This window comes from Streptomyces megasporus, from assembly GCF_000718985.1.
GTDB lineage: Bacteria > Actinomycetota > Actinomycetes > Streptomycetales > Streptomycetaceae > Streptomyces > Streptomyces megasporus.
Genome location: NZ_JODL01000007.1, coordinates 1 through 56,313, shown reverse-complemented (window position 1 = coordinate 56,313; position 56,313 = coordinate 1). Strand labels below are relative to the sequence as shown.

General features: G+C 72.5%; 53 protein-coding genes, 2 tRNA genes and 2 pseudogenes (1 of these 57 only partly in view). 38 read left to right on the top strand and 19 right to left on the bottom strand.

Translation table 11 applies throughout. From position 1 onward, the window contains the following. The 7 genes from rbsD to IF47_RS0108880 form a co-directional block, all read left to right on the top strand. Window positions 1-236, top strand: the 3' portion of a protein-coding gene (gene rbsD, locus IF47_RS0108910) for a D-ribose pyranase (protein WP_031507878.1). The gene continues 220 nt to the left of window position 1, outside the view; only the last 236 of its 456 coding nucleotides appear in the window; its start codon lies off the left edge, out of view; it ends in the stop codon at window positions 234-236. A gap of 65 nt (window positions 237-301) precedes the next feature. Beyond that, on the top strand, window positions 302-1,015 hold the full coding sequence (gene deoC / locus IF47_RS0108905) for a deoxyribose-phosphate aldolase (protein ID WP_031507877.1): 714 nt from the start codon (window positions 302-304) through the stop codon (window positions 1,013-1,015). Between the two features lie 86 nt (window positions 1,016-1,101). After that, the gene (locus IF47_RS0108900; RefSeq protein ID WP_031507875.1) at window positions 1,102-1,860 is read left to right on the top strand and encodes a UTRA domain-containing protein; all 759 of its coding nucleotides are present in this window, start codon (window positions 1,102-1,104) and stop codon (window positions 1,858-1,860) included. A gap of 136 nt (window positions 1,861-1,996) precedes the next feature. Beyond that, on the top strand, window positions 1,997-3,151 hold the full coding sequence (locus IF47_RS0108895) for a CaiB/BaiF CoA transferase family protein (protein WP_031507874.1): 1,155 nt from the start codon (window positions 1,997-1,999) through the stop codon (window positions 3,149-3,151). Further along, on the top strand, window positions 3,148-4,290 hold the full coding sequence (locus IF47_RS0108890; protein ID WP_031507872.1) for an acyl-CoA dehydrogenase family protein: 1,143 nt from the start codon (window positions 3,148-3,150) through the stop codon (window positions 4,288-4,290). Before IF47_RS0108895 ends, IF47_RS0108890 begins: the two co-directional genes overlap by 4 nt. A 62-nt stretch (window positions 4,291-4,352) precedes the next feature. Beyond that, on the top strand, window positions 4,353-5,567 hold the full coding sequence (locus IF47_RS0108885) for an acetyl-CoA C-acetyltransferase (protein ID WP_031507871.1): 1,215 nt from the start codon (window positions 4,353-4,355) through the stop codon (window positions 5,565-5,567). 77 nt (window positions 5,568-5,644) lie between these two features. After that, complete coding sequence (locus IF47_RS0108880) at window positions 5,645-7,831, top strand: 3-hydroxyacyl-CoA dehydrogenase NAD-binding domain-containing protein (protein ID WP_031507870.1); 2,187 nt, start codon at window positions 5,645-5,647, stop codon at window positions 7,829-7,831. Between the two features lie 56 nt (window positions 7,832-7,887). On the opposite strand, the gene IF47_RS0108875 is transcribed toward IF47_RS0108880, so the two are convergent. Next, on the bottom strand, window positions 7,888-8,613 hold the full coding sequence (locus IF47_RS0108875) for a MerR family transcriptional regulator (protein WP_031507868.1): 726 nt from the start codon (window positions 8,611-8,613) through the stop codon (window positions 7,888-7,890). A 70-nt stretch (window positions 8,614-8,683) separates the two neighbouring features. Continuing rightward, window positions 8,684-9,268: a class I SAM-dependent methyltransferase gene (locus IF47_RS0108870; protein WP_031507866.1), complete on the bottom strand. Its 585-nt coding sequence runs from the start codon at window positions 9,266-9,268 to the stop codon at window positions 8,684-8,686. Window positions 9,269-9,382: 114 nt separating this feature from the next. Here IF47_RS0108870 and IF47_RS28630 point away from each other — a divergent pair, with 114 nt between their 5' ends. Next, window positions 9,383-10,036: a TetR/AcrR family transcriptional regulator gene (locus IF47_RS28630; protein WP_051717277.1), complete on the top strand. Its 654-nt coding sequence runs from the start codon at window positions 9,383-9,385 to the stop codon at window positions 10,034-10,036. Between the two features lie 91 nt (window positions 10,037-10,127). Next, window positions 10,128-10,967, top strand: a complete 840-nt coding sequence (locus IF47_RS0108860; RefSeq protein WP_031507863.1) for an SAM-dependent methyltransferase — start codon at window positions 10,128-10,130, stop codon at window positions 10,965-10,967. A 102-nt stretch (window positions 10,968-11,069) separates the two neighbouring features. On the opposite strand, the gene IF47_RS0108855 is transcribed toward IF47_RS0108860, so the two are convergent. Beyond that, the gene (locus IF47_RS0108855; RefSeq protein WP_031507861.1) at window positions 11,070-12,686 is read right to left on the bottom strand and encodes an ABC-F family ATP-binding cassette domain-containing protein; all 1,617 of its coding nucleotides are present in this window, start codon (window positions 12,684-12,686) and stop codon (window positions 11,070-11,072) included. 352 nt (window positions 12,687-13,038) lie between these two features. On the opposite strand from IF47_RS0108855, the gene IF47_RS0108850 reads away from it, so the two are divergent. The 6 genes from IF47_RS0108850 to IF47_RS0108825 all read left to right on the top strand — a co-directional run bounded on the left by IF47_RS0108850 (window position 13,039) and on the right by IF47_RS0108825 (window position 17,302). Then, window positions 13,039-13,689 (top strand): nucleoside/nucleotide kinase family protein, encoded by a 651-nt coding sequence (locus tag IF47_RS0108850; protein WP_031507859.1) that lies wholly within the window; start codon window positions 13,039-13,041, stop codon window positions 13,687-13,689. A 75-nt stretch (window positions 13,690-13,764) separates the two neighbouring features. Next, complete coding sequence (locus tag IF47_RS0108845) at window positions 13,765-14,409, top strand: hypothetical protein (RefSeq protein ID WP_031507858.1); 645 nt, start codon at window positions 13,765-13,767, stop codon at window positions 14,407-14,409. A gap of 128 nt (window positions 14,410-14,537) precedes the next feature. Next, a tRNA-Ala gene (locus tag IF47_RS0108840) sits at window positions 14,538-14,610 on the top strand. Window positions 14,611-14,622: 12 nt separating this feature from the next. After that, window positions 14,623-14,695: transfer RNA gene (locus IF47_RS0108835), tRNA-Gly, on the top strand. Window positions 14,696-14,720: 25 nt separating this feature from the next. Next, the gene (locus tag IF47_RS0108830; RefSeq protein ID WP_031507856.1) at window positions 14,721-16,112 is read left to right on the top strand and encodes an SDR family NAD(P)-dependent oxidoreductase; all 1,392 of its coding nucleotides are present in this window, start codon (window positions 14,721-14,723) and stop codon (window positions 16,110-16,112) included. Then, a complete protein-coding gene (locus IF47_RS0108825; protein WP_037732268.1) occupies window positions 16,106-17,302 on the top strand; it encodes a leucine-rich repeat domain-containing protein in 1,197 nt (398 codons plus the stop codon). Before IF47_RS0108830 ends, IF47_RS0108825 begins: the two co-directional genes overlap by 7 nt. 20 nt (window positions 17,303-17,322) lie before the next feature. Here the strand turns inward: IF47_RS0108825 and IF47_RS0108820 are convergent, their stop codons facing one another. The 4 genes from IF47_RS0108820 to IF47_RS0108805 form a co-directional block, all read right to left on the bottom strand. After that, window positions 17,323-17,943: a hypothetical protein gene (locus tag IF47_RS0108820; RefSeq protein ID WP_245641054.1), complete on the bottom strand. Its 621-nt coding sequence runs from the start codon at window positions 17,941-17,943 to the stop codon at window positions 17,323-17,325. Beyond that, on the bottom strand, window positions 17,940-19,745 hold the full coding sequence (locus IF47_RS0108815) for an alpha/beta hydrolase (RefSeq protein WP_031507853.1): 1,806 nt from the start codon (window positions 19,743-19,745) through the stop codon (window positions 17,940-17,942). The genes IF47_RS0108820 and IF47_RS0108815 overlap by 4 nt, the downstream gene beginning before the upstream one ends. Before the next feature lie 2 nt (window positions 19,746-19,747). Next, window positions 19,748-20,185, bottom strand: a complete 438-nt coding sequence (locus IF47_RS27605; protein WP_245641053.1) for a hypothetical protein — start codon at window positions 20,183-20,185, stop codon at window positions 19,748-19,750. Between the two features lie 297 nt (window positions 20,186-20,482). After that, entirely contained in the window at window positions 20,483-21,244 is a 762-nt protein-coding gene (locus IF47_RS0108805; protein ID WP_245641052.1) for a DUF1206 domain-containing protein, read from the bottom strand. A gap of 270 nt (window positions 21,245-21,514) precedes the next feature. Here IF47_RS0108805 and IF47_RS0108800 point away from each other — a divergent pair, with 270 nt between their 5' ends. Both IF47_RS0108800 and IF47_RS0108795 read left to right on the top strand, forming a co-directional pair. Beyond that, window positions 21,515-22,210, top strand: coding sequence for an ester cyclase (locus IF47_RS0108800; RefSeq protein WP_031507849.1), 696 nt, complete (start codon window positions 21,515-21,517; stop codon window positions 22,208-22,210). A 184-nt stretch (window positions 22,211-22,394) separates the two neighbouring features. Continuing rightward, window positions 22,395-22,922: a peptidase inhibitor family I36 protein gene (locus tag IF47_RS0108795; protein ID WP_031507848.1), complete on the top strand. Its 528-nt coding sequence runs from the start codon at window positions 22,395-22,397 to the stop codon at window positions 22,920-22,922. 148 nt (window positions 22,923-23,070) lie between these two features. Here IF47_RS0108795 and IF47_RS0108790 read toward each other — a convergent pair whose 3' ends face one another. Then, window positions 23,071-23,655, bottom strand: coding sequence for a TetR/AcrR family transcriptional regulator (locus tag IF47_RS0108790; protein ID WP_031507846.1), 585 nt, complete (start codon window positions 23,653-23,655; stop codon window positions 23,071-23,073). 148 nt (window positions 23,656-23,803) lie between these two features. Here IF47_RS0108790 and IF47_RS0108785 point away from each other — a divergent pair, with 148 nt between their 5' ends. Next, window positions 23,804-25,366, top strand: coding sequence for an MDR family MFS transporter (locus IF47_RS0108785; protein WP_211257179.1), 1,563 nt, complete (start codon window positions 23,804-23,806; stop codon window positions 25,364-25,366). A gap of 111 nt (window positions 25,367-25,477) precedes the next feature. On the opposite strand, the gene IF47_RS0108780 is transcribed toward IF47_RS0108785, so the two are convergent. From IF47_RS0108780 to IF47_RS0108760, 6 genes are all read right to left on the bottom strand, one after another. Further along, complete coding sequence (locus IF47_RS0108780; protein WP_031507844.1) at window positions 25,478-26,320, bottom strand: glycoside hydrolase family 16 protein; 843 nt, start codon at window positions 26,318-26,320, stop codon at window positions 25,478-25,480. A gap of 302 nt (window positions 26,321-26,622) precedes the next feature. Beyond that, window positions 26,623-27,603, bottom strand: a complete 981-nt coding sequence (locus tag IF47_RS0108775; protein ID WP_031507842.1) for an acyl-ACP desaturase — start codon at window positions 27,601-27,603, stop codon at window positions 26,623-26,625. Window positions 27,604-27,945: 342 nt separating this feature from the next. Next, a complete protein-coding gene (locus IF47_RS0108770; protein ID WP_051717273.1) occupies window positions 27,946-30,360 on the bottom strand; it encodes a Tex family protein in 2,415 nt (804 codons plus the stop codon). A 98-nt stretch (window positions 30,361-30,458) separates the two neighbouring features. Then, on the bottom strand, window positions 30,459-30,584 hold the full coding sequence (locus IF47_RS31885) for an LPFR motif small protein (protein ID WP_281179458.1): 126 nt from the start codon (window positions 30,582-30,584) through the stop codon (window positions 30,459-30,461). An 85-nt stretch (window positions 30,585-30,669) separates the two neighbouring features. Continuing rightward, a complete protein-coding gene (locus tag IF47_RS0108765) occupies window positions 30,670-31,533 on the bottom strand; it encodes an SCO6745 family protein (RefSeq protein WP_031507839.1) in 864 nt (287 codons plus the stop codon). A gap of 10 nt (window positions 31,534-31,543) precedes the next feature. Continuing rightward, window positions 31,544-32,323 carry an enoyl-CoA hydratase/isomerase family protein gene (locus IF47_RS0108760; RefSeq protein ID WP_031507838.1) on the bottom strand — a complete coding sequence of 260 codons (780 nt, stop codon included), beginning with the start codon at window positions 32,321-32,323 and terminating at the stop codon, window positions 31,544-31,546. A gap of 284 nt (window positions 32,324-32,607) precedes the next feature. Between IF47_RS0108760 and IF47_RS0108755 the strand changes: the two genes are divergently transcribed. Then, window positions 32,608-33,126: an ATP-binding protein gene (locus IF47_RS0108755; protein ID WP_037732264.1), complete on the top strand. Its 519-nt coding sequence runs from the start codon at window positions 32,608-32,610 to the stop codon at window positions 33,124-33,126. Here IF47_RS0108755 and idi read toward each other — a convergent pair. The 3 genes from idi to galE form a co-directional block, all read right to left on the bottom strand. After that, window positions 33,112-33,672, bottom strand: coding sequence for an isopentenyl-diphosphate Delta-isomerase (gene idi, locus IF47_RS0108750; RefSeq protein WP_031507835.1), 561 nt, complete (start codon window positions 33,670-33,672; stop codon window positions 33,112-33,114). The genes IF47_RS0108755 and idi overlap by 15 nt on opposite strands. A gap of 128 nt (window positions 33,673-33,800) precedes the next feature. After that, window positions 33,801-34,736: a cation diffusion facilitator family transporter gene (locus IF47_RS0108745; RefSeq protein ID WP_031507833.1), complete on the bottom strand. Its 936-nt coding sequence runs from the start codon at window positions 34,734-34,736 to the stop codon at window positions 33,801-33,803. Between the two features lie 127 nt (window positions 34,737-34,863). Continuing rightward, the gene (galE, locus tag IF47_RS0108740) at window positions 34,864-35,844 is read right to left on the bottom strand and encodes a UDP-glucose 4-epimerase GalE (RefSeq protein WP_031507831.1); all 981 of its coding nucleotides are present in this window, start codon (window positions 35,842-35,844) and stop codon (window positions 34,864-34,866) included. Between the two features lie 269 nt (window positions 35,845-36,113). Between galE and IF47_RS0108735 the strand changes: the two genes are divergently transcribed. The 11 genes from IF47_RS0108735 to IF47_RS0108685 all read left to right on the top strand — a co-directional run bounded on the left by IF47_RS0108735 (window position 36,114) and on the right by IF47_RS0108685 (window position 48,355). Beyond that, the gene (locus IF47_RS0108735) at window positions 36,114-38,006 is read left to right on the top strand and encodes a DUF5941 domain-containing protein (RefSeq protein WP_031507830.1); all 1,893 of its coding nucleotides are present in this window, start codon (window positions 36,114-36,116) and stop codon (window positions 38,004-38,006) included. Continuing rightward, a complete protein-coding gene (locus tag IF47_RS0108730; RefSeq protein ID WP_031507829.1) occupies window positions 38,003-38,752 on the top strand; it encodes a phosphocholine cytidylyltransferase family protein in 750 nt (249 codons plus the stop codon). Before IF47_RS0108735 ends, IF47_RS0108730 begins: the two co-directional genes overlap by 4 nt. Beyond that, complete coding sequence (locus tag IF47_RS0108725) at window positions 38,740-39,810, top strand: iron-containing alcohol dehydrogenase family protein (RefSeq protein WP_031507827.1); 1,071 nt, start codon at window positions 38,740-38,742, stop codon at window positions 39,808-39,810. The genes IF47_RS0108730 and IF47_RS0108725 overlap by 13 nt, the downstream gene beginning before the upstream one ends. Next, complete coding sequence (locus IF47_RS0108720) at window positions 39,779-40,573, top strand: CDP-alcohol phosphatidyltransferase family protein (RefSeq protein WP_078591663.1); 795 nt, start codon at window positions 39,779-39,781, stop codon at window positions 40,571-40,573. The genes IF47_RS0108725 and IF47_RS0108720 overlap by 32 nt, the downstream gene beginning before the upstream one ends. Before the next feature lie 66 nt (window positions 40,574-40,639). Then, window positions 40,640-41,563: a glycosyltransferase family 2 protein gene (locus tag IF47_RS0108715; protein WP_211257176.1), complete on the top strand. Its 924-nt coding sequence runs from the start codon at window positions 40,640-40,642 to the stop codon at window positions 41,561-41,563. Window positions 41,564-41,671: 108 nt separating this feature from the next. Next, window positions 41,672-42,619, top strand: a complete 948-nt coding sequence (locus IF47_RS0108710) for an ABC transporter permease (RefSeq protein ID WP_031507822.1) — start codon at window positions 41,672-41,674, stop codon at window positions 42,617-42,619. After that, window positions 42,606-43,424: an ABC transporter ATP-binding protein gene (locus IF47_RS0108705; RefSeq protein ID WP_031507821.1), complete on the top strand. Its 819-nt coding sequence runs from the start codon at window positions 42,606-42,608 to the stop codon at window positions 43,422-43,424. Before IF47_RS0108710 ends, IF47_RS0108705 begins: the two co-directional genes overlap by 14 nt. A 414-nt stretch (window positions 43,425-43,838) precedes the next feature. Then, window positions 43,839-44,762, top strand: a complete 924-nt coding sequence (gene hpnC, locus IF47_RS0108700) for a squalene synthase HpnC (protein ID WP_031507820.1) — start codon at window positions 43,839-43,841, stop codon at window positions 44,760-44,762. Then, complete coding sequence (gene hpnD / locus IF47_RS0108695) at window positions 44,759-45,721, top strand: presqualene diphosphate synthase HpnD (protein WP_031507818.1); 963 nt, start codon at window positions 44,759-44,761, stop codon at window positions 45,719-45,721. Before hpnC ends, hpnD begins: the two co-directional genes overlap by 4 nt. Further along, window positions 45,718-47,244, top strand: coding sequence for a hydroxysqualene dehydroxylase HpnE (gene hpnE / locus IF47_RS0108690; RefSeq protein ID WP_078591661.1), 1,527 nt, complete (start codon window positions 45,718-45,720; stop codon window positions 47,242-47,244). Before hpnD ends, hpnE begins: the two co-directional genes overlap by 4 nt. 52 nt (window positions 47,245-47,296) lie before the next feature. Further along, on the top strand, window positions 47,297-48,355 hold the full coding sequence (locus tag IF47_RS0108685) for a polyprenyl synthetase family protein (RefSeq protein WP_106982527.1): 1,059 nt from the start codon (window positions 47,297-47,299) through the stop codon (window positions 48,353-48,355). A gap of 145 nt (window positions 48,356-48,500) precedes the next feature. Here the strand turns inward: IF47_RS0108685 and IF47_RS0108680 are convergent, their stop codons facing one another. Next, a complete protein-coding gene (locus tag IF47_RS0108680; RefSeq protein ID WP_037732259.1) occupies window positions 48,501-49,301 on the bottom strand; it encodes a tyrosine-protein phosphatase in 801 nt (266 codons plus the stop codon). A 305-nt stretch (window positions 49,302-49,606) separates the two neighbouring features. On the opposite strand from IF47_RS0108680, the gene IF47_RS0108675 reads away from it, so the two are divergent. The 6 genes and pseudogenes from IF47_RS0108675 (at window position 49,607) to IF47_RS0108650 (ending at window position 55,531) form a co-directional block, all read left to right on the top strand. After that, a complete protein-coding gene (locus IF47_RS0108675; protein WP_051717322.1) occupies window positions 49,607-50,197 on the top strand; it encodes an alpha-ketoglutarate-dependent dioxygenase AlkB family protein in 591 nt (196 codons plus the stop codon). 259 nt (window positions 50,198-50,456) lie between these two features. Further along, a complete protein-coding gene (locus IF47_RS0108670) occupies window positions 50,457-52,205 on the top strand; it encodes a sensor histidine kinase (protein WP_245641051.1) in 1,749 nt (582 codons plus the stop codon). A gap of 111 nt (window positions 52,206-52,316) precedes the next feature. Then, window positions 52,317-52,535 (top strand): annotated as a pseudogene (locus tag IF47_RS27600) (roadblock/LC7 domain-containing protein); the annotation flags it as partial. Then, window positions 52,532-53,395: a radical SAM/SPASM domain-containing protein gene (locus IF47_RS0108660; RefSeq protein ID WP_051717269.1), complete on the top strand. Its 864-nt coding sequence runs from the start codon at window positions 52,532-52,534 to the stop codon at window positions 53,393-53,395. The pseudogene IF47_RS27600 and the gene IF47_RS0108660, both read left to right, overlap by 4 nt. Window positions 53,396-53,409: 14 nt before the next feature. Then, window positions 53,410-54,552 (top strand): methyltransferase domain-containing protein, encoded by a 1,143-nt coding sequence (locus tag IF47_RS0108655; RefSeq protein ID WP_031507806.1) that lies wholly within the window; start codon window positions 53,410-53,412, stop codon window positions 54,550-54,552. A 109-nt stretch (window positions 54,553-54,661) separates the two neighbouring features. Beyond that, window positions 54,662-55,531 (top strand): helix-turn-helix domain-containing protein, encoded by an 870-nt coding sequence (locus IF47_RS0108650; protein ID WP_051717267.1) that lies wholly within the window; start codon window positions 54,662-54,664, stop codon window positions 55,529-55,531. On the opposite strand, the gene IF47_RS29230 is transcribed toward IF47_RS0108650, so the two are convergent. After that, complete coding sequence (locus IF47_RS29230; protein ID WP_031507802.1) at window positions 55,515-55,760, bottom strand: helix-turn-helix transcriptional regulator; 246 nt, start codon at window positions 55,758-55,760, stop codon at window positions 55,515-55,517. The two genes, IF47_RS0108650 and IF47_RS29230, sit on opposite strands and share 17 nt — an antisense overlap. Before the next feature lie 210 nt (window positions 55,761-55,970). On the opposite strand from IF47_RS29230, the gene IF47_RS0108640 reads away from it, so the two are divergent. Beyond that, a complete protein-coding gene (locus IF47_RS0108640) occupies window positions 55,971-56,153 on the top strand; it encodes a hypothetical protein (protein WP_031507800.1) in 183 nt (60 codons plus the stop codon). 58 nt (window positions 56,154-56,211) lie between these two features. Next, window positions 56,212-56,313: pseudogene (locus IF47_RS29225) on the top strand (DUF202 domain-containing protein); the annotation flags it as partial.

The following is a 56,313-nucleotide window of genomic DNA, read 5'->3' as shown; positions in this document are numbered from 1 at the left end:
CCTCCAACAACCCGCGGCTCGACGAGTGGCTGCGCGACCGCTTCGCCGACGCCGAGTTCACCACGCGCCCGCACGCCGACGTGCTGGGCGAACTGGCCCGACAGGCCAAGGTCATCGTGCGCACCGGCGCCTTCGAGCCCTGGGGCAACGTCGGCCTGTACTGCGGCGTCGACGTCCCCCGGTGGTTCGGGGGAGAGGGCGTCGTCGCCCCGGACTACTACGCGTCCAAGCTCTGACCCTCGTGCGGCGGGCCGACCGCCGCGCCATCCGTCCAACGCCTCCACCACAGGGAGACCCTCACATGTCCGACACCACCGCCACCACCGCCGAGCCGACACTCGGTCCGGCCGAACTGGCACCCTACATCCAGCACACCAAGATCGAGTCGGACGCGACCCGCGACGACATGATCGCCCACGCCCGGGAGGCCGTCACCCACGGCTTCAACGCCGCGATGGTCCCCGCCTCCTGGGTGTCCGTGGTGGCCGCCGAGCTGAGCGGCACCGGGATCGAGGTGGCCTCGGCCCTGGACTTCCCGACCGTCGGCGTCATGACCAGCGCGGGCAAGGCGGCCGAGGCCGCCGAGATAGCCCGGCGGGGTGCGACCCAGCTCGACATGGGCGTGCAGATCGGCTGGCTCAAGAGCGGGATGTACGACGAGTTCCGGGAGGACATCGCCGGCGTCGTGCGGGCCTCGGGCCTGCCCGTCAAGGTCATGCTGGAGCTGCCGCTGCTCACCGACAGCGAGAAGGAGGCCGCCGTCGAACTGGCCATGGAGGCCGGCGCGGCCTTCCTGAAGAACGCCAGCAGCGGGCAGATCGAGACCGCGAATCCGACGAGTGTTCGCTACCTTGTCGACCGGGCACGGGACGGCGTTCGGGTGAAGGCCTCCGGGTCCATCAAGAACTACCGTCAGGCCCTGGAACTCCTGCGCGCCGGAGCCTCGTTGCTCGGCACCAGCGCGGGGGTGGCGATCGTCACCGACACCGCCGACGATTCGACCACCAGCTACTGACGACCGCGGCTCCGCCCGCTCCGCCCCGCGTGGGCGGGGCGGGCGGAGCGCCCACACCCAGGGAACCGGAGAGGAGACGCGTGACCGTGACAGCCGACGAGGGAGGGCTTCCGGACATCAAACGCAACGTCCCCACCGCGATCCACGCCCAGATCTCGGAACACATCCGGTTGCGCATCGCGAGCGGCGAGTGGCCCGCGCACTACCGCCTCAAGAGCGAGCCCGAACTGGCCCAGGAGTTCGGCGTCAGCCGCGGCACCGTACGGCGGGCCCTGGCGACCCTCATCGAGGAGGGACTGCTGCGGCAGGTGCGGGGGCGCGGCACGTTCGTCACCTCCACGGTGATCGAGCCGGCCATCGCCCAGAAGCTCAGCACCCTCTCCGAGGACTTCGCCAGCCAGGGCATCGTCACCTCCACGCAAGTGCGCGAGAGCTCCCTGATCACCCCGCCCCGGCCCGTCGCCGCCCTGCTGGACGTGGACCCCGGCACGCAGGTGCTGCGTCTGGTGCGCGTGCGCAGCACCGAGGAAGGGCCGGTTGCCCTGCTGTTCAACTTCGTGCGGACCGACCTCGCGCCCGGCATCGAGCGGATGGACTTCACCGCCTCCAGCCTCTTCGGCGTCCTGGAGGGCACCTACGGCCTGAAGATCGCCACGGCCCGCCGCACCTTCAGCGCGGAGGCCGCCTCCCGAGAGGTCGCGGACTCCCTGGCGCTGGCGGAGGGCGCCCCCGTGCAGTACCTCCAGCAGGTCACCTACCTCGCCGACGACCGACCGGTGGAGTACTCGGACGTGTGGATCCACAGCGGCCGGCTGCGCGTCACCTCGCTCCTGCTGCGCAGGTGAGGACGGCCGCGGGCCCGTGACGCCCCGCACGGGCCCGCGGGGTTGTGGAAAGAGGAACGCGTTCTTAGCATCCCTGGTGTTACATCATTGGTGTCATACGGTCGTGACGGAGCGGCCGGGACGGCTGGGGGTCCACATGACGGCGGCGGAGAGCGGGCCCGGCCCGCTCGCCGGAGTGCGGGTGGTGGAGCTGGCGGGCATCGGCCCCGGCCCGTTCGCCGCCATGCTCCTGGGCGACCTCGGCGCCGACGTCGTCCGCGTCGACCGGCCCGGCGGACAGGCGCTGGGCATCGACCCGACGAAGGACGTCACGGGCCGCAACAAGCGCTCGGTGCTGGTCGACCTCAAGTCCGAGGACGGCCCCGCCACCGTCCTGGACCTCGCCGAACGCGCCGACGTGCTGATCGAGGGCTACCGCCCCGGCGTCGCCGAACGCCTCGGAGTCGGCCCGAAGGAGTGCCTGGCCCGCAACCCGAGGCTGGTCTACGGACGGATGACGGGCTGGGGCCAGGACGGTCCCCTCGCGCGCAGCGCCGGACACGACATCGGCTACACCGCGATCACCGGCGCGCTCGGCATGATCGGCCCGGCCGGAGGGCCGCCCTCGATCCCCGCCAACCTCCTCGGCGACTACGCGGGCGGATCGCTCTACCTGGTCGTCGGCGTCCTCGCCGCGCTCCACCACGCCCGCGCCGAGGGCGGGCGCGGCCAGGTCGTCGACGCCGCGGTCGTGGACGGCACCGGCCACCTGACGGCGATGATCCACGGCATGCTGGCCGCCGGCGCCTGGCAGGACCGGCGCGGCGCCAACCTGCTGGACGGCGGCCACCCCTGCTACGGCGTCTACGAGACCGCCGACGGCGGCTGGATGGCCGTCGGCGCGCTGGAACGCCCCTTCCACGAAGAATTCGTCCGACTGCTCGGCCTGGAGGGGGACGTGCCCGACCGCGACGACCCCGCCCGCTGGGGCGAACTGCGCGAGACCATCGCCGCCCGCTTCCGCACCCGCACCCGCACGGAGTGGACGGAGGTCTTCGACGGCTCCGACGCCTGCGTGGCCCCCGTGCTCTCCCTGCGCGAGGCCCCCGCCCACCCGCACCTGGCCGCCCGCGGCACCTACGTCGACCACGCGGGGATCACCCAGCCCGCCCCCGCCCCCCGTTTCTCCGCCACCCCCGGCGCGCTGCGCCGCCCGCCCGCCGTCCCCGGCGCGGACGCCGCCGAGGTGGCCCGCGACTGGGACCTGCCGTCCCTCACCCCCGCGACCGCCCCCGAGGAGGGCTCACGTTGAAGCGTCGCATCTTCACCGAGGACCACGAGGCCTTCCGCGAGGCGGTCGGGGCCTTCCTGACCAAGGAGGTGCTGCCGCACTACGAGAGGTGGGAACGCGAGGGCGTCGTGGACCGCTCCGCCTGGCTCGCCGCCGGACGGCAGGGACTGCTGGGCATGGCCGTCCCCGAGGAGTACGGAGGCGGTGGGCAGGACGACTTCCGCTACGGCGTCGTGCTCGCCGAGGAGTTCACCAAGGCGGGCGCGCCCGGCCTGGCGATCGGCCTCCACAACGACGTCATCGGCCCGTACCTGACCTCCCTGGGCACCGAGGAGCAGAAGAGGCGCTGGCTGCCCGGCTTCTGCTCCGGCGAGACGATCACCGCCATCGCCATGACCGAACCCGGCGCCGGCTCCGACCTCCAGGGCATCCGCACCGTCGCCGAGGACCGCGGCGACCACTGGCTGCTCAACGGCTCCAAGACCTTCATCTCCAACGGCATCCTCGCCGACCTGGTGATCGTGGTCGCCAGGACGACCCGCCAGGGCGGCGCGAAGGGGCTCAGCCTGCTGGTCGTCGAGCGCGGCACGGAGGGCTTCGAACGCGGCCGCAACCTCGACAAGATCGGCCAGAAGTCCCAGGACACCGCCGAACTGTTCTTCCGCGACGCGCACGTGCCCAAGGAGAACCTGCTGGGCGAGCTCCACGGCGCCTTCGGCCACCTGATGGCCAACCTCGTCCAGGAGCGGCTGACCATCGCGGTGTCCGCCGTCGCCGGGGCCGAACACCTGCTTCGGATCACCCGCGAGTACGTCACCGGGCGCGAGGCGTTCGGCCGCTCCCTGGCCCGCTTCCAGCACATCCGCTTCGAGGTCGCCGAGATGGCCACCGAGTGCGCGGTCACCCGCGCCTTCGTCGACCGCTGCGTCGAGGACCACCTCCGCGGGGAGTTGGACGCCGTCCACGCCTCGATGGCCAAGTGGTGGGCGACCGAACTGCACAAGCGCGTCGCCGACCGATGCCTCCAACTCCACGGCGGGTACGGCTACATGACCGAGTACCCCGTCGCCAGAGCGTTCACCGACGGACGCATCCAGACCATCTACGGCGGCACGACCGAGATCATGAAGGAGATCATCGGCCGCGCGCTGCTGCCCTGACCCGTGCCCCGACCCGTGCCCTGAATCGCCTCGCCGAAAGCTCCCGAAAGGCCCTTGAGACCGTGACAACCGACGCGTACCTCTACGACGCCATCCGCACTCCGCGCGGGCGCGGCAAGGCAACCGGCGCCCTGCACGGCACCAAGCCGATCGACCTCGTCGTCGGCCTGATCCACGAGATGCGCCGCCGCTTCCCCGACCTGGACCCGGCCGCCATCGACGACATCGTGCTCGGCGTCGTCACCCCCGTCGGCGACCAGGGCTCGGACATCGCCCGGATCGCCGCCATCGCCGCCGGACTGCCCGACACGGTGGCCGGCGTCCAGGAGAACCGGTTCTGCGCCTCGGGCCTGGAGGCGGTCAACCTGGCCGCCGCCAAGGTCCGCTCCGGCTGGGAGGACCTGATCCTGGCCGGTGGCGTGGAGTCGATGTCGCGGGTGCCGATGGGCTCCGACGGCGGCGCCTGGGCCATGGACCCCATGACCAGCTTCGAGAGCGGCTTCGTCCCCCAGGGCATCGGCGCCGACCTCATCGCCACCATCGAGGGCTTCAGCCGCCGCGACGTGGACGAGTACGCCGCCCTGTCGCAGGAGCGCGCCGCGACGGCGTGGAAGGAGGGCCGCTTCGACCGCTCGGTGGTGCCCGTCACCGACCGCAACGGCCTGGTCGTCCTCGACCGCGACGAGCACATGCGCCCCGGCACCACCGCCGACTCGCTCGCCGCCCTCAAGCCCTCCTTCGCCACCATCGGCGAGGCGGGCGGCTTCGACGCGGTGGCGCTGCAGAAGTACCACTGGGTGGAGCGGATCGACCACGTCCACCACGCGGGCAACTCCTCCGGCATCGTGGACGGCGCGGCGCTGGTGGCCATCGGCAGCCGCGAGGTGGGGGAGCGGTACGGGCTGACGCCGCGCGCCCGGATCGTCTCCGCGGCCGTCTCCGGCTCCGAGCCGACCATCATGCTCACCGGCCCCGCCCCGGCCTCCCGCAAGGCGCTGGCCAAGGCGGGCCTGACGATCGACGACATCGACCTGGTGGAGATCAACGAGGCGTTCGCGGCCGTCGTCCTGCGCTTCGTGAAGGACATGGGACTGTCCCTGGACAAGGTCAACGTCAACGGCGGCGCCATCGCCATGGGCCACCCGCTGGGCGCCACCGGCGCGATGATCCTGGGCACCCTCGTCGACGAACTCGAACGCCGCGAGAAGCGCTACGGCCTGGCCACCCTCTGCGTCGGCGGCGGCATGGGCATCGCCACCGTCGTCGAGCGGCTCTGACCCGTCCCGGCGGCACCGCGCGCCCACCCTCGAACGTCCCGACGCAGCAGCCCTCAACGAGAGATCGAGAACCCACCATGGCAGCCCCCTCCACCATCCGCTGGGAGCAGGACGACACCGGCGTCGTCACCCTCACCCTGGACGACCCGAACCAGTCCGCCAACACCATGAACGCCGCGTTCGCCGCCTCGCTCGCGGCCACCGCCGACCGACTGGAGGCGGAGCGGGAGAGCGTCCGCGGCGTCATCGTCACCTCCGCCAAGAAGACGTTCTTCGCCGGCGGCGACCTCAACGACCTGCTCGCCGTGCGGCCCGAACAGGCCCAGGAGCTCTTCGAGCGCGGCATGGCCATCAAACACGACCTGCGCCGCATCGAGACCCTCGGCAAGCCCGTCGTCGCCGCGATCAACGGCGCCGCCCTCGGCGGCGGCCTGGAGATCGCGCTGGCCTGCCACCACCGGATCGCCCTCGACGCCAAGGGGTCGAGGATCGGCCTGCCCGAGGCCACCTTGGGCCTGCTGCCCGGCAGCGGCGGCGTGGTGCGCACCGTGCGGCTGCTGGGCATCACCGACGCCCTGCTGAACGTGCTGCTCCAGGGCCGGCAGTACCGCCCCCGCGCGGCACGGGAGAAGGGCCTGGTCCACGAGGTCGTGGACACCCCCGAGGAGATGCTCGCGCGGGCGAGGGCGTTCATCGACGCCCACCCCGATTCCGTCCAGCCCTGGGACGTCAAGGGCTACAAGATCCCCGGCGGCACCCCCGCCCACCCGAAGTTCGCCGCCAACCTCCCGGCCTTCCCCGCCAACCTCGCCAAGCAGCTCGGCGGCGCCCCCTACCCGGCCCAGCGCAACATCCTGGCCGCGGCCGTCGAGGGCGCCCAGGTCGACTTCGAAACCGCCCAGGCCATCGAGTCCCGCTACTTCACCGAGCTGGCGACCGGGCAGACCGCCAAGAACATGATCCAGGCGTTCTTCTTCGACCTCCAGGCGGTCAACTCCGGCCGCAGCCGCCCCCGGGGCCACGAACCCCGGAAGGTGACGAAGGTCGCGGTGCTGGGCGCGGGCATGATGGGCGCCGGCATCGCCTACGCCTGCGCGAAGGCCGGCATCGAGGTCGTCCTCAAGGACGTGAGCGTGGCGGCCGCCGAGAAGGGCAAGGCGTACTCGGCCGGCCTCCTCGACAAGGCGCTCGCCAAGGGCCGCACCACGCCGGAGCAGCGCGACGCGCTGCTGGCGCGCATCACCCCCACCGCCGACCCGTCCGCCCTGGCCGGATGCGACGCGGTGATCGAGGCGGTCTTCGAGGACACCGCCCTCAAGCACAAGGTCTTCGCCGAGATCCAGGACATCGTCGCGCCCGACGCGCTGCTGTGCTCCAACACCTCCACCATCCCCATCACCACGCTGGCCGAGGGCGCGGACCGGCAGCGGGACTTCATCGGGCTGCACTTCTTCTCGCCGGTCGACAAGATGCCGCTGGTGGAGATCATCCGCGGCGAGCGGACCGGGGACGAGGCGGTCGCCCGCGCCTTCGACCTGGTGCGGCAGATCAACAAGACCCCGATCGTGGTGGGCGACTCCCGCGGCTTCTTCACCTCCCGGGTGATCGGGCGGTTCATCAACGAGGGCGTGGCGATGGTCGCCGAGGGCGTGGAGCCGGCCTCGGTGGAGCAGGCCGCCGCCCAGGCCGGCTACCCGGCCAAGGTGCTGTCCCTGACGGACGAGTTGACCCTCACCCTGATCCGGAGAATCCGCGAGGAGGCCCGGCAGGCCACGGAGGCGGCGGGCGGCACCTGGCAGCCGCACCCGGCCGACACCGTCATCGACCGGATGGTCGAGGAGTTCGGCCGCACCGGCCGCGCCGGCGGCGCGGGCTTCTACGACTACGACGCCGACGGCAGGCGCGCGGGCCTGTGGCCGGGACTGCGGGAGCACTTCACCCGCTCCGGCGCCGAGACCCCGCTGACGGACATGAAGGAGCGGATGCTCTTCTCCGAGGCCCTCGACAGCGTCCGCTGCCTCCAGGAAGGCGTCCTGACCTCGGTGGCGGACGCCAACATCGGCTCCATCCTGGGCATCGGCTTCCCCGGCTGGACCGGCGGCGTCCTCCAGTACGTCAACGGCTACCCCGGCGGCCTGCCCGGTTTCGTCGCGCGCGCCCGTGAGCTCCAGGCCCGCTACGGCGACCGGTTCGCGCCGCCGGAGCTGCTGCTGGAGAAGGCGGAGAAGGGCGAGACCTTCACCGACACCCCCGCCGGCGAGTGACCCCGCCGGGTCCGTCCGGTTCCGGGAGGGAGCGGACGGACCCGGCCCCGTCGGGCTCAGCCCTCGTCGGGGAAGGAGGCCCGCAGCTCCTCGCGCATCGACCGCTGGAAGGCGGTCACCAGCGCCTGCACCACCATGGGCTGCATGTGGGCCGACAACTCCCGCATGGTCTCCACCTGCTCCGGGTCGTCCTCCTGCCGCCGGTAGGGGTCCCAGACCTCCTCCTTGAACAGCCGGCTCAGCTCGCGGGCCGCCTGACGGCTGTGGTCGAGGACGACCGCACGCGCGGCGAGGAGCGTCTCGAGCGTGACGGGCACCTCCAGCAGCCGCACCCCCAGGTGGAGGATGACGGGGTCGACCCGGAAGACGTCCGGATCGTCGGTCCGGGTGAGGACGTTCATCGCCTCCAGCCGGTCGACGTCGTCCTCCGTCAACTCCCGTCCCGCCCGCCGCTCCAACGCCCCGCGGGTGGTCTCCTCCTCGACGTCCGGCGCCCAGGAGGCCACCAGGGCGCGGTGGAGGGCGAGGTCCTCCGGGCTGAGGTCGGGGGGAAGCTGTCGCAGGTAGCGCTCGATGGCCGCCAGGGTCATCCCCTGGTGCTGCAACTCCTCGATCAGCGCGAGCCGGGACAGGTGCTCGGGCCCGTACCGCCCCACGCGCCGGGGACCGATCTCCGGCGGCGGCAGCAGCCCCCGCGTGGAGTAGAAGCGGATCGTGCGGACGGTCACGCCGGCGCGCGCCGCCAGCTCGTCGACGGTCAGGGAGCCGGCCGGGTCCTTCATGTCGGACAGTATCGCTGTCTCACCAACGGTGTGAAACCGTGCGGTCGCACCCGGACCCGGACTCGGGGGATCAGGGACGGACGGCGGTGATCCAGTGCGCCACGGGCCGCACCCGGCCCCGGGCGAGGTCCGTGAAGCCGGCCGCGGAGATCATCTCCGAGTGCCGCTCGGCGTGGCCGCGGAAGTCGGCCACCATCAGCCGCCCGCCGGGGCGCAGCACCCGGAACATCTCGGCGAACGCCCGCTCGCGTCCGTCCTCCCGGACGTGGTGGACGGCGAAGCTGGTGACGACGGCGTCGAACGAGCCGTCCGGGACGTCGATCTCCTGGGCCGTGCCCACGGCGAACTCGCTGTTCTCGCCGCGCCGCCTCGCGCGGTCACGGGCGTACCCGACCATCCGGGACGACGGGTCGATCCCCAGCACGCCGCCGCCGGGGGCGACGGTCGCGGCGACCGCGCGGGTCAGCGCGCCCGTACCGCAGCCGATGTCCAGGACGCGGTCGCCGGGCCGGGTCCCGGCCCGCTCGGCGAGCCGCGCGAACATCCGGCGACGTACTCCGGGGAGGGCGAGCGAGCTGAACAGCTCGTAACGCCGGGGGTGGTCGATGACGATGCCGGGGCCGTTCCCCTTGGCGCCGTCCGCGGTCTCGGTCATGGTGATCCCCCAAAGAAACTTAGTGACGACTAAGAACACCGTCGAGCTTAGTCGCCACTAAGTTGCTGGGCAAGGCGGCGACGTCGGTGGGTGGCCGGTGGGTAGCATGGGCCGATGCCCCAGCAGGAACCGACTGCCGCCGCCACGTGCCGTGTCCGGCTGAGCGCGGCCGACCGCAGGACGTCGATCCTGGACGCCGCCACCGAGGTCTTCGCCGAAGCCGGTTACCGCCGCGGCCGGGCGGCCGAGATCGCCGCCCGCATCGGGGTGAGCGAACCGGTGGTCTTCCAGAACTTCGGCTCCAAGGCGGCGCTGTACGCGGCCGTGCTCGACCGGGCCGCGGAGCAGGTCGGCGCGACCATGCGCGAGGAGCTGGCGACCTGCTGCCACGGCTCGGCGGCCGTCTTCCTGGAGCACGTCACGACCCCCGGCCACGTCGACCGGATGCACGAGCGCGGCACTCTGGGCGCCCTGCTGGCCGACGCCGCCGCTCTCACCGACGAACCCCGCATCGCCGAGGCGTATCGGCGCGGCACCCGGCGCATCGCCGAGGAGCTGACGGCGGTCCTGGCCCAGGGGCAGCGCGCCGGGGAGATCACATCGGAGATCGACCCGGCCGCCGGCGCCTGGTGGCTGCTGTCGTTGCTCGCCTCGCACCGCTTCCGCCGCACCGCCGTCCCCGAGGAGATCCGGGCGGAGACGGAGGACCGGCTCGCGGAGATGACCCATCGCCTGCTCGTGGTGCCCGCAAATCCCCCGAATCCCTGATCGCGCCCGCCCGGCGCGTTCGTCCGCATAGGCTTTCGCCGGACCCCTGACGGGCCGTCGGCCCCGTTCCCCGATCCGACGAGGAGACACCATGACGGGTACGGCATCCCCGGGCAGCGACGCACGCCCCCGGATCGACACGACCATTCCGCACTCGGCCCGGATGTGGGACTACTGGCTGGGCGGCAAGAACCACTACGAGGTCGACCGGGCAGCCGGTGACCAGGTGCGCCGCATCCACCCCGGCATCCTCGACTACGCCCGAGCCGACCGGGCGTTCCTGGGCCGCGCGGTGACCCACCTGACCCGCGAGGTGGGCATCCGGCAGTTCCTGGACATCGGCACCGGCCTGCCGACCTCCGACAACACCCACGAGGTCGCCCAGCGCATCGCCCCCGAGGCGAGGATCGTCTACGCCGACAACGACCCCATCGTGCTGGCCCACGCCCGCGCCCTGCTCACCTCCACCCCCGAAGGCGCCACCGACTACCTCGACGCCGACCTCCACGACCCCGACGCCATCTTGCGCGACGCGGCCCGGACGCTCGACTTCACCGAACCGATCGCGGTCATGCTGCTGGGCATCGTGATGTTCGTCCAGGACACCGAGCGGGCCCGCGCCATCGTGAAGCGGCTCATGGACGCGGTGCCCCCCGGCAGCCACCTGGTGCTGTCGCACACCATCACCGCTCCGGGACTGGCGGACGTGGACGCCGCGGTGGAGTACTGGAACAGCGTCGGCACGCCGAAGCTCCACCAGCGCACCCCCGAGGAGGTCGCGCGGTTCTTCGACGGCCTGGACCTGCTGGAGCCGGGCGTGGTGTCGTGCTCGCGGTGGCGCCCGGAGCCCTCCCCGACGGGCGAGGAAGCCGACGAGCCCGACGAGCCCGACGAGGTGGCCTTCTACTGCGGCGTGGGCCGCAAGCCGTAGAGGTCACCCCGTCCGGGAGGCCCACCCCGGCTCGGACGGTGGCCCGGACGGACAGCGGCCCGGACGGTGCGGGCGGGCCGGCCGCCGGCCCGCCCCCGGCCCTCACAACGGTTCGGCGTCGGTCAACTCGCCGTCCAGCGACAGCCAGCGCGTGATCTTGATGTCCCGCAGGAACGGGATGTCGTGGCTCGCCACGATCAACGCGCCCTCGTAGGCCGCCAGCGCACCGGTGAGCTGCCGAACACTGGCCATGTCCAGGTTGTTCGTCGGCTCGTCCAGCATCAGCAGCCGCGGCGCCGGTTCGGCCAGCATCAGCGCCGCCAGCGCCGCCCGGAACCGCTCGCCGCCGGAGAGGGTCCCGGCCGGCCGATCCGCCCGCGCGCCCCGGAACAGGAAGCGGGCCAGCCGCGCCCGGATCAGGTTCTCGGTCGCCCCCGGAGCGAACCGGGCGACGTTCCGCGCGACGCTCAGCCCGTCGTCCAGCACGTCCAGTCGTTGCGGCAGGTACCGCATCGGAACGTGGACCACCGCCTCGCCCGCCACCGGCTCCACCTCCCCGGCGACCGTGCGCAGCAGCGTGGTCTTGCCCGCCCCGTTCCGGCCCACCAGCGCCACCCGCTCCGGCCCGTGCAGGTGCAGCTCGGCACGGACCCCGTTGCGCAGTTCCACCCCGCGCAGGGCCAGCACGGTACGGCCGCGCGGCACGGTGGTGTGCGGCAGGTCGACACGGATCTCGTCGTCGTCCCGGACCGCCTCGGCGGCCTCGTCCAGCCGCTCCCTCGCCTCCTTCAACCGCTCCTCGTGAAGGACGCGGTGCTTCCCCGCCGACTCCTGGGCGGCGCGCTTGCGCGCACCCGCCACGATCCTCGGCAGGCCCGCGGTCGCGGCGGCCTTCCTGCCTTGGCGCGCCCGCCTGGCCAGCTTCTCGTGCGCCTCCGCCAACTCGCGCTTCTGACGCCTGACATCGGCCTCGGCCGCGCGGACCGTCCGCTCGGCCGCCTCCTGCTCCACGGCCAGGGCCGCCTCGTAGGCGTCGATGTTCCCGCCGTACCAGCGGACCTCGCCACCGCGCAGGTCGGCGATCCGGTCGACGCGCCGCAGCAGCTCGCGGTCGTGACTGACCACGACCAACACCCCGTTCCAGGAGTCGACGGCGTCGTACAGGCGGCGGCGCGCGGCCAGGTCGAGGTTGTTGGTGGGCTCGTCCAGCAGCAGGATCTCCGGCCGGGCCAACAGCAGCGCGGCCAGCCGCAGCAGGACGGACTCCCCGCCGGAGACCTCGCCGATGGTGCGGTCCAGACCGATGTGCTCCAGACCGAGCTGGTCCAGGACGGCCCGGGAGCGCTCCTCGACGTCCCAGTCGTCGCCGACCGCGGTGAAGTTCTCCTCGCTCGCGTCCCCGTTCTCGATGGCGTGCAGGGCGGCACGGGCCTTCGCGACGCCCAGGGCCTCGTCCACCCGCAGGGCGGTGTCCAGGTGGACCGCCTGCGGCAGGTGGCCGACCTCGCCCGCGGTGCGCACGGACCCTCGGGACGGGCTCAGCTCACCGGCGATCAGTCTGAGCAGAGTGGACTTCCCGGAGCCGTTGAGCCCCACCAGACCGGTGCGGCCGGGGCCGGCCGTGAAGTGGAAGTCCTCCAACACGGGGGTGCCGTCCGGCCAGGCGAAACGCACTCCGGAACAGACGATGGACGCGGCGGACGGTGCGGAAAGCGGCATGGGGCCTCCGGTTGCTCTCGTGGTGTGGGGAAGGGGGCGACACACGAAGGCACCGGCGGACGCCGTGCGACGACGCCACGGAGACGGAGGGCGGGAGAAACACGAAGGCCCTGGACACGTCCGGTCCGAAAGGGCGGCTCACGGCCCGAGGTCGTCGCACACACGGAGAACCACGCGGAACACTTCCGCGGATCCGGTGCCTCATGACCTCAGGCGAGCAACGGCCTCTCCGATCGACGACGACAGGGCCGTGAAAAACGGTACGGCACCCCCCGGAGGGCCGCAAACGGTTTTCCCACCCGCCCCGGCGGCGGCTACCGCCTCCCCGGGGAAGTGTGCTGTGCTGCGGACCATGACCGACCGTGCCCGCCGCGACGTCCGTCCCGTCACCTGGTCCCGCCTGACGGACGCGGTCGCCGACCGTCTCGCCGCCGCGGACACCCACGACGGCTCGCCCTGGGTGCGCGCGGCGATCGACGGCGCCCCGGCCGCCCGACCGGGGGAGTGGGCGGACGACCTCGCCGAGGCGCTGCGGCTGCGCGGTCGCCCCGTGCGGCGGGTGAGCGCGGACGGCTTCCTGCGCCCGGCGTCGCTGCGGCTGGAGTACGGACACCGCGACCCGGACGCGTATCACGACCTGTGGCTGGACACCGGCGCCCTGTGGCGGGAGGTGTTCGGGCCGCTCGGCCCCGACGGCACCGGACGGATCCTGCCCGACCTGTGGGACCCGGTCACCGACCGCGCCACCCGCAGCCCCTACGTCACCCTCCCGCCCGGCGGCGTGCTGCTGCTGGACGGGCCGCTGCTGCTCGGCCGCGGCTTCCCGCTGGACCTCACCGTCCACCTGCGTCTCTCCCCGGCCGCCCTGGCCCGCCGCACCCCCGAGGAGGAGCACTGGACGCTGCCGGCCTTCGCCCGCTACGCGGAGGAGACGCGCCCGGAGGAGACGGCCGACGTGGTGGTCCGCGCCGACGACCCCCGCCACCCGGCCTGGACCGGCTGACCCGCCCACGTGCCCGGAGCGGATGAGTACGAGCGCCCATGCCGGCGGGCGCCGTCCGTCCGTAGCGTCACGGCCATGACGGTGGACGCGCGGGGACGGGGCACGGGACGGAAGCGGACCCGGTGGGTGGTGGGAGGCGGCGTGGCGCTGTACCTCGCCGTGGTGCTCACCGTGGTGGTCGCCCTCCTCGTTCCCACGGCCCGCCGGATGTGGTACGGCGAGCCGTATCCGACGGCCACCCCGGACGTCACCGCCGAACGCCTCCAGGACCGCTCCCGGTGGGCGTACGACCTCCTCGACCTGCCCGAGCCGGTCACCGAGGCGTGGAACTTCCTCGAGGACGGGTCCTGCCACCACCGCGGATACCAGTACCTCGCCCACTGGGACGAGCCCGTGGAGGGCGTCATCGACCTCGAACACTCCTGGGGAGTGGACGGGATCGAGGAGAGCACGGCCAGGGCCGCCCTGGGACGGTTGCGCGGGCGGCTGGAGTCCGAGGGCTGGAAGCTCACCCACGACCTCGGACGGGAGAGCGCCCGCTCCACGTCCCTCAATTTCCGGTACCTGCACCCGAAGAGCGGCCTGAAGGTCAACGCGCGGTGGCACGACTCCCGCAAGGGGCTCTTCGTGTCCTTCCACGCCCCCTGCGCACGCATCCCGGACGGGCACCCCCGAAAAGACGAGCCGACGCACTTCTGGCACCCCGACGGACCGTTCTGACAGACCGTCAAAGCGGCCGAACGCGCCGCTCCTCGCCGTTGGACGGCGGGAGGACGAGGCCGGTGATCCGGCCCGTGCGCTCCGGTCGCGCCGTCACCGAACGGGCAGGGTAGCATCCCTGCCAATGCCCGGACGTAGCGCAGAGGCAGACGCGCTCGCATGGCGTGCGAGGGGACGCCGGTTCGAATCCGGCCGTCCGGGCAGGTTCGGCACGGTCCCGTAGCGCAGAGGCGGACGCGCCCGCATGCCATGCGGGAGGACGCCGGTTCGAATCCGGTCGGGGCCACCGGGGGAGCGGGAGTCACGGGGGCATGGGCGAGGCCGACGGGACCGAGGAGATCACCGACGACGAACTCGCGGCGTTCGACCGCACCGTGGCCAAGCTGCGCACCCTGCCCGCCGACGATCCGGTGCGGCTGCGCGCCGAACAGGTCGCCGCGTCCTTCGCCCGCGACGGACGACTGCGCCGCCGGAAGGACCGCCACCGCCACCGGATCGCCGCCGACGCGGCCACCATCGCAGCCACCGCCACCGGATCGACCGCCCGACGCGAGGACGCCCCGCTGGACGGACCGGGGAAACCCGGTGTCTTCGCCCGCCCCCGCCGCTGCTATGTGTGCAAGCGCCGCTACCACCGGGCCGACGCCTTCTACCACCTGCTGTGCCCGGAGTGCGCCGCCGACAACTCGGCTCGTCGACGGATGCGCACCGACCTCACCGGCCGCCGTGTCCTCCTCACCGGAGGCCGGGTGAAGATCGGTTTCCACCTCGCCCTGATGATGCTCCGCGACGGCGCCGAACTGATCGTCACCACCCGCTTCCCCCACGACGCGCTGCGCCGCTTCGAGGCCGCCGAGGGAAGCGGCCGGTGGCTGGACCGCCTCACGGTCGTCGGGATCGACCTGCGCGACCCACGGCAGGTCATCGGCCTGTGCGAACGGCTCCACGCCGACGGCCGCCCGCTGGACATCCTGGTCAACAACGCCGCGCAGACGGTGCGACGCCCGCCCGAGGCGTACGCCGTCCTCGCAGAGGGGGAGCGGCACGCCGCCGCCCGCGAACTGTCCGCCGGGATGCTGTACGCGCCCGGCTACCGACCGCTGCCCGGCGCGTCCCTGCCGCAGGCCGCGCTCGCCCCGGCCCTGCCCGGACAGCGCCCCTCCGCCGGGCCGGACGCCCTGCCCGCGGTGGACGAGGCCGGACTGCTGCCGGACACCGCCCCGCACAACTCCTGGTCCGCCCGCCTCGGCGAGCTCGATCCGACCGAGGTGCTGGAGACCCACCTCGTCAACGCCCTCGCCCCCACCCTGCTCTGCGACCGCCTGCTGCCCCTTCTGCTGGCCTCCCCGCACCCGCGCCGTTACATCGTCAACGTCACGGCGGTGGAAGGTCGGTTCGCCGTGCGGAACAAGACCGCCGGCCACCCGCACACCAACATGGCCAAAGCCGCCCTCAACATGCTCACCCGCACCAGCGGACCCGAACTCGCCGCCCACGGCGTCCACATGTGCGCGGTGGACACCGGCTGGATCACCGACGAGAACCCGGCCCCGAAGAAGGCCCGACTCGCCGGACGCGGCTTCCGCACCCCGCTCGACGTCGTCGACGGCGCGGCCCGCGTCTACGACCCCATCGTGCGCGGCGAGGCCGGAGCACCGGTCTCCGGCGTCTTCCTCAAGGACTACCGGGAGGCCGAATGGTGACCACCGACGGGCGGACGGACACCGGCTTCGCGGGCATCGGCCCCGTCACACCCCGACCGGCGGACGACCTCGCGCCCCTGCTGAACTGGCTGCGCACCGGACGGACCCCGGCCGAACGCCTGGACTTCACCGCCGGCACGGCCCTGCCCGACGGACGGCTCGACCTGTGCAAACAGGCTCTCGGCCCGGACGGCGCGGCGGCCGTCGCCGATGCCCTGCGCCCCGGACCCGTACGGCACCTGCTGCTGGGCACCGACGGGCTCGGCGACCAAGGAGCCTCCACGGTCACGGAGAAGGCCGCCGAAACCGGTGTCGAAACGCTCTACCTGGGCTGCAACGGCATCACCGCGGGCGGCGTCTGCCGCATCGCCGATGGCCTGCGCGCCTCCCCGCAGGCCGTCACCGGCGTCTGGCTCAAGCGCAACCCCCTGGGCACGAACGGCGGGGGAGGGCGGGCCGTGGCGGACCTGATCGAGTCGGCGCGCTCCCTGCGCACCCTCGACCTCGTCCAGACCGGCCTGGACGCCACCGAACTCGACCTCCTCACCGGGGCGTTGACCGTGGCCGACCGACAGGGCCGGCGGATCGAGAGGCTCTATGTCGGCGGCAACCCCCTCGGAGCCGAGGGCGCGCGCCCACTGGCCGCGCTCCTGGCCTCCGGAGCGGTCGGCGAACTGTACGTCGCGGCCGCCCGGCTGGGGGACGAGGGAGCGCTCCTCCTCGCCGACGCCCTGACCACCGCGCCGCACGGCAGGCTGCGCCGGCTGTCCGTCGCGAGCAACGGCATCGGTCCGCGGGCCGTGGCGGCCCTGGTGTCCGCGGCCGTCGCGGCGGGCGTGGAGGTGTGCGATCTGGGCCGGGTGAAGGCGGCGGGAGTGCTCGGCGCCCGCGACAACCACGTGGACGAGGACGCCGCCCGCGCGATCGCCGGGGCGCTGACGGAGAGACCGCACCGGATGACGCACCTGGTGCTGGCCCACACCGGGATGCGCAGCCGCGAGGCGCACCGTCTCCTCGACACGGCCCCGCGCGCCGTCACCGCCACCCGGTTCGTCCTGGGCAAGGGCATCGCGACCAGCGTGCGCCGTCGCCTCGACGCGCTCGCCACCCACCTTCCGCCGCTGCCGCCCGTCCCCGCCGACGTCGCCGCCATCCGCAGCGTCCACCGCCAACCGCCGCCCGGCGCCTGAACCCTCCGGTCCCGCCCCGGTCAGCCCTCGTCCGGACCGTTGGACGGCACGGGTGTCCGTGCGGACCAGAAGTCGGAGTGCTTGTTCGGCAGAGGCGGTTTCTCCTCGGTGTACTCCGGACCTCCGATCGCCGACTTGGGTGGCGCGACCTCGGACTGCTCGGCGCAGGGAGTGGAGGCCTGAAAGTGTGCTTGCCCCTTGTATCCGAACTTCAGCCGGATACGGAACCCCTCGGGCGTTTCCGCGTAGATCGCAGGGAAGGTCTCGCTCTCATTGACCGAGATGATGCGGTAGCCGCTGTTCTTCCAATGGCGCTCGACGACGCCAAGGAAGCTGCCGCGCCGTTCATCCGAGATGATGGTCAGTACCGAACGACGGCGAGATACGGCTCCGGCCTCCGTTGCCTCGCCTTTCCAGTCGGTACATGCCTGGCTTGTCGTTGCGCTATAGGACCATTCCACCTCGGGGTGTATGGCTTTGATGGTCCCGTCCAAGAGGGCGTCGGCTTGGTCGGCGGCTTCCTGCATGTTCACGGTGAGGACTCGATCTTTCGCAATTGAATCGGGTTTTGTCTTCGGAGGGTCTCCGCAAGAGGAAAGGAGTATCGCGATACCCAGCACGCCGATCACGCGGGACTTCACCGGTGCTCCTCTGCCTTTGCTTCTTCCGGGTGGCCCGAGACAATCGCTGCGATATTGTCTGCGGAGACCTGGTCTTTCTCCGGGTTGAAATAGTTGGAGTGTGCCGGTGTGGGGTTTGTGGGGTCGTCGGGGTCCATGAAGGGAGGGTACCCGTCGTCCACCAGAAAGCGTTTCGCTCCGAATGCCTCGCTGGCCGGGTCCTTGCCGAACCAGATGTCGTCGTTTCCGATGTCCGACAGTTCATAGCCGAGGTAGGAGCCGAGAGGGCCGAGGTTCGACCAGATGAGGGCGCCGCCGAGCTCCTTCTTGGAAGGGAGCATCGTCACCGGGTCGTTGTCGGCGGAGCCGACGTAGACGTGGTCCTTGCCGACGCCCAACTCGTCGGCTTTCTGGGCATCCACTCCCGGGCTTCCCAGCAGAATGATGTCGTCGACGCCCGGAATTCCCCCGCGCTCCTGTGCGGCGAGGCCGACGGTGAGGGAACCGTAGGAGTGGCCGATCGCGACGAGGTGGGGGTCGGCGTGCCGGTTGGTCGCCGCCAGCCCGTCCATGAAGCTGTTGTACGCCGGTGCTCCCGCCGCGGCGTGGTCCTTGTGCATGACATCGAGGTTGTCCAGAGGGCGGTCGGCGGGAAGTTGCGGCGCGTCGTAGCCGAGCCAGACGATCGAGGCGCTCGAAGGGTCGTACTCCCGGGCACCGACGGCGGTATGACGGGCCCGCTCCAAGTCGTTCTTGGCGAAGTGCTCGTCCAGCGCCGTCCCGAGGCCGGGAACGTAGGCGGACACGTTCCTCGACGTGTCGGGGTTTCCGTAGCTGACGATCGCGCGGCCGTTGCCCTCGTCGCCGATGCCGAGGAGGAAGATCGGCGGATCGCCGCCCGCGCGCAGCTTTCTGTCGATTTCCCGAAGACCCGCGAGTTTGGTCTCCGCCTGTGGGGTCCCCTCCGCCTCCAACTTCCCCATCAACAACGGTAGGTAGGCCCTGTTGGCGGCGTCGCGGGTCTCCGCGGGGATGCCGTCCATGGAGCCGATCTCATGGGGGTGGAGGGCCAGGTACTGCTCCCGCTCCTCCTGGTCGAGGCTTGCCCACCACTCCTTGCGCTGGGCCGGTGTGAGGTCGTGGGGGAGGTCCTTTCCGAGGTGGTCGTCGGCTGCCTTGCGCGTCACCGCGGCATCGCGGTAGGCGTCCGCCCACATCGCGTCGTTGACGTCGAGCCCCGGTTTGGTCCGCAGCCTGCGGATGGCGGTCGCGTAGCCGTCGTCCACCGATCTCGCGTCGTCCACGGCGCGGAAGATCCGGTCGGCGATGTCCTGGGCCTTGGCGCGGTTGGGGTTGGCCTCCGACAAGGTGGGCCGTTGAAGGGCGGGGCCCAGGAGAGGGCCGGATCCCGTGACGGTTCCGCCTGGTGGTGTGAGGCCGCCCACCTCCTCGCCGCCGGCCGGATAGCTCACCGAACCATCCGCGTGGACGGTGAACCTCAGGGCCGCCGCATCGTCGAGGGCGTCTCTCAACTTCCGCTGGAGCGGCCTGAGTTCCCGCGCCAAGCCGTCCAGGGCGGTGCGCACGAGCCCGCACTCCGTGTGGATGTACCGGAAGTTCTCGCTCAGCCTCCGCAGCCTGCGGACCGCGGCCTTCTCGGCTTCCCCTTCCTGGGTCCTGCCCAGCCTGCCCGTCATCTCGTCGTCGACACGGGGACGGGCCGCGCTCGCCCGGTTGCCGACGTCGGCCCACCCGTCGGCGGCGTCCTCGATCCCGGAGAGCCTGAGATCACGGAGTTCCTGCCAGGTCAGTCCGCTCGCCACGGTCACTTCCCCCGCTGCTCGAAGGAGGACGTGGTGGCGGCCTCGTTCTCCTCGTGGTCCTCGGCCACCTTCCGCAGCTTGCCGGCGAGGCTCTCGCACTCCTTGCGGGCGTCCTCCAGGCGCTGTTCCCAGGAGTCGCGGACGGCGCCCAGGGCCGCGATGCTCGACAGACCGCTCCCTTCGGAGGCGACGCCCTCGTGGGAGGTGACGAGCTTGTCCTTGGCGGCCCTCATGCTGCTTCGGAGGTCGTCGGCCACCGTGGCGGCGGACGTCCACGGGCCCGAGCTCTGCCGCAGCCGTCCGGAGCCGCCGCCTTCCTGTCCGTTCGCGGAGGCCAGTGTCGTCCTCGGGCTTCCGGCGGTCGGGGCATCGGCCCCGGACCGCGGTCGTTCCGTGAGGTCGATCAACTGCCGCCACACGTCCGTCTGCTGACCGGTCACCACCGCGCCGTCCCACCCTCGACCGTGCCGATGCCGAACCGCGCCCCGCGATCCCGGGTTCGGAGCATCGGGAGAGCACGGGCGCCGCACTGGGGTTCAGTGCCCGGCGATGCTATCCGCGCACGGCGGGCCGGCCCCATGAGTACGCGTACTCATATCCGGACGGCCCGGTCCGTCGGTGCCGGGGAATCACCGCTCGGACCGCGATGTCCCGCCCGGCTCCCGACCGACGTTCGGCGCTCCCGGCAGGGTGAAGGAAAGGGGGAGGAAGTTGACGTACCCCCGGACGGTCCGGCCTCACACCCTGTGTGCGCGGGCCGATGCGAACAGGAACAGGCCGTACAGCATCAGCCCGACGGCGACAGCAGCCAACAGCCACGGCCCCACCGGCGTCCCGGCGAGGACGCGCAGGGAGTCGTCCAGCCCCTTCGCCTCGTTCGGGTCGTACCGCACCGCCGCCTGCACCACGAAGCCGCCCGCCACCGTGAAGACCAGCCCGCGCGAGACGCCGCCCGCCACCCCCAGGACGTCCACGGCACGCCGCAGACGCGCGGGCACCGGCCCCAACTCCTCGCGGAACGTGCGCCGAAGCGCCCGCACCGCGCTCCACACGCCGATGCCGACCACCGCCAGGCCCAGCGCCCCCGCCAACCAGCGGCCCACCGGGAGGTCCAGCACCCGGGAGGTGAGGTCGCGGGACTGCTCGTCGCTCGAACCGCCGCCCCCGGAACCGGCGGCGAAGGCGATCGCGGACGTCGACAGGACGGCGAGCACCGCGAACCGCGCGGCGGACCGCAGCCGCTCCCGCGGCCTGTGGCCGTTCGGACGCGCCGCCCCCGACAACGCCTCCGACAGCCGCCACAGGGCCAGTCCGGCGAGTCCGATGCCGATCGCCCACACCAGGAACCCACCGAGCGGCTGTCGGGCCAACTCCCGCAGCGCGCCGCCGCTGTCCGCCTGGTGTTCCCGGTCGCCGAAGGCGATTCGCAGGGCCAACAGACCGATCAGCAGGTAGACCACGCCGTAGGCGACCAGCCCCCAGCGGGCGGCGGCCTCCATGGCGGGACTGTTCGCGGCCCGTCTCGTGTTTCCGCGCACCGACGCCGGCGCGGTCGTCGTGGTTCTCATGCCGCGCCGTCTGCCCCGTACGGGCGAGGTGACGCGCCACGGGGAAGCGCCGTCCGGGACGGCCGGCACGCGAACGAGGCGCGCGAACCAGACGCGCGAACGAGACGAGCGGGCCGAGAAAACACCCGAAAGGGGCATGGCGGGCGGAACGGTTATAGCCTGGAAATGCCTTCGTACGTCTCCGCCAGGGAAGGCGACATCATGACATTCGTCCAGGTCATCGACTGCAAGACCCACCAGGCCGACAAGCTGGACAGGCTGATGGACAACTGGGTCAAGGCGACCCAGGGCAAGCGAACGGCCACCCACTCGATCGTCGGACGGGACCGCTCCGACTCCGCGCACGTGGTGGAGATCGTGGAGTTCCCCTCCTACGAGGAGGCGATGAAGAACTCGCGGCTGCCCGAGACGGACCGGATCTTCCAGGAGCTGCTGGAGGTCTGCGACGAGGCGCCCACGTTCACGGACCTGGACGTCTCCCGGGACGAGCAGCTCAACACCGGTGTGGCCCGCACCTTCGTCGAAGAGGTGATCAACCGGAGGAACTACGACGTGGCGGACGCGCTGTGCACTCCCGACTACCGGGAGCACGACCCCGCCCTGTCGTCCTACGGCATCGGGCTCGCGCGGGCCAAGGAGGAGAACCGGGAGGTCCTGGAGGCGTTCCGGCCGACGATCACCGTCGAGAGCATGATCGCCGAGGGTGATCTGGTGTGTGCGCGGCTGTCCTACACGGGCCGCCACGTCGGTCCGTTCAAGGGTGTGGAGCCCACGGACCGAGAGGTCATGGGGACCGGGCACGTCACCTTCCGCTGCGAGAACGGGAAGATCGCGGAGGGTTGGTGGAACTGGGACGACCTCGGCCTGCTGCGGCAGATCGGTGCCGTCGAGATGTAGGGCCCGCCACCGGGGTGAATCCGCCGTGATGTGACACAGCGTCAGCGAGTTGTCACCCACATGGGTTCACTTCGCCCCTTTCTGTGGTGAAGCGTCCGCCGGGGCCGCGAGGATGACGGCGACCGTTCTCACCGAGCCGCCGTTCCCTCTCGGGGCGAGCGGCGGTGACCAGAAGGGGGAAATCATGCGCACACGCGTGGCGCACTTCGTCGGTGCCGCGGCCATGGCGGCGGGACTGCTGGCGGCCGTACCGTCCAACGCCACCGCGGAGCCCGCGGCGGCCGGAGCCGAGGCCCGCTACGAAGGACAGCGGATCAACCTGCGGGAGGAGGGTTGGCGGGGGGCGCACACCTGTGTGGTCACCACCCCGCAGGACATCGACTGCTACGGCAAGGGCAGCGAGGCCGACGCCGCCCTCGGGTACGACAGGTCCGCGGACGCGAAGGCCCTCCCGGCCTGTGCCCGGGGCTGGCTGTGCCTCTACGAGCACGTCAACGGGGGCGGACGCCGGCTGATCTTCAACGACGAGTACTGGCACGACCTCAACGAGTACGGCTTCGCCAACAAGGCCAGCTCGTGGCGGAACCGTCAGAGCCGGGGCGACACCGGTGGTCTGAAGATGGGCAACGGGCAGCAGATCTGGATCGGCGCGCCGGAGTACAGCTCCAACCTCGGCGGCTACAACGACCGCGCGCGGTGGGTCCACGGCTGACGGGCCGGTGGCGCGACGACGGAAGGCCGGGCCCCTGGTGAGCGCTCACCAGGGGCCCGGCCCTTGTGCTGTTCGGGTCCGGACGCCTCGGACGCCGGGCGGGTGCCGGGGGTGCCGGGCTGCCGGGCGGGGCGGGGTGGGCGGAGGCTCAGGAGAAGGGCGACGCCATCTCGTCGAGGATCTCGCCGATCACCTCGGCGAGTTCGCGTGACTGGTCCTCCTCCGTCCACAGGTGCGTGCCGATCCGCAGGGCGGTGAGGAACGCCGCCGCCACGACCTGGGGGCGCACTCCTTCCGGGCCGGGCCGTTCCGACACGGCGAGGGCGAGGTCCCGTTCGAGTGCCGCGTGGTTGGCGAGCTGTCGGGCGAGGAGGGAGGGGTGCCTCTTGGCCAGGCGGCTGCGCACCGCCCACTCGGGGTCGGGGTGGCCGTACCGGTGGGCCAGGGCGCGCAGCGCGTTGCGGAGGGCGGTCCAGGCGGGCTCGTCGGCGGGCCGGTCGCGCACGCCCTGGACGAGTTCGCGGATGCGCTCCTCCTCGCCGTACAGGAGGGCGTCCTCCTTGCCGGCGAAGTAGTTGGAGAACGTTCTGCGGGAGATCCCGGCCGCGTCGGCGATGGCCTCGATGGTGACCTTGTCGAAGCCGTGCTCGACGGTGAGGCGCAGTGCCGCCTCGTGCACTGCCTGCCGGGTGGCGGCCTTCTTGCGCTCGCGCAGTCCCACGGTGTGTTCCATGAGGCCATCATCTTACGGAAGGTAAAGATTTCCCAATGGGCAAGTTTGCCCATTGGGCATGTATGGTGAGTGGGTTCCCCGCCGTACCCGTACCCTCCGGAGGTTGCGCGTGAGCGCACGAACGGCCGCGCCCGCGGACGCCGCGCCGATGGACCACCGCCCTGTGATGCGCGCGTTGAGCGGGCTGCTCCTCGTGCTCTTCGTGGCGATGACCAGCAGCACCGTCGTCTCGGTGGCGCTCCCGCAGATCGTCGGCTCGTTGCGGGGCTCCCAGTCGCAGTACACCTGGGTGGTCACCGCGACCCTGCTGGCGTCCACGGCGTCCACCCCGATCTGGGGCAGGCTCGCCGATCTGTTCAGCAAGAAGCTGCTGCTCCAGATCGCGATCGGTATGTTCGTCGTCTCCTCACTGGCCTGCGGGTTCGCCCAGAACACCGGCCAGCTCATCGCCTTCCGCGCCGTCCAGGGGCTGGGCATGGGAGCCCTCCAGACCCTGGTGCAGGTGATCATCGCCGCGATGATCAGCCCCAGGGAGCGCGGCAGGTACAACGGCTACCTCGGCGGTGTCATGGCCGTCGCCACCGTCGGCGGACCGCTCCTCGGCGGCGCCATCGCCGACGTCTCCTGGCTCGGCTGGCGCTGGTGCTTCTTCATCGCCGTCCCCTTCACCCTGATCGCCATGGTGATGCTCGCCCGGACCCTGCACCTGACCGAGGTCCGCCGCCCCGACGTGAGGATCGACTACGTCGGCGCCGTCCTCATCGCCGCCGGTGTCGGCCTGTTGCTGCTGTGGGTCACCTTCGTCGGCGGTCACTTCGACTGGATCTCCTGGCAGACCGGCGTCATGGCCGGCGGCAGCGTGGTCCTCCTGGGCGCCGCGGTCGCGGTGGAGGCCAGGGTCGCGCAGCCGGTCGTGCCGCTGCACGTCGTCAAACGCCGCGATCCGGCCCTCGCCATCCTCGCCAGTCTCGCCGTCGGCATGGCCATGTTCGGGGGCGCGGTCTTCCTGGGCCAGTACTTCCAGATCGGCCGGGGCCACTCGCCCACCGAGGCGGGCCTGCTCACCATCCCGATGATGCTCGGCGTGCTGATCTCCTCGACCGTCTCCGGGCGCATGGTCTCCAGGAACGGCGTGGTCAAGCCGTACATCGTCGTCGGCGCGGTGATCCTCACCCTGGGCTTCCTGGGCCTGTCCACCATCGACCACGAGACCTCGCCGGCGATCGTCTCGCTCGGCATGTTCGCGGTCGGCGTCGGCGTCGGCATGTCGATGCAGAACCTGGTGCTGGTCGTCCAGAACACCGTTCCCCTGAGCGAACTGGGCGCGGCCAGCGGCGCGATCACCTTCTTCCGCTCTCTGGGCGGCACCGTCGGCGTCTCGGTGCTCGGCGCGGTCCTCGCCAACCGGGTCGCCACGGACATCGCGGGCGGGCTCGCCAGGATGGGCGTGGACTCCGGCGACGAGGCGGCGAGCGGGACCACGCTCGACCTGGCGGGCATGCCGCCCGCCGTCGTGGAGGTCGTCCGCGCCGCCTACGGGGACGGCACCGGCCACGTCTTCCTGATCTCCGCGTGCATCGCCGTGATCGGCGTGATCGCCACGCTGTTCCTCACCCCGGTGAGGCTGCGCGACAGCGTCGACCTGGCGCCCGCCGCCGACGAGGGCGCCGGGGCCCGGAAGGAGACGGTCGGCGGGACCACGGCCGGCTGACACCGCGTCGACGGCGCGCACGGCGGGGGAGGCGCACGGCGGAGAAGAGGGGCCGGGCCCCGGCGAGCGGACCGCTCGCGGGGGCCCGGCCCCTTTCGGTGTTCCCGGACGTCAGCGGGGAAGCGTGGTGGAGTCGACGTGGGCGGAGATCGCCGTCCGCGGCTGTTCGCGAGCCGGTCCGTCGAGCGGGTCCCAGGCGTCGGTGTGCCAGACGTTCTGCAGGAAGGCCGACGGCTTGTCCGGGATGCGGGAGGCCGGGCCGCGGTACTCCCAGAGCACGTTCTTCCGGCCGCTGTCGTCGTAGCCCCAGAAGGTCACCGAATCCGGCTGCCAGTCGAACATGAAGGTGCGGAACTGCTTCGAGGAGTCGAAGCCGGGGACGGGCGTGACGCTCGCCGGGCTGTTCTCACCGGGCAGTTCGGGTTGGCAGGGGCCGCCGAGCACGTGCATGTAGCAGTTGTGGAGGACCTTCCCGGTGCGCATGTCGATCGCGCGGGAGATCTTGCGGACGGCCCCCGTGGCGCCGTCGTAGTCCGTCCAGATGGTCAGCCAGACGACGTGCGGTTGGGCGCAGAGCACCTCGATGTCGATCTCGTCGTTGTCGGGCAGGCCGTTGCCGTTCTCGTCCGCGTGGTTCGACGAGTAGGTGAAGGTGCCGGTGACGACGCCGAGTCGGCCCTGCCCGGTGCAGTCCGCGGTCCGGATGCGGGTTCCGTAGGTGCCGTAGCGGTACGTCCTGTCGTTGCTGATGATCTCCACGCCGTTGCCCGGGCCGACGCCGGGACGGGCGTCGAGCGTGAGCCGCAGCGCCCGGCCGTCGTCGGCGCCGCTCGTCGACACGGTGCCGACGGTGCCGCCGGGCGCCGACGTCTGCGAGAAGTGGGGCGACTCTCCCGTCCAGTTCTCCGTGACGGGCGCCGCCGCGGCCGAGTTGGCGAAGAGGACGCCGGCCATGACGGCCGCCGTGCCGGCCGCGAGCCATCGCGGACGGAGGACTCTCCGGCGGCGGGACGAGGGTGGGGGTGGGGGTGGCGTGTGGGGCACGGGTCTCTCCCTGGTGCGGGCTCGTGTGGAAGGCGCCCGGCGCGACTCCCGTGACACGGCGTGGGGCACGAATCCGGGAGGGACGACAGGCGCTCTGAGAGCGCTCTCAGGATTGACCGCCGGACGGTGCGTGTCAACGGCGGAGGGCCCGCGCCGGAACGGACGGCGCGGGCCCGAGAGGGAGACCGACAGGGGAAGATGAGGGAGAGGGGTCAGGAACCGGCCGCCGCCTCGCGGGCCGCGAGGCGGGCGCGGCGCGCGGCCAGCCGCTCGTCCAGCTTGCGGGCCTCGCCGTCCAGACCCTCCAGGAACAGACCCAGCTCCTCCTGCGCCTTCAGACCCTCCGGACCGAGCCCGCCGATCTCCAGGACCTTCAGGAAACGCAGCACCGGCTGGAGCACGTCGTCGTGGTGGATGCGCAGGTTGTAGACGCCGCCGAGGGCCATCCGCGCGGCGGCCCGCTCGAAGCCGGGAATGCCGTGACCGGGCATCCGGAAGCCCGACACCACGTCGCACACCGCCCGCATGGTCTGGTCCGGGGCCAGCTCGAAGGCCGCCCGCAGCAGGTTCCGGTAGAAGACCATGTGCAGGTTCTCGTCGGTGGCGATCCGGGCCAGTATCCGGTCGCAGACCGGATCGCCGGACAACCGGCCGGTGTTGCGGTGCGAGATGCGGGTGGCCAGCTCCTGGAAGGCGACGTAGGCCACCGAGTGGAGCATCGAGTGCCCGTTGTCGGACTCGAATCCCTCCGACATGTGCGCCATCCGGAACCTCTCCAGCTCCACCGGGTCCACGGCGCGCGAGGTCAGCAGGTAGTCGCGCATCACGGTGCCGTGCCGTCCCTCCTCGGCGGTCCACCGGTGGACCCAGGTGCCCCAGGCGCCGTCGCGGCCGAAGAGGGTGGCGATCTCGTGGTGGTAGCTGGGGAGGTTGTCCTCGGTCAACAGGTTGACCACCAGGGCCGTCCGGCCTATCTCCGAGACCTTCGACTGCCCCGGCTCCCAGGGCTCGCCGCCCAGCGGGCCGTCGAAGTTCCGGCCGTCGCTCCACGGCACGTACTCGTGGGGCATCCACTCCTTGGCGACCTTCAGGTGCCGGTCGAGTTCCTTCTCCACCACCTCTTCCAGGGCGTACAGCAGACGTGCGTCCGTCCACCGCTCGGTGCCGTGGGCAGGGGGGAGAGCGAGGGTCATGAGGGCTCCAGGGGAGGGGGGCAGGTGGAATTACCTACGGAGACGTAGGTTACGAAACCGTAGGTTACCGGCCCCGGTGATGGCAAGGTCGGTGCCCTGAACAGCGGGTATGTCGGACATCGGCCGTTCGTGCGAACGTTTCCGGGCGTACGGCGCGGGAGGCGTGCGCCTCACCCTGATCGCCGTTCCCCGGACGCGGGGGAATCCCCGCGGGCGCGGGCGGTGGCCGCGGGCCCCGAGCCGGACGGGCCGTGGTGACGGGCGCCCGGAACGCCGGTGGGGACGGCGCCCGGCGCCGTCCCCACCACGCTCCGCCGGCCGGTGCGACCGGCCGGCGTCGCCTCAGCGACCGCCGGAGCCGAGCAGGCCCGCGCGGCGCAGCGCCTCGGCCATCTCGCTGTTGACCGGCGCGGCCTCACGGCCCCGGCCGCCGCCCCGCCGGTCGCCCCCCTGCCGTTCGCCCTGACGCTGGCGCGGGGCGGCACCGCGCCGCTCACGCGCCGGGCGGGCGCCCCGATCGCCGCCGGCCGCCGGACGGGCGTCGTCGTCCAGCCGCATCGTCAGCGAGATCCGCTTGCGCTGTACGTCCACGTCCAGCACCTTGACCTTCACGATGTCGCCCGGCTTGGCCACGTCGCGCGGGTCCTTCACGAAGGTCCTCGACATCGCCGAGACGTGGACCAGGCCGTCCTGGTGGACGCCGATGTCCACGAAGGCGCCGAACGCGGCGACGTTGGTCACCACGCCCTCCAGGACCATCCCCGGGGACAGGTCGCCGATCTTCTCCACGTCCTCCCGGAAGGTGGCCGTGCGGAAGGCCGGGCGCGGGTCGCGGCCGGGCTTCTCCAACTCCTTGAGGATGTCGGTGACCGTGGGCAGACCGAAGGTGTCGTCCACGAAGTCCTTGGGCCGCAGCGTGCGCAGCACCGTGGTGTTGCCGATGAGCGCCGCCACCTCCTCGCCCGTCGCCTTCACCATCCGGCGCACCACCGGGTACGCCTCGGGGTGCACGGCGGAGGCGTCCAGCGGGTCGTCGCCGCCGCGGATGCGCAGGAAGCCCGCGCACTGCTCGTACGCCTTGGGGCCCAGCCGCGGGACGTCCCGCAGCGCCTTGCGGCTGCGGAAGGGGCCGTTGGCGTCACGGTGGGCGACGATGTTCTCGGCCAGCCCCGGACCGATGCCCGACACCCGCGACAGCAGCGGCGCCGAGGCGGTGTTGACGTCCACGCCGACGCCGTTCACACAGTCCTCGACGACCGCGTCCAGCGAGCGCGACAGCTTCACCTCGGACACGTCGTGCTGGTACTGGCCGACGCCGATCGACTTGGGGTCGATCTTGACCAGTTCGGCCAGCGGGTCCTGGAGGCGCCGGGCGATGGAGACCGCGCCGCGCAGCGAGACGTCCAGGTCCGGCAGTTCGCGGGAGGCGAAGGCCGAGGCGGAGTACACCGAGGCGCCCGCCTCGGAGACCATCACCTTGGTGAGCTTCAACTCCGGGTGTGCCGCGCACAGTTCGGCGGCCAGCCTGTCCGTCTCCCGGGAGGCGGTGCCGTTGCCGATGGCGATCAGTTCGACCCGGTGCTCCTTCGCCAGCCGCGCCAGGGTCGCCAGCGACTCCTTCCAGCGGTTCTGGGGGACGTGCGGGTGGATGGTGTCGGTGGCGGCGACCTTGCCGGTGGCGTCGACGACGGCCACCTTCACGCCCGTGCGGTAGCCCGGGTCCAGGCCCATCGTGGCGCGGGTGCCGGCCGGGGCGGCCAGCAGCAGGTCGCGCAGGTTGGCGGCGAACACGGCGACCGCGTCGTCCTCGGCGGCCGTGCGCAGCCGCAGCCGCAGGTCGATGCCCAGGTGCACCAGGACGCGGGTCCGCCAGGCCCAGCGCACGGTGTCGGCCAGCCACTTGTCGGCGGGACGGCCGCGGTCCTCGATGCCGAACCGGCGGGCGATGGCGCGCTCGTACTCGGACGGGCCGGCGGGCGCGCTCTCCTCGGCGCCCTCCGGCTCCGGGTCCATGGTGAGGTCGAGGATCTCCTCCTTCTCGCCCCGGAACATCGCCAGCACCCGGTGCGAGGGGAGTTCGACGAGGGGCTCGGCGAAGTCGAAGTAGTCGGCGAACTTGGCGCCCTGCTCCTCCTTGCCCTCCCGCACCCTGGAGACCAACCGGCCGCGCCGCCACATCGTCTCGCGCAGTTCGCCGATGAGGTCGGCGTCCTCGCCGAAGCGTTCGGTGAGGATCGCCCGCGCGCCGTCCAGCGCGGCGGAGGCGTCCGCGACGCCCTTGTCCGGGTCCACGAACGCCGCCGCGGCGGTGGTCGGTTCCACGGTCGGGTCGTTCAGGAGGCCGTCGGCCAGCGGCTCCAGGCCCGCCTCGCGGGCGATCTGCGCCTTGGTGCGCCGCTTGGGCTTGTAGGGCAGGTAGATGTCCTCCAGGCGGGCCTTGGAGTCGGCGGCGCGGATCCGGGCCTCCAACTCGGCATCGAGCTTGCCCTGGGAGCGCACGGACTCCAGGATCGCCGTCCGCCGCTCCTCCAGCTCCCGCAGGTAGCGCAGCCGCTCCTCGAGGGTGCGCAACTGTGCGTCGTCGAGGCCGCCGGTGGCCTCCTTGCGGTAGCGCGCGATGAACGGCACGGACGAGCCGCCGTCGAGCAAGTCGACGGCGGCCCTGACCTGCCGTTCCCGTACGCCGAGTTCCTCGGCGATCCTGCCCTCGACGGACGCCGCGCCGGTCGTCTCGCCGGCCGCGCCCTCGACGGGCATCTCTCCGATGGACTGTGTCACGATCCGTTCCGCCTTCTCGGTGCTGGGTGTTCCCCCGGTAGCCCGCATTGTTACAGGCGGCACCGACGGGCGGCCGGTCAGACGCGGCGACCGGCGCGTGAAGCTCCGCCGAAGAGACGGGCCAGGAGACGGAAGGGCAGCGTCACCACGGTCGCGATGGCGCCGCCGACGGTACGGAGGGCGTCTGCTATGGCTTTGAACATGTCATAACGGATGACCGCCGACGACCCGGACAAACCAACCCGGTTCGTTTCGATTCCGGCCCGCCCGATACCCGCCCCGGGCCGCTCAGTCCTTGCCGAACAGACCGTCGGGGAAGGCGCCCGCGCCGAGCGCGGCGGTGGTGAAGGCGCCGCACAGCTCGGTCAGCCGCAGGGTGCCCGCCGCGCCCAGGTGCTCGTACGGGGGGCGGTCGAGCCGGTCGGTCTCCTCCTCCAGCTCCTTGCGCAGGGCCACCCCGGCCTCGGTCAACTCGCCCTCGGCATCGAGCAGTCCGCGCCCGCGCAGCCGCTCCTGGGCCTCCTCCCAGTCCCGCCGGCGGTAGCCGCGGGTGGCGAGCACCCACGTCGGGGACATGCCCCGGCCACTGGCGGTGTGGCTGACCAGCGCCTCCAGCGGGTCCAGCCCGGCGCGCTGGAGGAGGGCCACGTGGGCGTCGCCGCGGTGTTCGCGCAGCAGCGTGGCCGCGTGCCACAGGGCCAGGTGCGGGGCCTCGGGCACGGGGAGGTCGGCGTGCGCGGCGTACAGCGGACGGCCGGGGCGGACGCACCCCTCCGCGGCGCGCAGCGCCAACTCGGCGGCCTCGGCCATCTCCTTCGAGGCCACCGCCTCCTCGCCCAGCAGCCGCCGCAGCATGGAGTCGACGGCCCGCAGCCGCGCGGCGAGCACGGTCTCGGGGGAGGCCAGCTCCCACACGCCCGGCAGGTGGCGGGCGACGAGGTCGTGGTGGAAGTTGTGGAAGGTGGCGGTGACGACCCCCGGGCCGACCCGGCCGAGCGCCGCGGCGCGGGCGGCGAAGTAGACCGCGGAGGGGTCCTCGATGCCGTAGGGGGCGAGCTCCCGAGGCAGGTCGGGGGCGAAGTACAGGGCCGAGTGCAGGGGATTGAGGACGTTGTGGCAGCGCCGTCCGGCACGTGTGGGAAGCGAGGTCATGCCCGGCACGCTACTCGCCGGTAAGGGGCCAGGTGAAGACCGGGGGACGCCGTTCCAGGAAGGCGGAGACCCCCTCGGCGGCCTCGTCGCTCTCCCGCGCCACGCGGTCCCAGTACGCGATCCGCTCCGGGTCCGGCGGGACGTCCGCGCCGGCGGCGAACTCCTTGGCCGCGGCCTGGGTGAGCCGCGAGCGCGAGAGCAGCAGACGCGCGAACTCCGCCACCCGTCCGTCGAGTTCCCCGGCCGGGTGCACCTCGTCGACCAGGCCGGTGCGCAGGGCGCGCTCGGTGTCGATCAGCTCGCCGGAGAACAACAGGTACTTGGCGGTGGCCGGACCGACCAGGGACGCCAACCGTCGGGTGCTGGAGGCCGCGTAGACGATGCCGAGCCTCGCCGGGGTGATCCCGAAGAGGGCTCCCTCGGCGGCGAACCGCAGGTCGCAGGCGACGGCGAGCTGACAGCCGCCTCCCACACAGTGGCCGCGCACGGCCGCCAGAGTGGGGCGGGGGAAGGCCGCCAGGGCCTCCTCGGCGGCCACCGCCAGGCCCCGGGAGTCCTCGTCGCGGGCCCGCAGCGAGCCGATGTCGGCGCCCGCGCAGAAGGTGTCCCCCTCGCCGGTGAGGACGAGGACCCCCACCTCGGGATCGGCCGCGAGCCGCTCCAGCAGGGTGGGCACCCGGCGCCACATCTCCGGTGTCATCGCGTTCCGTTTGCTCGGATTGCGGATGGTGAGGGTGGCGACACCGTCCTCGACGGTGGCGAGCACGGCCGGCTCGGTGCGCTGGGACATGCTCGGATCGTAACGACCGGGGGCACACCGGGGGACTTCGGGGGACACCGGAGGCTCCGGGGGAAGCCGAGGGACGGGCCTCCCCGGGGCCGCAGAAACGATCGCGCAGGGTCGGTCACCGGTGCGAACGGCGCGTAAGTCTTCTGTCAATTGCCATCGATAAGTGCCGACTTGCAGTCACCCCGCCGGACGGTCCGTCCCACCGCCCAACACTCGACGGAGCGACCGGCCCGGTCCGGGCCGGAGGACACGCGGCGGACGAGCCGGAAGCGGGGTGCGGGCAGATGGAGATCCGTGGGGACACCTTCCCCGAGCCGAGCGGGCGGGCGCCGACGGCGGCCCCGGACGGACCGGCGGTGAGGCCACGACCGTACGAGGGCACGTGGCGGTTCACAGCCCCGGTGCGGGACTCCTCGGTGCCCCGGGCACGCCACACCGTGCGCGACCTCCTGAGACGCGGAGGCGTCCCCCTCTCCGAGGAACTGCTCCACAGCCTGCTGCTGATCCTCTCGGAACTGGTCACCAACGCCGTGCGGCACGCCGCCCTGCTCTCGACGGAGATCGGGGTGGAGGTCGTCGTCGGCGCGGACCGGGTGTGGATCGGGGTCGAGGACGGCCACCCCTACCGGCCCTCGGCACTGGCCGCCGACCCGGACCGGGAGCACACCGGGGGACGCGGCCTGCTCCTGGTCACGGCCATCGTCGCCGAGGCGGGCGGGAGCTGCGAGGTCCTGCAGACCGCGTCCGGCGGCAAGGTGGTCCGGGCCGTCCTGCCCCTGTGGCCGACGTCACCAGCCGGCTGAGACCCCGGCCACCTCGCGGATGCCCGCGCGCGCCGCGTCCAGCACCGTCGTGAACCAGGCCGAGAACGGCTCCTCCTCGTGCCGCTTGGTCAGCTCCTCGGGCGTCACGAACGCCGTCTCGGCGATCTCCTCCGGGTCCGGGCGCGGGGTGTCCCGCACCAGCCCCGCGAAGAGGTGGTTGTACTCCTGCTCGACCAGGCCGGAGACCGGGTCCGGGTGGTTGTAGCGCACCGTGCCCGCCTCCCGCATCAGCCAGGGCGCCACGCCCAACTCCTCGCCCACCCGGCGCGCGGCGGCGGCGAAGGGCGTCTCACCGGGGTAGGGGTGGCCGCAGCAGGTGTTGGACCACACGCCGGGGGAGTGGTACTTCCCCAGCGCCCGGCGCTGGAGCAGCAACCGGCCCATGTCGTCGAAGAGGAAGACGGAGAAGGCCCGGTGCAGGCGGCCCGGGGCCTGATGGGCGGACAGCTTCTCCGCGGTCCCGACGGTCGCGCCGTTCTCGTCGACCAGTTCGAGCATGATCGGGTCCGCCGTGCCGTTCGTCATGTCCGCCCTTCGTCAGAATGTGTCGGAACGGAACCCCTCCGATGTTCCGACTTTTTCCGTCCCAGTGTGCCCCACACCGCCGGACGTCGCGCGCCGGCCGGGGCCGGAGCGGGGACCGGCCGACCTCCTCAGTGGCACAACCCGCTCTCGTACGCCGCGTGACCGCGGGGTTCGAGCTGGAAGGTGCAGTGCTCGACGTCGAAGTGCCGGTCCAGACAGTTCCGGAGGTCGTGCAGGATCCTGTCGTGGCCGGCCGACTCCAGCTCCTCCCGGTCGACCACCACGTGCGCGGAGAGCACCGGCATGCCGGAGGTGATCGTCCACACGTGCAGGTCGTGGACGTCCTCCACGCCCGGCACGTCCAGGATGTGCTCCCGCACCCGGGCCATGTCCACGTGCCGGGGCGCGGCCTCCAACAGGACGTCGATCGCCTCGCGCGCCAGCTTCACCGTGCGCGGCACGATCAGCACCGCGATCAGCAGCGAGGCGATGGCGTCGGCCCCCTCCCAGCCGGTCACCACGATCACCAGCGCGGCGATGATCACGGCGAGGGAGCCCAGGGCGTCCGCCGCCACCTCCAGGAAGGCGCCGCGCACGTTCAGGCTCTCCCGCTGCCCCTTCATCAGCAGCAGCATGGACAGGCCGTTGAGGGCCAGACCGACCACACCGAACAGGACCGTCAGCCCGCCGGGGACCTCCTGCGGATGACGCAGCCGGTCCAGGGCCTCCACCAGGATGTAGCCGCCCACCCCGAGCAGCAGCACGCAGTTGAGCAGCGCGGCGAGGATCTCGACCCGGGCGAAGCCGAAGGTGCGGCGCTCGCTGCCGGGCCGGTTGGCGACGTGGATCGCCAGCAGCGCCATCCCGACCCCCACCACGTCGGTCGCCACGTGACCGGCGTCCGCCAACAGCGCCAGCGAACCGGTCAGGGCGGCGCCCACGGACTCGGCGAGCAACAGCACGATCGCGATGACCAGGGCGGCACGCAGCCGTCCCCGGTACGCGGCCGCCGCCGTGCCCGGACCGCCGGGAGGCGGTCCGCCGTGGTTGTGCCCTGCGCCCATGGTCGATGCCTCCGTCAGTCGTGGTCGATCGGCGGACGATCTCAGTGAACTACGGGAGGGGGGTATGGGGCAACGCGGCACTGAACACCGTTGTCATCCCCTGTGACCTGCGTCTTCTCGGCCGGTCTCAGCGGGCCTCGGGGCGACGCAGGCGCCAGCCCTCCCATGCCGAGGCCACCATTCGACGTACCCCGTGCCGGGGAGACCAGCCCAGCTCCGCGCCGATCCGCTCGGCCGAGGCCACCACCCCGGCCGGATCGCCCGGACGGCGGGCGACGACCAGCGGCGCGGGCTCGTGGATGCCGGTGACCTCGGCGACCAGATCGGCCAGCTCCCGCACGGACACGCCCCGACCGGTCCCGACGTTCACGGTCAGGTCCTCGCCGGCCGGGAGCTCCGTCAATCGGCGGGCGACGGCCAGATGGGCGTCGGCCAGGTCCGCCACGTGGATGTAGTCGCGGACGCAGGTGCCGTCGGGCGTGGGGTAGTCGTCACCGAAGATCCGCGGGGGCTCGCCGCGGGTGAGGGCGTCGAAGAACATCGGGATGACATTGGACACACCTGTGTCGGCCAGCTCCGGCCGGGCCGCCCCCGCCACGTTGAAGTAGCGCAGGCACGCGGTGGACAGTCCGTGCGCCCGCCCGGCGGAGCGCACCAGCCACTCGCCCGCGAGCTTGGTCTCGCCATAGGGGTTGATCGGGCGGCACGGGGTGTCCTCCGTGACCGGGTCCTCCTCCGGCACACCGTAGACGGCGGCGGAGGAGGAGAAGAGGAAGCGCCGCACTCCCGCCGCGACCACCGCCTCCAGCAGCACCGTCAGACCGTGCACGTTCTCCCGGTAGTACTCCAGCGGCCGCTCCATGGACTCGCCGACCTGCTTCTTCGCCGCCAGGTGGACCACACCGGCGACACCGTGATCGACGATCACGCGGTCGAGCACGGCACGGTCGCGCACCGTGCCCCGCACCAACGGCACGTCGGACGGGAGCCGCTCCGGCACGCCGCCGGAGAGGTCGTCCAGCACGACGACCCGCTCTCCGGCCCCGGTCAGGGCCCACACCACGTGCGCGCCGATGTATCCCGCTCCACCTGTGACCAGCCATGTCATGCCCGCAGCCTAGCCACTGCCGTGGACGGCCCCGGTTCTTGTGCGGGCCGCCGCGATCGACGATGCTGTGCGACGGGCGCGACGGGTGCGACGGCGGTGCAACCCCTCTCCGGTGAATCCGCGGTGAACTGCCGCTTCCGCCGATCCGATAACCTCTGGCCACGTGCCGCCCGCCCCGAACGGGCGATGGCGCACGGTGACCGCTGCCCGGATGCCGCCCGTACGGACCGCGCCGCGGACAGCACGGCTTCCAAGGAGTGAGTTCGTTCTTGTCGACCGCCATTCTCACCGGTCCACCGGTCGCGGGGGCGCCCCTGGAGGGCGATCTGCGGTCGCTGGGCTTCGACGTGCGGGTGGCGTCCGACGCCGCCGGGGTGGAGGCGGAGCTGGCCGCCGTCCCGGCGGGTGAACGCGTCGCCCTCGTCGACCCCCGCTTCGTCGGCCACCGGCACAGCCTGCGGCTGGCCCTGACCGACCCCCGCTTCCCCGCCGCCGCCGTGCCGGGCGCCCTCACGGCCCGCCCCGAGGCCCGCGCCGCCCTGGCCCGGGCCGTGGCGACCGCGGTGGCCGCCGCGCCGCGGGAGAACGCGCCGGTCACCGCCGAACGAGGCGCCGCCGCCGACACCGCCACAGCCGACGTCGCCGCGCCGGCGGTCCCGGAACCCGCCACCCTGCCCGACCGGGTGGCCGCCGCCCTGGAGCGGGACGCGGACGCCCCCGCCGTCCACCGGCCCGAGCTGGGGGTGCTCGTCGCCGGCGTGCCCGCCGACGAGGCGGCACGGGAGGAGGCCCGGCGGGCCGTGGCGGCCGTGGACGAGGAGAACGTGCGGCTGCGCTCGGCCGTGAAGTCCCGTGACGGTTTCTTCACCACCTTCTTCATCAGCCCCTACTCCCGTTACGTCGCCCGCTGGTGCGCCCGGCGCGGACTCACCCCCAACCAGGTGACGACCGCCTCGCTGCTCACCGCGCTGATCGCCGCGGCCTGCGCCGCCACCGGCACCCGAGGCGGCTTCGTGGCCGCCGGGGTGCTGCTGATCGCCTCGTTCGTGCTGGACTGCGCCGACGGGCAGCTCGCCCGCTACTCGCTGAAGTACTCCACGCTCGGCGCCTGGCTGGACGCCACCTTCGACCGCGTCAAGGAGTACGCCTACTACGCGGGCCTGGCGCTCGGCGCGGCCCGCGGCGGCGACGACGTGTGGGCCCTGGCCCTGGGCGCGATGGTGCTCCAGACCTGCCGCCACGTGGTGGACTTCTCCTTCAACGAGGCCGACCGGCACGAGGACGGGGCGACCGGCAACGCCGGCCCCACCGCCGCCCTCTCCGGACGGCTCGACCGCGTCGGTTGGACGGTCTGGGCCCGCCGCATGATCGTGCTGCCCATCGGCGAGCGCTGGGCGCTCATCGCCGTCCTCACCGCGCTCACCACCCCCCGCACCACCTTCGTCGTGCTGCTGATCGGCTGCGCGTTCGCCGCCTGCTACACCACCGCCGGACGGGTGCTGCGCTCGCTCGCCCGCAAGGGGAGGCGCACCGACCGGGCCACCCGGGCCCTGGCCGAGCTGGCCGACTCCGGTGCCCTCGCCGAGGGCCTGTCCGTCGTGTTCCGGGGCGTGCGACGGCCCCCGTTCGCCGCGCCGGCCCTCGCCCTGGTGGGCTCGGCCGTTCCGGTGGCCTGCGCGCTGTGGACGCCCGTGGGAAGCCCGTGGCCGATCGTGGGCGCGGCGGTGTACGCCGTCCTGGCCTCGGCAGCCGTCGCCCGCCCCCTGGGGGGCGCGCTGGACTGGCTGGTGCCGCCCCTCTTCCGCGCGGCGGAGTACACCACGATCCTGGTGCTGGCCGCCCGATCGGAGACGAACGGGGCCCTGCCCGCCGCGTTCGGGCTGGTCGCGGCGGTCGCCTACCATCACTACGACACGGTGTACCGCATCCGCGGTGGCACCGGAGCCCCTCCGCACTGGTTGGTGCGGGCGATCGGCGGACACGAGGGACGCGTCCTGGTGGTCACGACCGCCGCCGCCCTCTGGGCCGGGAGCCAGGGCTTCACGATCGCGCTCACGGTCCTGGCCGGGGCCCTGGCGCTCACGGTGCTCGCCGAGAGCGTCCGTTTCTGGGTGTCCTCGCAAGCACCCGCCGTACACGACGAAACAGGAGAACCCGCATGATCGGCCTCGTGCTGGCCGCCGGCGCCGGACGGCGTCTGCGTCCCTACACCGACACCCTCCCCAAGGCACTGGTGCCGGTGGACCCGGACGGCGAGGGCACCACGACCGTGCTCGACCTCACCCTCGGCAACTTCCGCGAGGTCGGCCTGACCGACGTCGCCGTGGTCGTGGGATACCGCAAGGAGGCCGTGTACGAGCGCAAGGCCGCCCTGGAGAAGAAGTACGGCGTCACCCTCCACCTGGTGGAGAACGACAAGGCCGAGGAGTGGAACAACGCCTACTCCCTGTGGTGCGCCCGCGAGGTCATCAAGGAGGGCGTGATCCTCGCCAACGGCGACACCGTCCACCCCGTCTCCGTGGAGCGGACGCTGCTGGACGCCCGCGGGGAGGGCCGCAGGATCATCCTCGCCCTCGACACGGTCAAGAAGCTCGCCGACGAGGAGATGAAGGTCGTCGCCGAGCCCGGCAAGGGCGTGCGGCGGATCACCAAGCTGATGGACCCCGCCGACGCCACCGGCGAGTACATCGGCGTGACCCTCATCGAGGGCGAGGCGGCCGTCGACCTGGCCGACGCCCTGAAGGCCACCTACGAGCGCGACCCGCAGTTGTACTACGAGGACGGCTACCAGGAGATGGTGGACCGCGGCCTCACCGTCGACGTCGCCCCGATCGGCGAGGTGAGCTGGGTCGAGATCGACAACCACGACGACCTGAACAAGGCGCGGGAGATCGCGTGCCGGTACTGACCCGACTCATTCCGTCGCCGGTCGTCGTCGACATCAGGCCCGGCGCGCTGGACGGCCTGGCGGGCCTCCTCGTCGACCAGCGCATCTCGGCCTCCGGCAAGCTCGCGATCGCCATCAGCGGCGGCTCGGGGGCGGCACTGCGCGAGCGGTTCGCCCCCGCCCTGCCGGGGGCCGACTGGTACGAGGTCGGCGGCGGCACCCTGGACGACGCCATCAAGCTCGCCGACGGCATCAAGTCCGGCCGTTACGACGCGGTCGTCGGCATGGGCGGCGGCAAGATCATCGACTGCGCCAAGTTCGCCGCGGCGCGCGTCGGCCTGCCGCTGGTCGCCGTCGCCACGAACCTCAGCCACGACGGGCTGTGCTCCCCGGTCGCCACGCTCGACAACGACGCCGGACGCGGCTCGTACGGCGTGCCGAACCCGATCGCGATCGTCATCGACCTCGACGTCATCCGCGAGGCCCCGATCCGCTTCATCCGCTCGGGCGTCGGGGACGTGATCTCCAACATCTCCGCCGTCGCCGACTGGGAGCTGTCCCACCGGGTGACCGGCGAGCAGATCGACGGCCTGGCCGCCGCCATGGCCCGCCAGGCCGGCGAGGCGGTGCTGCGCCACCCGGGCGGCTGCGGCGACGACGAGTTCCTCACCGTGCTGGCCGAGGGGCTGGTGCTGACCGGCATCTCCATGTCGGTGGCCGGCGACAGCCGCCCCGCCTCGGGCGCCTGCCACGAGATCAACCACGCCTTCGACCTGCTCTACCCCAAGCGCGCCGCCGCGCACGGCGAGCAGTGCGGGCTCGGCGCCGCCTTCGCGATGCACCTGCGGGGCGCGGAGGAGCAGACGGAGCTGATGGTCCAGGTGCTGCGCCGGCACGGCCTGCCCGTGCTGCCCGGCGAGATCGGCTTCAGCGAGGACGAGTTCGTCAAGGTGGTGGAGTACGCGCCGCAGACCCGGCCCGGGCGCTACACGATCATCGAGCACCTGGACCTGTCCACCGACCAGATCAGGGACGCGTACGCCGACTATGTCAAAGCTGTCAAAGCCATCGGTGGCTGAACTCCGCCCGGTCGTCCACCCCGTGGGGGTGAAGGACCGGCGGAGCGGTGAGCACTGGGCCGGGCGCCTGTACATGCGGGAGATCTCGCTGCGCTGGACCCGGCACCTGGTGAACACCCGGATAACGCCCAACCAGCTCACCCACCTGATGGTCGTCGCGGGTGTGGCCGCCGGCGCGGCGCTGCTGGTGCCGGGCCCGGTCGGGGCGATCGTCGCCGCCCTCCTCATCCAGCTCTACCTGTTGCTGGACTGTGTGGACGGCGAGGTCGCCCGCTGGCGCAAGCAGACGTCCATCACCGGTGTCTACCTGGACCGGGTGGGCCACTACCTGGCCGAGGCCGCCCTCCTGGTCGGCTTCGGCCTGCGGGCGGCGGACGTCTTCCGCGTCGAGGGCGCCTCGGTGAACTGGATGTGGGCCTTCCTGGGAACCGTGGCCGCGCTGGGCGCGATCCTGATCAAGGCCGAGACGGACCTGGTGGACGTGGCACGCTCCCGCAGCGGCCTGCCCGCGGTCAAGGAGGAGGCGGCGGTTCCCCGCTCCGCCAAGCTGGCGCTGGCCCGCCGGGCGGCGGCGGCGCTGAAGTTCCACCGGCTGGTCGGCGGGGTCGAGGCGTCCCTGGTGATCCTGGCGGTGGCCGTGGCGGACACGGTGCGCGGCGACCTCTTCTTCACCCGTCTGGGTGTCGCCGTCCTGGCGGCGATCGCCGTGGTGCAGACGCTGCTGCACCTGGTGTCCATCCTGGCGTCGAGCAGGCTGCGGTGACGTGGACGGCGCGGGGCCGGGGCCGGGGAGCGTCGGCGAGCGGCGGTGCGAGGGACGGTGAGTGAGATGACGGACACGGACGGCACGGACGGCACGGACGGCGGGGAGGACAAGCCCCTGACCCTGGGCGCGGTCATCCTGACCATGGGCAACCGCCCCGAGGAGCTGCGCGCCCTGCTGGACTCGGTCGCCAAGCAGGACGGCGATCCCATCCAGGTCGTGGTCGTCGGCAACGGCGCCCCGCTGCCCGAGCTGCCCGACGGCGTGCGGACCGTGGAGCTGCCGGAGAACCTGGGCATCCCCGGCGGCCGCAACGTCGGGATCGAGGCGTTCGGACCCGGCGGGCGCGAGGTGGACGTCCTGCTCTTCCTCGACGACGACGGGCTGCTGCCCAACACCGACACCGCCGAGCTGGTCCGGCGGGCGTTCGCGGCCGATCCGAGGCTGGGCATCGTCAGCTTCCGCATCGCCGACCCGGTCACCGGCGCCACCCAGCGCCGCCACGTGCCCAGACTGCGGGCGTCGGACCCGCTGCGCTCCTCGCGCGTGACGACCTTCCTCGGAGGCGCCAACGCCGTGCGCACCAAGGTCTTCCAGGAGGTCGGCGGGCTGCCGGACGAGTTCTTCTACGCCCACGAGGAGACCGACCTGGCGTGGCGGGCACTGGACGCCGGGTGGATGATCGACTACCGCTCGGACATGGTGCTCCACCACCCCACCACCCTCCCCAGCCGCCACGCGGTCTACCACCGGATGGTCGCCCGCAACCGGGTGTGGTTGGCCCGCCGCAACCTCCCCCTCCCCCTCGTCCCCCTCTACCTGGGCGTCTGGTTGCTGCTGACGCTCCTGAGGAGGCCCTCGCGGCCCGCGCTGCGCGCCTGGATGGGCGGCTTCAAGGAGGGCTGGACCACTCCCTGCGGTCCACGCCGACCCATGAAGTGGCGTACGGTGTGGCGTCTGACCAGACTCGGTCGCCCTCCCGTCATCTGAATCTGACAAGCTCTGTTTCGAGGGCATCGGGTCCGGCTGACAGGGACCGGGGTCCCGCTGTACTCATCCCCATCCCGGCTTGTGCACTGTGAGGACGAAAGTTTCAACGTGAGCGAGACAACGCACGACGGTGCGATCGCGACGAGCGAGCCCCCGCGTTCCCCCGACGACGGCCTGTCCCCGGCCGAGCTCGCCGCCAAGTACGGTCTGACGGCGAGCGGGGCGCGGCCCTCCCTGGTGGAGTACGTCCGCCGGCTCTGGGCGCGGCGGCACTTCATCCTCGCCTTCTCCCGGGCCAAGCTCGTGGCGCAGTACAGCCAGGCCAAACTCGGCCAACTGTGGCAGGTCGCCACACCGCTGCTGAACGCGGCGGTGTACTTCTTCGTCTTCGGCGTCCTGCTGGGCGGCCGTGAGGGAGTGCCGGGCGGCAGGGAGAACTACGTCCCGTTCCTGGTCACGGGCGTCTTCGTGTTCACCTTCACCCAGACCTCGGTCCTCTCCGGGGTCCGCTCCATCTCCGGGAACCTGGGGCTGGTGCGCGCCCTGCACTTCCCGCGCGCCGCCCTGCCGATCTCCTTCTCGCTGCAGCAGCTCCAACAACTGCTGTACTCGATGATCGTCCTGGCGGTCATCCTCCTCGGTTTCGGGCACTTCCCGGACTGGACCTGGCTGCTGGTGGCGCCGATCCTGGCGATGCAACTGCTCTTCAACACCGGGCTGGCGATGGTCATGGCCCGGCTGGGGAGCAAGACCCCGGACCTGGCCCAACTGATGCCCTTCGTGATGCGGACCTGGATGTACGCGTCCGGCGTGATGTTCTCCCTGGAGTACATGCTCAGGGAGCGGGCCGGCGCCCCGGAGTGGCTGGTGAGCGTGGCCCAGGCCAACCCGGCGGCCGTCTACATGGACCTCATGCGCTTCGCGCTCATCGACGGGTACACCGTTTCCGACCTCCCGCCGTACGGGTGGGCGCTCGCCGTGGGCTGGGCAGTCCTGATCGGGTTCGGCGGTTTCGTATTCTTCTGGAAGGCGGAGGAGCGTTATGGCCGTGGCTGAGAAGAGCCCGGAGAAGAACGCCACGGCCGCGTCGGCGGGGGAGGGCGAGCGCCGCCCGACCGTGATCGCCGACGACGTGCACATCGTCTACCGCGTCTACGGCGGCGCCCGGGGCAGGGGCAGCGCCACCGCGGCCCTCAACCGGATCATCCGCCGCAGGCCGGGCGGGAACGTGCGCGAGGTGCACGCGGTGAAGGGCGTGAGCTTCACCGCCTACCGCGGCGAGGCGATCGGCCTGATCGGCTCCAACGGCTCGGGCAAGTCGACCCTGCTGCGCGCCATCGCGGGGCTGCTGCCCGTCGAGCGGGGCAAGGTCTACACCGACGGGCAGCCCTCGCTGCTGGGCGTCAACGCGGCGCTGATGAACGACCTGACCGGCGAGCGCAACGTCATACTGGGCGGCCTGGCGATGGGCATGACCAAGGACCAGATCGAGGAGCGCTACCAGGACATCGTCGACTTCTCCGGCATCAACGAGAAGGGCGACTTCATCAGCCTGCCGATGCGCACGTACTCCTCCGGCATGGCGGCCCGCCTGCGGTTCTCCATCGCCGCCGCCAAGGACCACGACGTGCTGATGATCGACGAGGCGCTGGCGACGGGCGACAAGAAGTTCCAGAAGCGCTCGGAGGCCCGCATCCGCGAACTGCGCAAGGAGGCCGGGACGGTCTTCCTCGTCAGCCACAACAACAAGTCGATCCGGGACACCTGCAACCGGGTGCTGTGGCTGGAGCACGGGGTGCTGCGGATGGACGGTCCGACGGACGAGGTGCTCAAGGAGTACGAGGAGTTCACCCGCAAGTAGCCGCGCGGCGGCGCGGCGACGGAGGGGACGGCCCTCACCACCCGGGACCGGGTGGTGAGGGCCGTCCCCTCTCGTCCGTCGGACCCGGGCGGAGGGCCGCCGGAGCACGACGTAAGCTGGGCCGGAGCCGGTGATCGGCGCGCCGGGCGGCAGTGCCCCGGACGGCCGAGCAGCGGGGCGTCCGCGAGACATGCCCGAAATAGGATGTTCTGCGTGACAGGTGCCGCAGACACCGCGGACGGGAGGTCGCCGATGTCACCGACACCCCGCCGCCGTCGGTGTTCCCGGACTGTCCCCGGATGCCGACGGACGCCGACGGACGCCGATGGACGCCGACGGGTGCCGCGGAAGGCCGCGGAAGCGGTCGGGTGGGAGGAACGGAGAGGTGACGGCGATGGCTACGGGCGGTCCACGGTGACCCCGCCCACGGACGTACGGGCGCGCGCCGTCCTCGACAAGGCCGCCCATGAGAACTTCCCCGTGGCACCCCGCTTCCTCCCCCGCGCCTGGCGGAACGATCTGCTGGCCGTCTACGGCTGCGTCCGCCTCCTGGACGACATCGGCGACGGGGACCTCGCCCCCGGCGGCGCCGACGCCGCCGCCCTGGGGGTGGAACCCGACCTGGCCGACGACCGCCCGGCCCTGCTCGACGCCTTCGAGGCCGAACTGCGCCGCGTCTTCCACGCCGCCGCCGACCCCGGGGCGGGGCACCGGGACGGGCCCGGCCACCCCCTGCTGAGCGCCCTGGTGCCGACCGTCCGCCGCCACGCCCTGACGCCCGAGCCGTTCCTCGCCCTGATCGAGGCCAACCGGCGCGACCAGAAGGTCCGCCGGTACGGCACCTGGGAGGAACTGCTGGGGTACTGCGAACTGTCCGCGAACCCCATCGGCCGGCTCGTCCTGGCCGTCACCGGCACCACCACCCCCGAACGCGTCCGCCGCTCCGACGCCGTCTGCACCGCCCTGCAGATCGTCGAACACCTCCAGGACGTCGCCGAGGACCTGACGCAGCGCGACAGGATCTACCTCCCCGCCGAGGACCTGGAGCGCTTCCGCGTCACCGAGGCCGACCTCGCCGCCCCCACCGCGAACGCGTCGGTGCGTGCCCTGGTGGCCTGGGAGGCGCGGCGCGCACACGACCTGCTGAACGAAGGAGATCCACTGGTGGCAAGCGTCCCCGGGGTGCTGAAAGTCCTCCTCGCCGGGTTCGTCGGCGGCGGCCGGGCGGCCCTGCGCGCCATCCGGTCCGCCCGGTACGACGTCCTGTCCGCCACGCCGCGCCCCACCCGGGTCGGTGTGCTGCGCGACGCGGTCGCGGCCCTGGGGAGGGCACGGTGAGCCGGACCCTGGATCCGCCCGGCCGGGCGCTGCCCCTCTCCCCGCAGGTCTTCGCGGCCTACCGCTACTGCGAGGCCGTCACCGGGCGGCAGGCCCGCAACTTCGCCTACGGCATCCGGCTGCTGCCCACGGCGCAGCGGCAGGCGATGTCCGCCCTGTACGCCTTCTCGCGGCGCGTCGACGACATCGGCGACGGCCCGCTGGAGCCGGAGGTCAAGCGGGCCCGGCTGGAGGAGACCCGCGAACTGCTCGGCCACGTCCGTGACGGGAAGGTGCCCGACGACGCCACCGACCCGGTCGCCGTGGCCCTGGCCGACGCCGCGCGCCGCTTCCCGATCCCGCTCGGCGGGCTCGACGAGCTGATCGACGGCGTCCTGATGGACGTCCGCGGCCGGACGTACGAGACCTGGGAGGACCTCAAGGAGTACTGCCGCTGCGTCGCGGGCGCGATCGGCCGGCTCTCCCTCGGGGTCTTCGGCACCGTGCCGGGTGCCCCCGGCGCCGAGCGCGCCCCCCACTACGCCGACACCCTGGGCCTCGCCCTGCAGGTGACCAACATCCTCCGCGACGTGCGGGAGGACGCCGCGGAGGGCCGCACCTACCTGCCCCGCGCCGAACTGGCCGCGTTCGGCTGCACCGACGCCCTCCGCCACGACGCGCCGCCGCCCGGCGCCGACTTCACCGGACTCGTCCGCTTCGAGGTGCGCCGCGCCCGCGAACTGTTCGCCGAGGGACTGAGACTGCTGCCGCTGCTCGACCGACGCTCCGCCGCCTGCGTGTCGGCCATGGCCGGCATCTACCACCGCCTGCTGACCCGCATCGCCCGCGACCCCCACGCCGTGCTGCGCGGCCGGATCTCCCTGCCGGCGCGCGAGAAGGCCTGGGTCGCCGTGCGCGGTCTGTCCGGACTGGACGCCCGGCGGGTCGGCCGCCTCGCCGCCCGAGGAAACGCCCGGTGACCGCCCCGGCGACCTTCGACCGGCGTGACGAGGCCCCCCGTGACGAGGCTCCCGGAGCCTCCCGCGCCGTCGTCGTCGGCGGCGGACTGGCGGGGGTCACCGCGGCGCTGCGCCTGGCCGACGCGGGGCTCGGCGTCACCCTGGTGGAGGCCAGGCCGCGACTGGGCGGGCTCGCCTTCTCCTTCCACCGCTCCGGCGCGGCCGGCGAGCTGACCGTCGACAACGGCCACCACGTCTACCTGCGCTGCTGCACCGCCTACCGCTGGTTCCTGGAGCGCATCGGCGCGAGCGCGCTCGCGCCCCTCCAGCGGCGTCTGGACGTTCCCGTCTACGACGCCGACCGGCGCCGCCTCGGACGGCTGCGCCGCACCGGCCTGCCCGTACCGCTGCATCTGGCACCCGGCCTGGCGACCTACCCCCACCTGAGCCCGGTCGAGCGCGTCCGGGCCGGACAGGCCGCCTTCGCCCTCAAGCGGCTGGGAGAGATCGACCCGGCCGACCCCGCCCTGGACGGGGTGGACTTCGCGAGCTGGCTGCGCCGGCACGGCCAGTCGCCGCGCGCGGTGCGTGCGCTGTGGGACCTCGTCGGCGTGGCCACCCTCAACGCCCGTGCCCAGGACGTCTCGTTGGGGCTGGCGGCGATGGTCTTCTCCACCGGCCTGCTCAGCGATCCCGGCGCCGCGGACATCGGCTGGTCCCGGGTGCCGCTGGGCCGGCTGCACGACGAGCTGGCCGGCGCCGTGCTGGAGAAGGCGGGCGTGCGCGTGGTCCGGCAGGGCCGCGTCCGGACGCTGCGCGCGGAACCGGACGGCACCTGGCGGGTCGCGGTGGACACCGGCGCGCACCGCGCGGGCGCGGACGGCGAGACGCTGACGGCGAGGACGGTCGTCCTCGCCGTCCCCCAGCGGGAGGCCCACCGGCTGCTGCCCGAGGGGGCGCTGCCCCACCCGGAGCGACTGCTGGAGATCGACGACGCGCCGATCCTCAACGTCCACGTGGTGTACGACCGCACGGTGCTGCGGCGGCCGTTCCTCGCCACGGTCGGCACCCCCGTGCAGTGGATCTTCGACCGCACCGAGGCCTCCGGGCTCCACGGCCCCGCCGAGGCGGGGCGGGAAGCGGGGGAGGTCGGGGCGGCGGGACCGGGGACGGGCGGCGGAGGCCAGTACCTGGTGGTCTCCCAGTCCGCCGCGCAGAAGGAGATAGGACTGCCCGTCGCCACCCTGCGCGAGCGCTACCTTCCCGAGCTGGCCCGTCTGCTGCCCGCCGCCTGCGGGGCACGGGTGCGCGACTTCTTCGTCACCCGCGAGCGGGCCGCCACCTTCGCTCCCGTGCCCGGGGTGGGGCGGCTGCGCCCCGCCGCGCGCACCGACGCGCCGGGGATCTGGCTGGCGGGCGCGTGGACGGCCACCGGCTGGCCCGCGACGATGGAGGGCGCCGTGCGCAGCGGCCTGACCGCCGCCCGCGGAGCGCTGACGGCCCTCGGACGCCCGCACGACGACGTCTTCCCGGAGGCGGCGTGAGCACGACAACAAAAGCAGAGGAGACCCCGTGACCCCGCCGATCCCGAGGACCTTGCCGGACACGGCCATCGACACCGAGAGTGTCGTCGCGCTGCTGGAGCGCGGTCGCACGCTCGCCACGCCGATGCTGCGCGCCGCCGTGGCGCGGCTCGCCCCGCCCATGGACACCGTCGCCGCCTACCACTTCGGCTGGATCGACGCCGAGGGCAACCCCGCGCGCGGCGACGGCGGCAAGGCGGTGCGTCCGGCGCTGGCCCTGCTGTCGGCCGAGGCCGCGGGCGCCGAGCCGGAGGCCGGCGTCCCCGGAGCGGTGGCCGTCGAGCTGGTCCACAACTTCTCCCTCCTCCACGACGACCTCATGGACGGCGACGAGCAGCGACGCCACCGCGACACCGTGTGGAAGGTGCACGGCCCGGCGCAGGCCATCCTGGTCGGGGACGCCCTGTTCGCGCTGGCCAACGAGGTGCTGCTGGAGATGGGCACGGCCGAGGCCGCGCGGGCCACCCGCCGTCTGACCCTGGCCACCCGCAAACTCATCGACGGCCAGGCGCAGGACATCTCCTATGAGCACCGCGAGAAGGTCACCGTCGCCGAGTGCCTGGAGATGGAGGGCAACAAGACCGGCGCGCTGCTGGCCTGCTCCGCCTCCATCGGAGCGGTGCTGGGAGGCGCCGACGAGGCCACCGCCGACGCCCTGGAGGCGTACGGCCACCACCTGGGCCTGGCGTTCCAGGCCGTCGACGACCTGTTGGGCATCTGGGGCGACCCGGAGGCGACCGGCAAGAAGACCTGGAGCGACCTGCGGCAGCGCAAGAAGTCCCTCCCCGTCGTCGCCGCCCTGGCCGAGGACGGCCCGGCCGCACGCCGGCTCGGGGAGCTGCTGGCCGAGGACGCCACCAAGAGCCAGGAGGAGTTCGAGGACTTCAGCGAGGAGGAGTTCGCGGCGCGGGCCGAGCTGATCGAGCGGGCCGGCGGACGCGAGTGGACCCTCCGGGAGGCCCGCCGCCGGCACGCCACCGCGCTGGAGGCGCTGGAGCGCGTCGAGATGCCCGGCCTGGTCCGGGAGCGGTTCGCGGCCTTGGCGGACTTCGTCGTCGTCCGCGAGGGCTGAGCACCGCTTCGCCCCTCTTCCGCGAGGCGCCCCCGGACCGGCGGTCCGGGGGCGCCTCGTGTTCCGTGGGCCTTCCCAACTTCCGTGTCCCGTGGTTCCGGCGCCGGACCGGGAACGGGGGCGGGGACGGGACCGGGCCGGTCGGTCAGGACTCCAGGAGGCGGTCGCGCAGGCGTTCGCGGAGCTCCGGGGTGAGGCCGAGCCCTCTGGTGAAGTAGCCCTCCACCCCGCCCCAGTGGTCGTCGATGGTGTCGAACGCCGTGTGGAGATAGGCGGGACGGACATCGAAGAGAGGGGCGAGCAACTCCATGACCTCCGGCGACATTCCCTCGGCGGCCTCGGGGGAGCGGTACACCCGGTAGCGGTGGTGGGGGGCGTTGGACTCCAGGTAGTCCGCCTCGATCGCCTCCCGTTCCACGTTCAGGGCCAGCAGCGTCACGGCGATCGACAGCCCGGCCCGGTCCTTGCCCGCCGCGCAGTGCATCAGCGCGGGCACGCTGTCCTCGGCCAGCGCGCGCAGCACCCGGCCGTGCTCGGCCGCACGGTCCGTGATCATCTCCCGGTAGGTGGCGATCATCCGGGCCTCCGCCAGACCGTCGCCCAGCGCGGCCCGCAGCTCCGTCAGATCGCCCTCGCGGACCATTGTCCAGAACTCGGCGCCGTGGGCGGGGTCCGACAACGGAACATTCACGTTTCTCACACCGGGCAACTCCACATCCGGCCCCTCCAGGGCCTGGTCGGCGGAGTTGCGGAAGTCGAAGACCGTGTGCAGCCCGAGCCGGGAGAGGAAGGCGGCGTCCTCCTCGGTCGCGTGGGCCAGGTGCCCGCTGCGGTAGAGCACGCCCCGCCGCACCCGTCGTCCGTCGACGGTCGGCAGCCCGCCGACCTCACGGAAGTTGCGCACCCCGGTCAGCAGGGGCTCCACGGTCTCGGACGTCACGGTCACTCCTTTGTCTCGGGGCTGTCTCGGGGCGTCTCCGGGTTCGTTCCCCGCGGTGTACCGGACGCTCCGACCGGGAGCGGCCCGACCTCGGAACGCCCGCTGTGGACGGATCGGTGCCGACCATACGGCATGGGCGACGAGTGGGACCGGAACGTGCGGTGGACGACCCGTGGAACAGTGGTGCCATGAGCGGTGTCACACGAGGCCCCCGAGGCGAGACGGGAGGCGGAACCGGGGCCGAGGCCGGGGTCGAGGCCGGGGGCGACGGGCTGTTCGCGCTCCCCGCGGTGGAGGTCGCGCCGGGCGCGATGCACCTGCCCGGGCACCTGGACCCGAAGGCGCAGCGGGAGCTGTTGGACGCCTGCCGGGTGTGGGCGCGTCCGCCCGCCGGACTGCGCACGGTGCGGATGCCCGGCGGCGGGGAGATGTCGGTGCGTCAGTTCTCCCTCGGTTGGCACTGGTACCCCTACGGCTACGCCCGTACGGCGGTGGACGGGGACGGGGCGCCGGTCAAGCCGTTCCCCGAGTGGTTGGGGGAGTGGGCGCGGCGGGCGGTGGAGGAGGCGTACGGCGACGGGGCGGGTGCCGTCCGGTACGACGTCGCGCTCGTCAACTTCTACGACGGGAAGGCGCGGATGGGCATGCACCGCGACCGCGACGAGCGGTCGGACGCCCCCGTGGTCTCCTTCAGCCTCGGGGACGCCTGCGTCTTCCGGTTCGGCAACACCGAGGGACGCGGTCGGCCGTGGACGGACGTCGAACTGCGCAGCGGCGACGCCTTCGTGTTCGGCGGCCCCTCCCGCCTGGCCCACCACGGGGTTCCGCGCGTGCGTCCCGGCACCGCCCCACCGGCCCTCGAACTGCGGGGTCGGGTCAACATCACGGTCCGGGCACGGTAACTTGCCCCTGGCACACGAGGGTTATGATCGGTGCCACCCGTCCACGAGGCGTGCTTCCTTCACTCGTTGGGGGGCTGGCGAAGGGTGGCGAATATGTCAACCGCGCCTGCGCTTCCTCTGGGTGACGACTAGCGTTGCGGCGGTGCCGAGAGTCGGTGCGCCCACCGGCCCGCCGAGACGACCTCAACCATTTCCGAGGACTGCGATGCCTGAACCCCCGAGCTACGCGGTGCAAACAGGAAGGGGAAGTTCCGCTCCCATGCCCGCACCCACTCTGCCCGGCTCCTCCGGTCCCGCCGTCTTCGACGGCGCTCCGAGCGCCCCGCCCGCACCGGGCAGGGGGCGGCGGAGGAAGAACGGAGGGGGAGGCACCGCGCGGGAGGGGGGACGGCGCGCCAGGCGTCCGGCCGGAGAGTCGTCCCTCGACGCCGCCCTGCGACGTCGGATGGTCCGCCTCGCCGTTCTGCCCGCCGCCCTGATAGCGGTCGCCGCCGCCGCGGTCATCGCCTACGTGCTGCGTGCCGTGGGCGGCGTCCAGGCCGACAGCGCCACCGTCTGGGGAGTGCTCGGCGGAGCGCTGCTGCTCGGCTGCGCCGTGGTGGTCGGGGCCGCGCTCTTCGCCTCCTCCGAGGCGCGCGCCGTCCTCGAACGCTACGCCGCGCTGCGGCACGCCGCCGCCCACCACCAGGCCGAGATCCAGGGCATGATGCACCGGCTCGAACAGGGCGAGTGGCCGCGACCGCCCGTCCACGGTCCGCTCCCCGAACCGGACGACGACCCCCTGAGTCTCCTCGTCCGCGACGTCGTCCAGGCCCAGCGCACCGCCGAACTGTCCCTGGTCCAGGCGGTCGCCCTGGTGCGCAGCAACTCCAGCGGCAGCGAGGAGAAGGTCGAGGTCTTCGTCAACCTCGCCCGCAGGCTCCAGTCCCTGGTGCACCGCGAGATCGAGCTGCTGGACGAACTGGAGAACGAGGTCGAGGACCCGGACCTGCTCAAGGGCCTCTTCCACGTCGACCACCTGGCCACCCGCATCCGGCGGCACGCCGAGAACCTCGCCGTCCTGGGCGGCGCGGTCTCCCGCCGTCAGTGGAGCCGTCCGGTCACCATGACCGAGGTGCTGCGCTCCGCCATCGCCGAGGTCGAGCAGTACCCCAGGGTCAAGCTGGTGCCGCCCATCGAGGGCACCCTGCGCGGCCACGCCGTCGCCGACGTCATCCACCTGCTCGCCGAGCTGGTGGAGAACGCCACGGAGTTCTCCGCCCCCAACACCCAGGTCCTGCTGCGCGCCCAGCGGGTCACCGCCGGTCTGGCCGTCGAGGTCGAGGACCGCGGTCTGGGCATGACGCCCGCCGAGCAGAACCGGATGAACGGACTGCTGGCGGACCCCGAACGGGTCGATGTCGCCGAGCTCCTCCAGGACGGGCGGATCGGTCTCTTCGTGGTCTCCGCGCTCGCCCGACGGCACAACATCACCGTCCAGCTCCAGACCAACATCTACGGCGGCACCCAGGCGGTGCTCATCCTGCCCGACGTCCTCCTGGGCGACGGAGCGGAGAACGCGCCGCGGCCGACGGCCGCGGAGCCGGCCGGCGGATACCGACCGCTTCCCCCCGAGGCGGCGCGGGCCGTGCCCCCCGCGACCCCGGCGCCGCCCCCCGCCGTGACGCGCGCCCCGGAGCCCGTCGCGCCCGAGCGCCGCCCCACGCCCCCTCCCACTCCCCGACCCGTGCCGTCCGCGGCGACACCGGCCGCGGAGCCGGCGTCGGCCGGGGCACCGCACGCCGCTTTGGCCCCGCACTCGAACCCCCCGGTCGGGGTGGGCGACGGCGACCGGCCGCAACTCCCGCGTCGCCGCCGCCAGGAGCACCTCGTTCCCGAACTGCGCCAACCCCAACGGGTCGCCGGGACGCCGGACGGCTCCGAGGCCGAGCACAACCCCGGCCTGATGGCCGCCTTCCGTCGGGGAGCCAGCCTCGCCGAGGAAGCCGACGACAACCACCCCCGATAGCCCACCTCCCGGCCTGTCACCCCAAGGAGAAGAACGCGATCATGGTGAGCGATGCCCACATCGGCCAGACGTCGGACCTGTCCTGGCTGCTGACCGGTCTCGTCCAGCAGCGGCGGCGAGGTGCGGCAGGTGGTCGCCGAGCTCGACACCGCCCTGCTGTTCGTCTCGACCGCCGGGTCCGGCGCCTGCCTGGCCGTCCTCGCCGACACCGAGGCGGACGCGGCCGTGCTCGGCTACGAGATGGCGATGCTCGTCAAACAGGTCCGCACCCACCTGGCCACCCCCGCACGCCACCCCCTCACCACATCCCCTGAAGGAGACCTCTCGTGACCTCTACGGCAACCGCCACCGCCCTGGTGAAGACGACGTTCCTGGAGCTGGAGATCACCGGCCGGTGCCAGCTCGCCTGCACCCACTGCTACGCACAGTCCGGACCCACCGGCGACCACGGCACCATGACCGCCGACGACTGGCTGTCGGTCATCGACCAGGCCGCCGACCTGGGCGTGACCGAGGTGCAGTTCATCGGCGGCGAGCCCACCCTGCACCCGGACTTCACCAAGCTGCTGGACCACGCCATCGACCGCGGCCTGCGCGTCCAGGTGTTCTCCAACCTCATCCACGTCCGCGAGGAGGTGTGGGACCGCCTGCGCTGCCCGGCAGTGTCGCTGGCGACCTCCTACTACAGCGACTGCGCCGACGAGCACGGCCGCGTCACCCGGCGCCCGGCCTCCCACACCCGCACCCGCAACAACATCGCCCGCGCGGTGACGCTCGGCATCCCGATCAAGGTCGGGGTCATCGACGTCCTCGACGGCCAGCGTGTCGAGGAGGCCCGCCGCGAGCTGGAGGCCCTCGGGGTGCAGCGCATCCACATCGACCGGCAGCGCGGCGTCGGCCGGGCCGCCACCACCGCCGCGCCCACCGTCACCGAGCTGTGCGGCCGGTGCGGTATCGGCCGGGCCGCGATCGGCCCCGACGGTCAGGTCTGGCCGTGCGTGCTGTCCCGCTTCCTGCCCGCGGCCGGTAACGTCCTCACCACCCCGCTGCGGAACATTCTGGAGGGCCCGCGCCTGGCGGCCCTGGTCGAACAGATCCCCAAGCGGCCGGGCGCGACCGCATGCAAGCCCAACAGCGACGGCTCGGACTGCTCCCCGGCCGAGACGACCGCCTGCAACCCCGCCTACTGAGAAGGGAGCCGGCTGTGAACTGGACGCCGCACGCCGAGCGCCTGGCCGCCGACGTGACCCACCCGATCTCGCGGTGGCGGCCTGCCGTGGCGGCCACTCCCAGGCACCTGTTCGTGCCCCGCTGGTGGCATCCCAACGGCGACGGCTGGGAGCTGCGCAATGGCCCCGCCGACCTCGAGGCATGGGCGGCCGCAGCCTACAGCGACGCCGGATCGCTGGTGACCCGTGTCGGGCACCTGCACGCCGACCACGCCCGCCTCGGCGACCAGCCCACCGGCCTGCCCACCTCCTCGTCCACCCACCCGTCGCTGGTGGTGCGGATGCTGCGCCACGGCATGCTCACCGACACCAGCGATCTGCTGATCGTCGGGACCGGCAGCGGCTACTCCACCGCCCTCGCCTGCGCCCGGCTCGGCCAGCACCGGGTGGCCAGCGTGGACGTGGACGGCTACCTGGTGCACGCCGCCACCGAGCGCTTGGCCGCGGCCGGGTGGGCGCCGACCGTGGCTGCGGTGGACGCCACCGGGCTGCTGCCCGGCGCCTACGACCGCATCGTGTCGATGGTCGCCGTCCGGCCCGTCCCGGCCTCGTGGCTGGCCGCACTGCGACCCGGCGGCCGGCTGGTGACCACGCTGGAGAACATGCCCGTCATCATCACTGCCGACAAGACCGACGACGGCGGCGCGGCCGGGCGGGTGGAGTGGGACCGCGCCGGGTTCATGCGCGTCCGCCACGGCCACGACTACCCACCCGGCCTCGCCGCCCGCCTCACCACGCTCCGAGACCGCGAGGGCGAGCACGTCAGCACCGGCCGCTACCCCGTCCTCGACGTGATGGAGGCGTGGGACGTGTGGTCCATGCTGGAACTGGACGAGCCCGGCATCGAGCACCACTTCGAGATCGGACCCGACCGGCGCCGCACCGCCTGGATGCTGCACCCCGACGGCTCCTGGGCCAGGGCCACCGCCATCTGGACCGACCCGCCACAGGTCTACCAGAGCGGCCCCCGCCGCCTATGGGACACCCTGGAGAAGATCCGGACCCGCCTCAACACCGAGGGCGGCCTACCTGTCTATGGCGCCCAGGTCAGGATCGACCCGGACGGCACCGTGCACTTCTCCCGTGGCCGGTGGCACGCCCAGCTCACCGCCCGATAACCCCGGCACCACTCCTGACCGGGCCCTGTCCGCGCGGCTCCCCACGACGCGCGGACAGGGCCCTTCCCCTGCCCAGTCCCAAGTACGCAAGGAACACCACGCACTCCCCATGACCGACCAGCCACTGACCTCCCTGCCCCACCCCGCCCCCTCCGGGCAGATCGACGCCGAGGACGCCGCCCGGTGCCTGGGCCGCCAGATCAAAGCACTCAGAACCCGCGCCCGCCTCACCCGAGAAGAGCTGGGACACAAGATCGGCTACGGCAGCGAGACCGTCGCCGCAGTGGAACGGGGACGACGCATCCCGCAGGAACAGTTCCTCGCCGCCGCCGACAGCGTGCTGGACGCCGCCGGAGCCCTGGCCACCGCCACCAACCTGGTGGACCAGATCCGCGCCAGCACCCTGCTACGGCAGCGCGGCGGCCCCCTGGACGTCACCGCCTGGCACACCTACGCCCCGCTGCTGGTGCCCGACGTACTCCAGACCACCGACTACGCGCGAGCCGTCCTCACCGGCCTCTGCCCACCTCTGGGCGAGGAGGCCGTCGAAGAGCGCCTGACCGCCCAGGCCGCCCGCCAAAACGCTCTGCTCGACCGCCGCCCCGCACCGCTGGTCACCTGCGTCCTGGAGGAGACCGTGCTGCACCGGCCGTACGGCGGCCCGGCCGCGCTGCGCGGGCAGCTCGCCCACCTGCTGGACCTGGCCCAGCGCCGGCACGTCACCCTTCAAGTGCTGCCCACCGCCGTCGTGGAGCACCCCGGCGCTGATGGCCCCTTCACCCTGCTGGACCCCACCGGCACCCGCCCGGCCGCCGCGGTGTACGGCGGCCGGACCACCACCCGCCGCGAAGAGGTCCGCGCGCTGGAGCAGCGGTACGGAGCCCTACGAGCCGCCGCCCTCACCCCCGCCGCCTCCATGGCACGTATCGGGGAGCTGCTGGAGCAGTCCGCGGACGCCTCGCTCACTGGTCCGGCATGAGCGCTGACGGCGGCACATCCAGCGCCAAGGCGATCTGCAAGATGCGATCCAGCGGCGGGGAGGTGATGCCCAGTTCGATCCGGACGATGGTCCGCCGCTCCACTCCGACCCGCTCGGCCAACCCCTCTTGAGTGAGGTTGCGCCACAGCCGTTGTTCTCGAATCCGGTTCCCGACCTCTCTGCGCCACGCCAGGAGCTGGGCGGGTGGTGGATCAGAGGACGGCGGCACATGCTCACGCTGGGGGGCGCATGATCATTTGTCAGTGCCTTCAGGCGTGACACTTTCCGATCACTACTGGTGCGTAATGCAACAGATCCTTGGGGAGACACCCGAAGTGGTTACCGAGGGTTTCACCCCTTGCACCCTGCCGTAGCCGCGACAAGAAGGGACGGGAACTTGCGCATGTCCACCGAGGGAACTGAAGCTAACCGCCCGAACATGACTCCTCACCAGCGCAGGCTGGAGCTGGCCGAACGGGACCTCGCCGAAGCGCGAGCCCTGGACCTCGCCCACGCGGACCCGACCGCGCTGACGCTGACCGTAGAGCGCCTGCGGGCCGCGCTGCACGACACGATCCGCCTGGCTCGCGAGCTGATGGAGACCAGAGCATCCGAGCCCTGATGCTTGCTCGCCCGCAAACAGCCACCCCACCAACGACAAGTGACTCTAAGGAACATTGTCGCTGGCCAACGAGCGGACGTTCCTGGCCTGGATTCGCACCGCCCTGGCGCTGGTCGGCGGCGGGCTCGCGGTGAACCAGTTCCTGACCGGGATACGCCCG

Coding starts and splice junctions, on each gene's coding strand:
- IF47_RS0108795 (WP_031507848.1), top strand. CDS start 22,395: ATGCGCACACGCGTGGCGCACTTCGTCGGTGCCGCGGCCATGGCGGCG.
- IF47_RS0108640 (WP_031507800.1), top strand. CDS start 55,971: ATGACTCCTCACCAGCGCAGGCTGGAGCTGGCCGAACGGGACCTCGCC.
- IF47_RS0108825 (WP_037732268.1), top strand. CDS start 16,106: ATGGTGACCACCGACGGGCGGACGGACACCGGCTTCGCGGGCATCGGC.
- IF47_RS0108745 (WP_031507833.1), bottom strand. CDS start 34,736: ATGGGCGCAGGGCACAACCACGGCGGACCGCCTCCCGGCGGTCCGGGC.
- galE (WP_031507831.1), bottom strand. CDS start 35,844: ATGACATGGCTGGTCACAGGTGGAGCGGGATACATCGGCGCGCACGTG.
- IF47_RS0108705 (WP_031507821.1), top strand. CDS start 42,606: ATGGCCGTGGCTGAGAAGAGCCCGGAGAAGAACGCCACGGCCGCGTCG.
- IF47_RS0108755 (WP_037732264.1), top strand. CDS start 32,608: ATGGAGATCCGTGGGGACACCTTCCCCGAGCCGAGCGGGCGGGCGCCG.
- IF47_RS0108770 (WP_051717273.1), bottom strand. CDS start 30,360: ATGCCCGTCGAGGGCGCGGCCGGCGAGACGACCGGCGCGGCGTCCGTC.
- IF47_RS0108845 (WP_031507858.1), top strand. CDS start 13,765: ATGACGGTGGACGCGCGGGGACGGGGCACGGGACGGAAGCGGACCCGG.
- IF47_RS0108720 (WP_078591663.1), top strand. CDS start 39,779: ATGTCAAAGCTGTCAAAGCCATCGGTGGCTGAACTCCGCCCGGTCGTC.
- IF47_RS0108855 (WP_031507861.1), bottom strand. CDS start 12,686: ATGCCGCTTTCCGCACCGTCCGCCGCGTCCATCGTCTGTTCCGGAGTG.
- IF47_RS28630 (WP_051717277.1), top strand. CDS start 9,383: ATGCCCCAGCAGGAACCGACTGCCGCCGCCACGTGCCGTGTCCGGCTG.
- IF47_RS0108830 (WP_031507856.1), top strand. CDS start 14,721: ATGGGCGAGGCCGACGGGACCGAGGAGATCACCGACGACGAACTCGCG.
- IF47_RS0108775 (WP_031507842.1), bottom strand. CDS start 27,603: ATGACCCTCGCTCTCCCCCCTGCCCACGGCACCGAGCGGTGGACGGAC.
- idi (WP_031507835.1), bottom strand. CDS start 33,672: ATGACGAACGGCACGGCGGACCCGATCATGCTCGAACTGGTCGACGAG.
- IF47_RS0108780 (WP_031507844.1), bottom strand. CDS start 26,320: ATGGCCGGCGTCCTCTTCGCCAACTCGGCCGCGGCGGCGCCCGTCACG.
- IF47_RS0108860 (WP_031507863.1), top strand. CDS start 10,128: ATGACGGGTACGGCATCCCCGGGCAGCGACGCACGCCCCCGGATCGAC.
- IF47_RS0108675 (WP_051717322.1), top strand. CDS start 49,607: ATGCACCTGCCCGGGCACCTGGACCCGAAGGCGCAGCGGGAGCTGTTG.
- IF47_RS0108760 (WP_031507838.1), bottom strand. CDS start 32,323: ATGTCCCAGCGCACCGAGCCGGCCGTGCTCGCCACCGTCGAGGACGGT.
- IF47_RS0108730 (WP_031507829.1), top strand. CDS start 38,003: ATGATCGGCCTCGTGCTGGCCGCCGGCGCCGGACGGCGTCTGCGTCCC.
- IF47_RS31885 (WP_281179458.1), bottom strand. CDS start 30,584: ATGTTCAAAGCCATAGCAGACGCCCTCCGTACCGTCGGCGGCGCCATC.
- IF47_RS0108800 (WP_031507849.1), top strand. CDS start 21,515: ATGACATTCGTCCAGGTCATCGACTGCAAGACCCACCAGGCCGACAAG.
- IF47_RS0108670 (WP_245641051.1), top strand. CDS start 50,457: ATGCCCGCACCCACTCTGCCCGGCTCCTCCGGTCCCGCCGTCTTCGAC.
- IF47_RS0108790 (WP_031507846.1), bottom strand. CDS start 23,655: ATGGAACACACCGTGGGACTGCGCGAGCGCAAGAAGGCCGCCACCCGG.
- IF47_RS0108765 (WP_031507839.1), bottom strand. CDS start 31,533: ATGACCTCGCTTCCCACACGTGCCGGACGGCGCTGCCACAACGTCCTC.
- IF47_RS0108805 (WP_245641052.1), bottom strand. CDS start 21,244: ATGGAGGCCGCCGCCCGCTGGGGGCTGGTCGCCTACGGCGTGGTCTAC.
- IF47_RS0108715 (WP_211257176.1), top strand. CDS start 40,640: ATGACGGACACGGACGGCACGGACGGCACGGACGGCGGGGAGGACAAG.
- IF47_RS0108785 (WP_211257179.1), top strand. CDS start 23,804: ATGGACCACCGCCCTGTGATGCGCGCGTTGAGCGGGCTGCTCCTCGTG.
- IF47_RS0108895 (WP_031507874.1), top strand. CDS start 1,997: ATGACGGCGGCGGAGAGCGGGCCCGGCCCGCTCGCCGGAGTGCGGGTG.
- IF47_RS0108850 (WP_031507859.1), top strand. CDS start 13,039: ATGACCGACCGTGCCCGCCGCGACGTCCGTCCCGTCACCTGGTCCCGC.
- IF47_RS0108880 (WP_031507870.1), top strand. CDS start 5,645: ATGGCAGCCCCCTCCACCATCCGCTGGGAGCAGGACGACACCGGCGTC.
- deoC (WP_031507877.1), top strand. CDS start 302: ATGTCCGACACCACCGCCACCACCGCCGAGCCGACACTCGGTCCGGCC.
- IF47_RS0108870 (WP_031507866.1), bottom strand. CDS start 9,268: ATGACCGAGACCGCGGACGGCGCCAAGGGGAACGGCCCCGGCATCGTC.
- IF47_RS0108650 (WP_051717267.1), top strand. CDS start 54,662: ATGACCGACCAGCCACTGACCTCCCTGCCCCACCCCGCCCCCTCCGGG.
- IF47_RS0108875 (WP_031507868.1), bottom strand. CDS start 8,613: ATGAAGGACCCGGCCGGCTCCCTGACCGTCGACGAGCTGGCGGCGCGC.